59 protein-coding genes (1 of these 59 only partly in view) are annotated in these 54,441 nt (G+C 68.3%); 23 read left to right on the top strand and 36 right to left on the bottom strand.

Annotated elements, in window-relative coordinates:
• Window positions 1-231, top strand: partial view of an NAD(P)/FAD-dependent oxidoreductase gene (locus IEY31_RS03110; protein ID WP_188968959.1) — the 3' portion only. Its footprint begins 138 nt before the window's first position; only the last 231 of its 369 coding nucleotides appear in the window; its start codon lies off the left edge, out of view; the stop codon is at window positions 229-231.
• 18 nt (window positions 232-249) lie between these two features.
• Here IEY31_RS03110 and IEY31_RS03105 read toward each other — a convergent pair whose 3' ends face one another.
• The 7 genes from IEY31_RS03105 to IEY31_RS03080 form a co-directional block, all read right to left on the bottom strand.
• On the bottom strand, window positions 250-690 hold the full coding sequence (locus IEY31_RS03105; RefSeq protein ID WP_188968958.1) for a hypothetical protein: 441 nt from the start codon (window positions 688-690) through the stop codon (window positions 250-252).
• An 89-nt stretch (window positions 691-779) separates the two neighbouring features.
• On the bottom strand, window positions 780-1,664 hold the full coding sequence (purU, locus tag IEY31_RS03100; protein WP_188968957.1) for a formyltetrahydrofolate deformylase: 885 nt from the start codon (window positions 1,662-1,664) through the stop codon (window positions 780-782).
• A 44-nt stretch (window positions 1,665-1,708) separates the two neighbouring features.
• Window positions 1,709-2,140 carry a hypothetical protein gene (locus IEY31_RS03095; protein WP_188968954.1) on the bottom strand — a complete coding sequence of 144 codons (432 nt, stop codon included), beginning with the start codon at window positions 2,138-2,140 and terminating at the stop codon, window positions 1,709-1,711.
• Between the two features lie 141 nt (window positions 2,141-2,281).
• The gene (locus tag IEY31_RS19010) at window positions 2,282-2,680 is read right to left on the bottom strand and encodes a phosphotransferase (RefSeq protein ID WP_373289100.1); all 399 of its coding nucleotides are present in this window, start codon (window positions 2,678-2,680) and stop codon (window positions 2,282-2,284) included.
• On the bottom strand, window positions 2,670-2,855 hold the full coding sequence (locus IEY31_RS03090) for a hypothetical protein (protein ID WP_188968952.1): 186 nt from the start codon (window positions 2,853-2,855) through the stop codon (window positions 2,670-2,672). The genes IEY31_RS19010 and IEY31_RS03090 overlap by 11 nt, the downstream gene beginning before the upstream one ends.
• A 58-nt stretch (window positions 2,856-2,913) precedes the next feature.
• Window positions 2,914-3,573 (bottom strand): nucleoside/nucleotide kinase family protein, encoded by a 660-nt coding sequence (locus IEY31_RS03085; protein WP_188968950.1) that lies wholly within the window; start codon window positions 3,571-3,573, stop codon window positions 2,914-2,916.
• A 14-nt stretch (window positions 3,574-3,587) separates the two neighbouring features.
• Window positions 3,588-4,808, bottom strand: a complete 1,221-nt coding sequence (locus IEY31_RS03080) for a toxic anion resistance protein (protein WP_188968948.1) — start codon at window positions 4,806-4,808, stop codon at window positions 3,588-3,590.
• 187 nt (window positions 4,809-4,995) lie between these two features.
• Between IEY31_RS03080 and IEY31_RS03075 the strand changes: the two genes are divergently transcribed.
• The 3 genes from IEY31_RS03075 to IEY31_RS03065 are packed head-to-tail and all read left to right on the top strand — an operon-like array spanning window position 4,996 to window position 6,409.
• Window positions 4,996-5,457, top strand: coding sequence for a DMT family transporter (locus tag IEY31_RS03075; protein ID WP_229723282.1), 462 nt, complete (start codon window positions 4,996-4,998; stop codon window positions 5,455-5,457).
• A 5-nt stretch (window positions 5,458-5,462) separates the two neighbouring features.
• Window positions 5,463-5,918 (top strand): DMT family transporter, encoded by a 456-nt coding sequence (locus tag IEY31_RS03070; RefSeq protein ID WP_188969391.1) that lies wholly within the window; start codon window positions 5,463-5,465, stop codon window positions 5,916-5,918.
• On the top strand, window positions 5,915-6,409 hold the full coding sequence (locus IEY31_RS03065) for a MarR family winged helix-turn-helix transcriptional regulator (RefSeq protein ID WP_188968944.1): 495 nt from the start codon (window positions 5,915-5,917) through the stop codon (window positions 6,407-6,409). Before IEY31_RS03070 ends, IEY31_RS03065 begins: the two co-directional genes overlap by 4 nt.
• Before the next feature lie 20 nt (window positions 6,410-6,429).
• Here IEY31_RS03065 and aroA read toward each other — a convergent pair whose 3' ends face one another.
• The 11 genes from aroA to IEY31_RS03010 all read right to left on the bottom strand — a co-directional run bounded on the left by aroA (window position 6,430) and on the right by IEY31_RS03010 (window position 18,407).
• Window positions 6,430-7,755 carry a 3-phosphoshikimate 1-carboxyvinyltransferase gene (aroA, locus tag IEY31_RS03060; RefSeq protein WP_188968942.1) on the bottom strand — a complete coding sequence of 442 codons (1,326 nt, stop codon included), beginning with the start codon at window positions 7,753-7,755 and terminating at the stop codon, window positions 6,430-6,432.
• Between the two features lie 72 nt (window positions 7,756-7,827).
• Entirely contained in the window at window positions 7,828-8,817 is a 990-nt protein-coding gene (locus IEY31_RS03055; RefSeq protein ID WP_188968940.1) for a 3-oxoacyl-ACP synthase III family protein, read from the bottom strand.
• Complete coding sequence (locus IEY31_RS03050; RefSeq protein ID WP_229723281.1) at window positions 8,814-10,160, bottom strand: F390 synthetase-related protein; 1,347 nt, start codon at window positions 10,158-10,160, stop codon at window positions 8,814-8,816. Before IEY31_RS03050 ends, IEY31_RS03055 begins: the two co-directional genes overlap by 4 nt.
• Window positions 10,153-10,998 (bottom strand): MBL fold metallo-hydrolase, encoded by an 846-nt coding sequence (locus IEY31_RS03045; protein WP_188968938.1) that lies wholly within the window; start codon window positions 10,996-10,998, stop codon window positions 10,153-10,155. The genes IEY31_RS03050 and IEY31_RS03045 overlap by 8 nt, the downstream gene beginning before the upstream one ends.
• The gene (locus tag IEY31_RS03040; RefSeq protein WP_188968936.1) at window positions 10,995-11,957 is read right to left on the bottom strand and encodes an NAD-dependent epimerase/dehydratase family protein; all 963 of its coding nucleotides are present in this window, start codon (window positions 11,955-11,957) and stop codon (window positions 10,995-10,997) included. Before IEY31_RS03040 ends, IEY31_RS03045 begins: the two co-directional genes overlap by 4 nt.
• Window positions 11,958-12,288: 331 nt before the next feature.
• The gene (locus IEY31_RS03035; RefSeq protein WP_188968934.1) at window positions 12,289-12,846 is read right to left on the bottom strand and encodes a DUF1572 family protein; all 558 of its coding nucleotides are present in this window, start codon (window positions 12,844-12,846) and stop codon (window positions 12,289-12,291) included.
• Window positions 12,847-12,851: 5 nt separating this feature from the next.
• Window positions 12,852-13,274, bottom strand: a complete 423-nt coding sequence (locus IEY31_RS03030; protein ID WP_229723280.1) for a hypothetical protein — start codon at window positions 13,272-13,274, stop codon at window positions 12,852-12,854.
• The gene (locus tag IEY31_RS03025) at window positions 13,271-14,446 is read right to left on the bottom strand and encodes an amidase (RefSeq protein WP_188968932.1); all 1,176 of its coding nucleotides are present in this window, start codon (window positions 14,444-14,446) and stop codon (window positions 13,271-13,273) included. The genes IEY31_RS03030 and IEY31_RS03025 overlap by 4 nt, the downstream gene beginning before the upstream one ends.
• Window positions 14,447-14,547: 101 nt before the next feature.
• Entirely contained in the window at window positions 14,548-15,342 is a 795-nt protein-coding gene (locus IEY31_RS03020) for an FAD binding domain-containing protein (RefSeq protein WP_188968930.1), read from the bottom strand.
• Window positions 15,343-15,425: 83 nt separating this feature from the next.
• Window positions 15,426-17,822 carry a xanthine dehydrogenase family protein molybdopterin-binding subunit gene (locus IEY31_RS03015; RefSeq protein WP_188968928.1) on the bottom strand — a complete coding sequence of 799 codons (2,397 nt, stop codon included), beginning with the start codon at window positions 17,820-17,822 and terminating at the stop codon, window positions 15,426-15,428.
• An 87-nt stretch (window positions 17,823-17,909) separates the two neighbouring features.
• The gene (locus tag IEY31_RS03010; RefSeq protein WP_188968926.1) at window positions 17,910-18,407 is read right to left on the bottom strand and encodes a (2Fe-2S)-binding protein; all 498 of its coding nucleotides are present in this window, start codon (window positions 18,405-18,407) and stop codon (window positions 17,910-17,912) included.
• 372 nt (window positions 18,408-18,779) lie between these two features.
• Between IEY31_RS03010 and IEY31_RS03005 the strand changes: the two genes are divergently transcribed.
• Window positions 18,780-19,919 carry an NAD(P)/FAD-dependent oxidoreductase gene (locus IEY31_RS03005; protein ID WP_188968924.1) on the top strand — a complete coding sequence of 380 codons (1,140 nt, stop codon included), beginning with the start codon at window positions 18,780-18,782 and terminating at the stop codon, window positions 19,917-19,919.
• Between the two features lie 95 nt (window positions 19,920-20,014).
• Here IEY31_RS03005 and IEY31_RS03000 read toward each other — a convergent pair whose 3' ends face one another.
• From IEY31_RS03000 to IEY31_RS02990, 3 genes are all read right to left on the bottom strand, one after another.
• Window positions 20,015-20,200 carry a hypothetical protein gene (locus tag IEY31_RS03000; protein WP_188968922.1) on the bottom strand — a complete coding sequence of 62 codons (186 nt, stop codon included), beginning with the start codon at window positions 20,198-20,200 and terminating at the stop codon, window positions 20,015-20,017.
• 140 nt (window positions 20,201-20,340) lie between these two features.
• Window positions 20,341-20,505 carry a hypothetical protein gene (locus IEY31_RS02995; protein ID WP_188968921.1) on the bottom strand — a complete coding sequence of 55 codons (165 nt, stop codon included), beginning with the start codon at window positions 20,503-20,505 and terminating at the stop codon, window positions 20,341-20,343.
• A 145-nt stretch (window positions 20,506-20,650) separates the two neighbouring features.
• On the bottom strand, window positions 20,651-21,310 hold the full coding sequence (locus IEY31_RS02990; RefSeq protein WP_188968920.1) for a lysophospholipid acyltransferase family protein: 660 nt from the start codon (window positions 21,308-21,310) through the stop codon (window positions 20,651-20,653).
• 70 nt (window positions 21,311-21,380) lie between these two features.
• Here IEY31_RS02990 and IEY31_RS02985 point away from each other — a divergent pair, with 70 nt between their 5' ends.
• Window positions 21,381-22,004, top strand: a complete 624-nt coding sequence (locus IEY31_RS02985) for an SDR family oxidoreductase (RefSeq protein WP_188968919.1) — start codon at window positions 21,381-21,383, stop codon at window positions 22,002-22,004.
• 22 nt (window positions 22,005-22,026) lie between these two features.
• Here the strand turns inward: IEY31_RS02985 and IEY31_RS02980 are convergent, their stop codons facing one another.
• Complete coding sequence (locus IEY31_RS02980; RefSeq protein WP_188968918.1) at window positions 22,027-23,121, bottom strand: alpha/beta hydrolase; 1,095 nt, start codon at window positions 23,119-23,121, stop codon at window positions 22,027-22,029.
• Window positions 23,122-23,421: 300 nt separating this feature from the next.
• On the opposite strand from IEY31_RS02980, the gene lon reads away from it, so the two are divergent.
• Both lon and IEY31_RS02970 read left to right on the top strand, forming a co-directional pair.
• A complete protein-coding gene (gene lon, locus IEY31_RS02975) occupies window positions 23,422-25,869 on the top strand; it encodes an endopeptidase La (RefSeq protein ID WP_188968917.1) in 2,448 nt (815 codons plus the stop codon).
• Window positions 25,870-26,004: 135 nt separating this feature from the next.
• Window positions 26,005-26,532, top strand: coding sequence for a YqgE/AlgH family protein (locus IEY31_RS02970; protein ID WP_188968916.1), 528 nt, complete (start codon window positions 26,005-26,007; stop codon window positions 26,530-26,532).
• A gap of 114 nt (window positions 26,533-26,646) precedes the next feature.
• Here IEY31_RS02970 and murA read toward each other — a convergent pair whose 3' ends face one another.
• Window positions 26,647-27,924, bottom strand: a complete 1,278-nt coding sequence (gene murA / locus IEY31_RS02965) for a UDP-N-acetylglucosamine 1-carboxyvinyltransferase (protein WP_188968914.1) — start codon at window positions 27,922-27,924, stop codon at window positions 26,647-26,649.
• 294 nt (window positions 27,925-28,218) lie between these two features.
• Between murA and IEY31_RS02960 the strand changes: the two genes are divergently transcribed.
• Both IEY31_RS02960 and IEY31_RS02955 read left to right on the top strand, forming a co-directional pair.
• Window positions 28,219-28,452, top strand: coding sequence for a transcriptional regulator (locus tag IEY31_RS02960; protein WP_188968912.1), 234 nt, complete (start codon window positions 28,219-28,221; stop codon window positions 28,450-28,452).
• Between the two features lie 90 nt (window positions 28,453-28,542).
• The gene (locus IEY31_RS02955; RefSeq protein ID WP_188968910.1) at window positions 28,543-29,199 is read left to right on the top strand and encodes a class I SAM-dependent methyltransferase; all 657 of its coding nucleotides are present in this window, start codon (window positions 28,543-28,545) and stop codon (window positions 29,197-29,199) included.
• 19 nt (window positions 29,200-29,218) lie between these two features.
• Here IEY31_RS02955 and truA read toward each other — a convergent pair whose 3' ends face one another.
• Complete coding sequence (gene truA, locus IEY31_RS02950; RefSeq protein ID WP_188968908.1) at window positions 29,219-30,010, bottom strand: tRNA pseudouridine(38-40) synthase TruA; 792 nt, start codon at window positions 30,008-30,010, stop codon at window positions 29,219-29,221.
• Between the two features lie 80 nt (window positions 30,011-30,090).
• On the opposite strand from truA, the gene IEY31_RS02945 reads away from it, so the two are divergent.
• Both IEY31_RS02945 and IEY31_RS02940 read left to right on the top strand, forming a co-directional pair.
• Window positions 30,091-30,915, top strand: coding sequence for a M23 family metallopeptidase (locus tag IEY31_RS02945; RefSeq protein WP_229723279.1), 825 nt, complete (start codon window positions 30,091-30,093; stop codon window positions 30,913-30,915).
• A gap of 8 nt (window positions 30,916-30,923) precedes the next feature.
• On the top strand, window positions 30,924-31,154 hold the full coding sequence (locus tag IEY31_RS02940; protein WP_188968904.1) for an antibiotic biosynthesis monooxygenase family protein: 231 nt from the start codon (window positions 30,924-30,926) through the stop codon (window positions 31,152-31,154).
• 186 nt (window positions 31,155-31,340) lie between these two features.
• On the opposite strand, the gene surE is transcribed toward IEY31_RS02940, so the two are convergent.
• The gene (surE, locus tag IEY31_RS02935; protein WP_188968902.1) at window positions 31,341-32,123 is read right to left on the bottom strand and encodes a 5'/3'-nucleotidase SurE; all 783 of its coding nucleotides are present in this window, start codon (window positions 32,121-32,123) and stop codon (window positions 31,341-31,343) included.
• 181 nt (window positions 32,124-32,304) lie between these two features.
• On the bottom strand, window positions 32,305-33,507 hold the full coding sequence (locus IEY31_RS02930) for a tetratricopeptide repeat protein (protein ID WP_188968900.1): 1,203 nt from the start codon (window positions 33,505-33,507) through the stop codon (window positions 32,305-32,307).
• A gap of 266 nt (window positions 33,508-33,773) precedes the next feature.
• Here IEY31_RS02930 and IEY31_RS02925 point away from each other — a divergent pair, with 266 nt between their 5' ends.
• From IEY31_RS02925 to IEY31_RS02915, 3 genes are all read left to right on the top strand, one after another.
• Entirely contained in the window at window positions 33,774-34,562 is a 789-nt protein-coding gene (locus tag IEY31_RS02925) for an NTP transferase domain-containing protein (RefSeq protein WP_188968898.1), read from the top strand.
• Between the two features lie 109 nt (window positions 34,563-34,671).
• The gene (locus IEY31_RS02920; protein WP_188968896.1) at window positions 34,672-34,908 is read left to right on the top strand and encodes an indolepyruvate ferredoxin oxidoreductase subunit alpha; all 237 of its coding nucleotides are present in this window, start codon (window positions 34,672-34,674) and stop codon (window positions 34,906-34,908) included.
• A gap of 385 nt (window positions 34,909-35,293) precedes the next feature.
• Window positions 35,294-36,229, top strand: a complete 936-nt coding sequence (locus IEY31_RS02915; protein WP_188968894.1) for a magnesium transporter CorA family protein — start codon at window positions 35,294-35,296, stop codon at window positions 36,227-36,229.
• Between the two features lie 398 nt (window positions 36,230-36,627).
• Here IEY31_RS02915 and proS read toward each other — a convergent pair whose 3' ends face one another.
• On the bottom strand, window positions 36,628-38,127 hold the full coding sequence (gene proS, locus IEY31_RS02910) for a proline--tRNA ligase (protein WP_188968892.1): 1,500 nt from the start codon (window positions 38,125-38,127) through the stop codon (window positions 36,628-36,630).
• A gap of 79 nt (window positions 38,128-38,206) precedes the next feature.
• Window positions 38,207-38,842 carry a DNA-3-methyladenine glycosylase gene (locus IEY31_RS02905; RefSeq protein ID WP_188968890.1) on the bottom strand — a complete coding sequence of 212 codons (636 nt, stop codon included), beginning with the start codon at window positions 38,840-38,842 and terminating at the stop codon, window positions 38,207-38,209.
• Between the two features lie 161 nt (window positions 38,843-39,003).
• Here IEY31_RS02905 and IEY31_RS02900 point away from each other — a divergent pair, with 161 nt between their 5' ends.
• Entirely contained in the window at window positions 39,004-40,539 is a 1,536-nt protein-coding gene (locus IEY31_RS02900; protein WP_188968888.1) for a glycine betaine uptake BCCT transporter, read from the top strand.
• Window positions 40,540-40,620: 81 nt separating this feature from the next.
• Here the strand turns inward: IEY31_RS02900 and IEY31_RS02895 are convergent, their stop codons facing one another.
• The 4 genes from IEY31_RS02895 to IEY31_RS02880 all read right to left on the bottom strand — a co-directional run bounded on the left by IEY31_RS02895 (window position 40,621) and on the right by IEY31_RS02880 (window position 44,258).
• Window positions 40,621-41,193, bottom strand: coding sequence for a DUF2179 domain-containing protein (locus tag IEY31_RS02895; RefSeq protein ID WP_188968886.1), 573 nt, complete (start codon window positions 41,191-41,193; stop codon window positions 40,621-40,623).
• Window positions 41,194-41,585: 392 nt separating this feature from the next.
• Complete coding sequence (locus IEY31_RS02890) at window positions 41,586-42,551, bottom strand: ABC transporter ATP-binding protein (RefSeq protein WP_188968884.1); 966 nt, start codon at window positions 42,549-42,551, stop codon at window positions 41,586-41,588.
• A gap of 20 nt (window positions 42,552-42,571) precedes the next feature.
• The gene (locus tag IEY31_RS02885) at window positions 42,572-43,438 is read right to left on the bottom strand and encodes an ABC transporter permease (protein ID WP_229723278.1); all 867 of its coding nucleotides are present in this window, start codon (window positions 43,436-43,438) and stop codon (window positions 42,572-42,574) included.
• A complete protein-coding gene (locus IEY31_RS02880) occupies window positions 43,431-44,258 on the bottom strand; it encodes an ABC transporter permease (RefSeq protein WP_188968882.1) in 828 nt (275 codons plus the stop codon). The genes IEY31_RS02885 and IEY31_RS02880 overlap by 8 nt, the downstream gene beginning before the upstream one ends.
• Window positions 44,259-44,455: 197 nt before the next feature.
• Between IEY31_RS02880 and IEY31_RS02875 the strand changes: the two genes are divergently transcribed.
• The gene (locus tag IEY31_RS02875; protein WP_188968880.1) at window positions 44,456-45,175 is read left to right on the top strand and encodes a DUF937 domain-containing protein; all 720 of its coding nucleotides are present in this window, start codon (window positions 44,456-44,458) and stop codon (window positions 45,173-45,175) included.
• A gap of 88 nt (window positions 45,176-45,263) precedes the next feature.
• Here IEY31_RS02875 and IEY31_RS02870 read toward each other — a convergent pair whose 3' ends face one another.
• Together IEY31_RS02870 and IEY31_RS02865 are read right to left on the bottom strand one after the other, a co-directional pair.
• Entirely contained in the window at window positions 45,264-46,769 is a 1,506-nt protein-coding gene (locus IEY31_RS02870; protein ID WP_188968879.1) for a 2-phosphoglycerate kinase, read from the bottom strand.
• Window positions 46,770-46,872: 103 nt separating this feature from the next.
• Complete coding sequence (locus IEY31_RS02865) at window positions 46,873-47,490, bottom strand: TetR/AcrR family transcriptional regulator (RefSeq protein ID WP_188968878.1); 618 nt, start codon at window positions 47,488-47,490, stop codon at window positions 46,873-46,875.
• A 147-nt stretch (window positions 47,491-47,637) separates the two neighbouring features.
• Here IEY31_RS02865 and ppgK point away from each other — a divergent pair, with 147 nt between their 5' ends.
• Together ppgK and IEY31_RS02855 are read left to right on the top strand one after the other, a co-directional pair.
• The gene (gene ppgK / locus IEY31_RS02860) at window positions 47,638-48,459 is read left to right on the top strand and encodes a polyphosphate--glucose phosphotransferase (RefSeq protein WP_188968877.1); all 822 of its coding nucleotides are present in this window, start codon (window positions 47,638-47,640) and stop codon (window positions 48,457-48,459) included.
• Between the two features lie 69 nt (window positions 48,460-48,528).
• Window positions 48,529-49,707: an amidohydrolase family protein gene (locus tag IEY31_RS02855; RefSeq protein WP_188968876.1), complete on the top strand. Its 1,179-nt coding sequence runs from the start codon at window positions 48,529-48,531 to the stop codon at window positions 49,705-49,707.
• Here the strand turns inward: IEY31_RS02855 and IEY31_RS02850 are convergent.
• Window positions 49,704-50,192: a hypothetical protein gene (locus IEY31_RS02850; RefSeq protein WP_188968875.1), complete on the bottom strand. Its 489-nt coding sequence runs from the start codon at window positions 50,190-50,192 to the stop codon at window positions 49,704-49,706. The two genes, IEY31_RS02855 and IEY31_RS02850, sit on opposite strands and share 4 nt — an antisense overlap.
• 47 nt (window positions 50,193-50,239) lie before the next feature.
• Complete coding sequence (locus IEY31_RS02845; RefSeq protein WP_188968873.1) at window positions 50,240-50,908, bottom strand: ribonuclease HII; 669 nt, start codon at window positions 50,906-50,908, stop codon at window positions 50,240-50,242.
• Between the two features lie 141 nt (window positions 50,909-51,049).
• Here IEY31_RS02845 and rpe point away from each other — a divergent pair, with 141 nt between their 5' ends.
• From rpe to IEY31_RS02825, 4 genes are all read left to right on the top strand, one after another.
• A complete protein-coding gene (rpe, locus tag IEY31_RS02840; RefSeq protein ID WP_373289099.1) occupies window positions 51,050-51,724 on the top strand; it encodes a ribulose-phosphate 3-epimerase in 675 nt (224 codons plus the stop codon).
• 19 nt (window positions 51,725-51,743) lie between these two features.
• Window positions 51,744-52,466 carry a 2-phosphosulfolactate phosphatase gene (locus IEY31_RS02835; RefSeq protein ID WP_188968871.1) on the top strand — a complete coding sequence of 241 codons (723 nt, stop codon included), beginning with the start codon at window positions 51,744-51,746 and terminating at the stop codon, window positions 52,464-52,466.
• Window positions 52,467-52,568: 102 nt separating this feature from the next.
• The gene (nspC, locus tag IEY31_RS02830) at window positions 52,569-53,804 is read left to right on the top strand and encodes a carboxynorspermidine decarboxylase (protein WP_188968869.1); all 1,236 of its coding nucleotides are present in this window, start codon (window positions 52,569-52,571) and stop codon (window positions 53,802-53,804) included.
• An 86-nt stretch (window positions 53,805-53,890) separates the two neighbouring features.
• Window positions 53,891-54,376: a nucleoside deaminase gene (locus tag IEY31_RS02825; protein ID WP_188968867.1), complete on the top strand. Its 486-nt coding sequence runs from the start codon at window positions 53,891-53,893 to the stop codon at window positions 54,374-54,376.
• The last annotated feature ends 65 nt before the right edge of the window (window positions 54,377-54,441 follow it).

Below are 54,441 nucleotides of genomic sequence, written 5' to 3'. Positions count from 1 at the left end.
CGGTTTTCATACCGGAGGCTGGGGCAGGCGCCGGGCCTGGAACGGAGCGACGGCGTGGGTGAACTGCTGGGCGTGCCGCTGACTGGCAGCGCGGCGTGGTGGCTCAGGCGGCTGTTCCTCGTCTGGCACATGCCCCCAAAGGTGCAGGGGGCGCGTTTTGGTGGAAATGCTGCACCCCCGCCCGGTGCCCACCGGGGGGGGCGGCCCGCCCTCAACCCCCGCCGGCGCTGAACCCAGCAGCCTCAAGACCTACAGGGTGAAGAGACGCAGCAGCGGACGCCACCATGGCACGCCTGCCAGCGCCACCACCAGACTCAGCACGGTCCAGACGGTCACCGCGCGGAACTTGGCCGGATGGCCGCTGGCCCGCTTGCTCAGCGCGGAGGCCAGCGTGGCGAACACGGCGGCCAGCACACCCAGGCCCAGATGCTCCCACTGGAAGCTGGACCGCGTCCCCGCGAAGACCGGGGTGTTCTGCGCCCCCATCAAGCCGAACAGCAGCAGGCCCAGCACCAGTTGCAGGCTGACCGTGCCCACGAACGCCACCACTGGCCGCCGATCCGCGGCGGTAAAGGCCCGCCCCGAACGCAGGCCCGAGAAGCCGCGAAACAGTGCCCAAGCCCCGGCCAGCACCACCAGCCAGCGGTTGATGTTGTGCAGTGTAAGCAAAACGACATACAGGGTAGCCATGCGCCCAGCCTACGGGGTGACGTGCGCCGGGTCAAAGGCAAAGGGTGGAGGACTGACGGCTGCACCTGGTTCCCCGCTCTTCACAGGCTCTAAAACACCACCGTCTTGTTGCCATGCACCAGCACGCGGTCCTCGACTTGTGCCTTGACGGCGCGGGCCAGCACCTGCCGTTCCACGTCGCGGCCCAGGCGCATCAGCGTGTCGGGCGTCTCGCGGTGGGTTACGGGCACGACGTCCTGGGCGATGATCGGCCCGGCGTCGAGTTCCTCGGTGACGTAGTGGCTGGTGGCCCCGATCAGCTTGACGCCCCGGTTAAACGCCGCGCGGTAGGGGTTGGCACCGACAAAGGCGGGCAGGAAACTGTGGTGGATGTTGATCACAGGCCGCCCGAAAGCGCGCAGAAAGTCGCCCGACAGAATCTGCATGTAGCGGGCCAGCACGACAAATTCGGTGTCGGCCTCGCGCAGCAGCCGGACCTGTTCGGCCTCGGCCTCGGCCTTGTTCTCCTTGTTCACGGGAACGACGTGAAAGGGAATGCCAAACATCTCCGCGTCGCGGCGCAGGTCCTCGTGGTTGCTGATAATCAGGGGAATGGTCACGTTCAGTTCGCCCCGGCGCTTGCGCCACAGCAGGTCCAGAAAACAGTGATCGTAGCGGCTGACCAGAACCGCCATGCGCTTGGGTTCGGCACGGTAGGTCAGGGACCACTCCATCTGAAAGGGCTGGGCCACCACGCTGGAAAAGGCCCGCTCGAACCCGTCGCGGGCCAGATCGAGGTGGGCCAGATAGAACTCCATGCGCATGAAGAATGTGCCGCCCGCCGGATCGGTGCTGTGCTGATCGCTGTGGATGATGTTCGCACCGTGGTTGTGCAGAAACTGCGACACCGAGGCCACGATGCCCCCGCGGTCCGGGCAGGTGATGGTCAGGGTCGCAGTGTTCAGGGGATCGGGAACGGTGGCAGGCGCGGTCATGGGGTGCAGGATACGGGAGCCGCACGCCTCCCCGCCTGCGCTCTTTAGCTCAGGCTGCCGCGTGCGTAAAGGCCACCAATGATGAAGGTCATCAGCACGAAGGCCAGCGAGGCCACGGTCAGGCCCAGGGCCTTGATGGAACTGTCGCGGGCGTCGCGCTTGGGCAGCCAGTAGTACAGCATGACCAGCCCCAGCGCTCCCAGGCCGCCCAGGTAATGCACGTACTTCTGCACGGTCCCCAGCCCCTGATCCAGCAGTTTAATTCCGATCAATGCCTGAACCATCAGCGCGATCTGCAGGGCAATCAGGGCGGCGTTCTGCCAGCCGCTCAGCGATGGGGGGGCCGCAGCGTCTGCTCCCACCCCCCTGAGTTTCAGCAGACCGCGCCAGTTGAGCATGACGGTCACAATGGCGGCCAGCACGACGATGCCGCCGACGGCGTTGTGGATTGCGGGTTGAATGACGATCTCGTCCATGGTTCGACTCTCCTGGCAGGACTCTGGGTGAATTACTTACCGGTAGGTAAGCACAGGGCCAGCGTATCCTCTTTGCCCAGGAGCGTCAAGGACGCGCTGTCCTGCCTGTGCTGTGACCTTTGGAGGTTCAGCTCAGTCGGTTCAGGCAGCCCCGCGCGAAGGCCACAGCCTCTGCCATGCGTTGTGGGCCACCCTGTCTTGCAGCGCGGCCTGCACGGTGAAATGCCAGCAGCAGGCCAAAGCGGCGTCGCGGTCAGCATCCCCAGCCACCTGTCCTGCCGCCCACCAGCCGCGGAAACAGGCCTTGCTTGCCATGTCCCACGCGGGCGGCCCGACGGCAACGTCACGGAAATCCAGCGGCGCGGTGAGTCGTCCGCCACGCCAGCGAAACTGCCCTGCATGGAGATCGGTGTGGCACAGGGCTAAGGGCTTTTCGGCCACCTGCCACAGCCCAGGCCCAAGCGCCCTCAGCGGTGAGGCCAGGTCTGGGGCGGACAGAACGGGCGGCTGGGCAGCCAGTTGGCCCCCTTCATCGGCCACGCCTTCTGACGGGTGCGGAACTGAAGACCCGCCCAGAGGGAAGCGAACCCAGTTCCAGCACCTCCGGCACAGGCACGCCCGCTGCGGAGAGGGCGCGCGTGATCGCCGCCTGCAAGCCCAGGCTGGCCTCGGGGCCGAGGGCCAGCCGCAGCACCCGCACACCGGCCGTGAACACCTCGCACGTTGCCCCGGCTGCCAGGAACCGTGAAGACGCGCTGAGGATGAACTGCGCCTCAGCGGCCAGCGACGTCTCTCGCGCACACCATGAAGGGGGCGTCCAGATCATTGTTGTCGACCACCACGCCCGCCCGGCGTTCTGGATCGGCCTCGCTGAAATACAGCTGGTGGCCCCCGATATAGCGCCGGTTGCTCTGGTCCAGCGGATCGGGGGAGCCGAAGCCGGGGCCGCGCGCTGCGCCGCGCGGAACCGACACGGCAAACGCCACCCGTAAGAAGACGGAATCGTCCCACACCTCACGCAACTCGGGGCGGTGTAGAAACAGGCCGTCCACCAGCAGAATGCTGCCGGGGCGGGCCACCATCCCCTCCGGGGTCACCGGCAGGTCGGCAGCGACATCGAACGTGGCCGTGCAGTAGCGCCGGGAACCGCCCGGCCCCAGCGGGTCCAGCAGCGCCCGCCGCAGGGCCGCGTAGTCGTAGGACTCCCGGTAGAACCCCTCGGGCGAGTCCCGGCCCAGGCGGTAACGCGCCGCGCGGGGTTGGTGAAAGCCGTCCACGCTGGCCCGGATAACCTCACGGCCGCGCTGTCGCAGGGCGGCGGCCAGTTCGTCGGCAAATATTGTCTTCCCTGCCCCGTCCACTCCGTCCACAGCCACGCGCAGGACAGGACGGGCGGGCTGGGCCGCGAGCCGGGCCGCCAGCCCAAGGACCACCTCCTCACGGACACTCAGAGCTTGAGCTCACCCTCCTGGCCCACCTTCAGGTTCTGGGCCACCTCGCGGGCCACCCCCTGCCGCTCGCGGTCCAGGTAGGTCTGGGCCTGGGCCACCTCCTTGTCCAGCACCTGCATGGTCTCGCTGAAGCGCTCCAGCGCCTGCTGCCGGTAGGCGCTGATGGCGTCCAGCGCACCGTACACGTCGCGGAAGGCCCCCTGGATGATCTGCGGGTCCACCGTGGCGCTGCCCGCCTGCCGCTGGATCTCGGTGGACTGCTGCTTCAGGAGGCTGGCGGTAGACCCGATCATCTTGCCGGTGGTGTCGTTGATGGCCGTGATCTGCCCCAACACCGCGCCCTGCGTGCCCAGCGCCTGCGAGACCATCAGCGCGGTCTTCAGGGCGCTGACGGTGGTGGTAGTGGCGCGGTCCACGCCCTTGATCAGCTCCAGGTTGTTGCGCCGCACCAGGTCCAGGGCCAGGTACCCCTGAATGCTCACCGCCAGCTGGGTCAGCAGGTCCGTGACGCGCTGACGCACGGCAAAGAGGAGTTCCTCGCTGACCATGCGGGCCTTTTCCGGATCGGTCTGGGCCAGCTCCGAGAGACGCTCGGTCAGAGCCGTGTCCACCGCCTTGCCGACGTGGGCGTACTGCCGCAGCTTCTGCATGGTCTCCCACAGGTGCAGCTTCTCGGTCTCGATGGTGGCGTTGTCGCGCCGCAGCTCGTCCTGGCCGCGGTACAGCGACTCCAGAATGCCGTTCAGGTGCGACTGCGCGCTCTGGTACTTGTCCATCGCGTTCTGCACCTTCCTGGCCCCCGGCAGGATGCCGAACAGGCGGCGGGGGGTGGGCGCCCGGCTGGGGTCCAGGTTTTCCACGGTGCGGCGCAGGTCCGTCAGGCTGTTAAGAATGTCGCTGCCCTCGGCCAGGGCGCCGCTGCGGGTGGCCCGCAGGGGGCGGTCCAGCATGCGGTTGCTGGTTTGCGCCGCCGCACGCTGCTCGGGCAGGCCCAGGTCATGCACGGCGTCCAGCTTGCGCCTGAATTCGGGAGTATGCGCCCCGGCACCCAGCACGTCCACCGCGAAGGCGCGGGCCATGCTGTCCAGCCGGGCGCGGTCCTCAGGCGACAGGGGCACCATTTCCGGAGCGTCCACCGGGGCCACGTCCCTGACGGCTTCCGGCGCGCTCAGAGAGGAGTCGGGTGGAGTCAGCGGGCCGGGTTTGCCATCAGTCATGGTTCCTATTACGCACCATCTGCGTGAAGGGTTGCATCCGGCAAAAGGCGTAAGGGCAGGCGGGCAGTCAGGCGCTGGGAGAAGGTAACCCCAGACCGGCCCATCCTCTGGAACCTTTGCAGGTATGCCTGGAGATCTGACGCCAGATACTGTCCTGATAAACAGTTCACCTGTGTACGATCTGAACGTGACCCTGCAACCCCGACGATTTCCCTTTCTGTTGCTGGCCGTGACAGCAGGCACCCTGTTGCCCATGCAATTCGCGGTCAACAGCGCGCTGGCCGGTGAGCTGCACTCGGTGACGCTGACGGCTGGCATCTCGTATCTGGTGGGGGCGGTGGCCCTGGGCGCCGTGTTGCCGGCATTGCGGGTGCGGGCCAACTGGACGGCGGCGCGTGCGGCCCCGCGCTGGGTGTGGCTGGGCGGGGTGGTGGGCAGCGCCTACGTGGTGGGCAGTGTGGTGCTGACCCGGCTGCTGGGAGCCGCCCTGGCCACCACGCTGGTGATTGCCGCGCAGGTGTTGACCGCGCTGGCGCTGGACCACTTCGGGGCGCTGGGCCTGCCGCGCCGCCGGATGAACCGCGCCCGGACCCTGGCCGCCCTGCTGGTACTGGCGGCACTGGCGCTGCGCCTGTGGACTCCGGCGTGAGCGTCATGGCGTTGCTGCCCGCCCTGCTGGCGACACTGGGGGCGGGCATCGGCCTGTCGGCGGGCCTGGCCTTCAACCTGCGCCTGGCCGCCAGCCTGGGCACGCCGCTGGCGGCCACGCTGGTTACCTTCTTTGTGGGAGCCGGGCTGCTGCTCTCGCTGTGGGCGCTGGGGCTGGACGGCGCGAGACCCACCGCCTGGCCGGAGCTGTGGACGCTGCTGGGCGGCGTGCTGGGCGTTACCTACGTCACCCTGAGCCTGATCGCGGGGGCACGGCTGGGGGCCGGGGCCAGCACGGTGGCCGTCACGCTGGGGCAGGTGCTGGGAGCAGCGGTCATCACCGGCCTGGGCTGGCTGGGGCAGACCACGCAGCCGCCGACGCTGCTGGGCGTGCTGAGCGCGGCGCTGCTGCTGGGCGCGGTGGGCCTTCTGGCGGCGGACCGCGAGCGGTGGCGAGGATGACCCCCGTGCCCACCGCAGAACTGCTGGAACGCATTGGCTGCGACTGGCACGCGGCCCGGCCCGATCTAGACCCGGAACCCATGCTGACCGTGATCGCGGTGCAGCGCACCTCCGGGCGGCTTTACGCACGGCTGGAGGCGTTTCTCGCGCAGTACGACCTGACACCCGCGGCCTTTGACGTGCTGGCAACCCTGCGCCGATCGGCCCCGGCGCAGGGGCTGACGCTGGGCGACCTGGGCGCGCTGATGGCGGTTACGCCGCCCGCCGTGACCAAACGGGTGGACGCGTTGACCGGGCGGGGACTGGTCGAGCGGGTGCCCGACGCCGTAGACCGCCGCGCCATCCGGGCCCGACTGACGGCGCCGGGCCGCGAACTGGTAGACGGCCTGCTGCCCCAGCATCTGGAACACGAGGAGCGGCTGCTGGCGAACCTGAGCCACGCCGAGCGGCACACGCTGAGGACCCTGCTGGGCCGGATCGGGGCGGGCTAGGGCCAGCCGTTTCACCCCATTTAGTGGGCCTCGGTGGGCAGGTACTCGAAGCTCGCCCCCAGCGTTTCCAGATGCTGGAAGAACAGCGGGTAGCTCTTGCGGATGTGGTGCGCGCCGGTGATGCGGATGGGCGCGTCGGCTTTCAACCCCAGCAGGGTCAGCAGCATGATCATGCGGTGGTCGCCGTGCCCGTCGGCGGTCACTCCTCCGGCAATCCGCGCGGTTCCGGTGAGGCTGAGGCTGTCCGACGTCTCGGCAGCGTGGAGGCCCAGCCCTTGCAACTCGCGCCGGGTGTCGCTGATGCGGTCACACTCCTTGAGCCGCAACGTGGACACGTTGTCCCAGGTGGTGGTGCCCTGCGCGAATGCGGCGGCGGCGGTCAGCGCCTGCACCGCGTCGGTAAAGCCGTCCCCGTCGCGGGTAACGGCGCGGAGGGGCCGGCCACCCCGGACCACCAGCGTGTCCCCCTCGCGCACGATATCCGCGCCCATCTCGCGCAGCACGGCCACCGCCTCGCGCTCACCCTGAAGGTCGTTTTCGCGCAGGTTGGACAGGCGGAGCTGGCCGGGCAGCAGCGCCGCCGCCGCCAGAATGGCCGCCGAGCCAGGGTAATCGCCGGGAACGGTGACGCGCCCGGCCCGGTACTGCTGCCCACCGGGAATGGAGATGCGGCTCAGGTCCGGGCTGGCCCCGAACACGACGCCGAAGGCCGCCAGCGTGTCCAGCGTCTGCCGCAGCGGGGCGTGGCTCTTGATCTGCCCGGTCAGGCGCAGTTCCAGCCCCAGCGGCAGCAGCGGCCCCAGGAACATCAGGGCGCTGGCGTACTGGCTGGACTTCTCGGCACTGACCTCCACGGTACCGCCCTGCACCGGCCCGCTGATGCTCAGGGGCAGGCGTCCGCCGCTGCTGCCCACGCGCGCGCCCAGGCGTTCCAGGGCGTCCAGCAGGTCCCCCTGGGGGCGCCGACCCAGCGACTCGGGGTAGTCGGTGACGAAGGTGGTGTCCGTCGTCAGCGCCGCCACGCCCATAAGGAACCGCGCCACCGCGCCCGCGTTGCCGGGGTTGAGGGTCACGCCCGCACGGGGGGCCGCGCCAAAGCCCCGCACCACGGCGTCATCGCCCAGCAGGGTCACGCCCGCGCCCCAGGCCTCCAGGCAGCGCAGCATGGCCCCGGCGTCCTCGCTGGTGGCGATGCCTACCACGCGCGTCTCGCCCTCGGCCAGCGCCGCCGCCAGCAGGTAGCGGGTGGTGTAATTCTTGCTGGGCTGGGCCTGCAGGGCGCCGCTCAGGCCACGGGCAGGGTGAACGAGAACATCGAACGTTTCGGGCAGGCCGTCGGCACTCATGGAACCCAGGCTAGCGCCGGACGGGGGCCGGGGCCGGAGGGCTGTCTGGCGCAGGGACAGCGGGGAACGCGCCTACAGCCGCAGGATCATTCCCCCCGCGATCAGGCCCGCCCCGGTGCCGACGAGCAGCAGGGTGTCGCCCTGCTTCGCCCGCCCCCCGGTCCGGGCCTGATGCAGCGTCAGCGGCAGGCTGGCCGCAATCACGTTGCCCAGGTGGGTCAGCGTCACCTCGGTTTTCCCGGCAGGCCAGCCAGCGCGGCGCATCAGGTCCAGACCCGCCGCGCTGGCCTGATGCGGCACCACACGGTCAATGCCGGGCAGGCCCGTGCTGAGGCCGGATCTCAGCCCTTCCAGAAAGTCGGGCACCACCTGAGACGCTAGCCTCAGCACCGACAGGCCGTGCATATCGAAGGTGAAGTCCTGCGGGACGACGTCAGGGTGCCGGGGCGTCAGCAACGAGCCGCCGCCACGAATGCGGGTGTGGTCCGCGCCCTCGGGGTAGGTGACGACGCGCATGGCGTGAACGCCCTGACCATCATGCTCGGCGGGTCCGACGACCACCGCTGCCGCGCCGTCCCCGATCAGCAGTGCACTTTCCGGCTGGTTAAAATTGAGGCCGAGGCTGCCGGCCTCGCTGCTGACGATCAGCACATGCCGCGCCTGTCCCGCACCGATCAGCAGGGCGGCGTGGTTGAGGGCCAGCAGGAAGCTGAGACAGGTGCCGTGAATGCTGTAGGTGGCCGCGCCGCGCAGGCCCAGTTCGCGGGCAAACAGCGCCGCGCCGTCCGGGATGGGCTGAAGCTGGCTGCCGCTGGCGTTGAGCAGCGTGTCGATCTGCGCCACCTCCAGGCCTGCCGCCGTCACCGCCTCCCGCGCCGCCTGAGCGCCCAGGGTCAGGGCTGTCTCGGCCCCCGACAGCCAGCGGCGCTCGTGAACCCCGGTGCGTTTGAGGGCCACCTCCGGCGCGATGCCGCACAGAGCGGCGGCCTCAGAGGTGGGGACCACGCGGGCGGGCAACGCCTGGGCGGTGGACAGAACGCGCAGACCCAGCACGCGGCTCATGACGGCCCTTCCCCGCTCTCCGGCCGCCACAGCCGACGCACCCGGCGGCGCTTGACGCCCGGCAGCGCGGCGGGCAAGGGCTGAACGCCGAGGCGCACCCGCACGGCGTCCGCCCCACTGCGCGTCAACGCGCCACAAATCTGAACGCACGCCTCCTGCCAGGTCTCGGGGGTCAGGGGGTCCAGCAGCACGCGCAGGTCCGCCGCACCTATTTGCTCTACCCGGTACTCGCGCAGGCCGGGCACGCGGTTCATGGCCCCGCGCAGGAAATCCGGCCAGACCGTGACGCGCCCCGCGCCGCCCGGCAGGCTCAGCGCGTCGTCCTGCCGCCCGGCCACGCGCAGCACGCGGCGGGAGGCCAGCCCGCAGGAGCAGCGGTCGGCCAGCACCAGCAGGTCATCCAGGCGGTGCCGGATCATCGGCTGGGTGGTGCGGCGCAGGTCGGTCAGGACGGGACGCAGGTGGCCGCCGTCGCCTGGACCGCCCACGGGCTCAAAGTCGAAGTGGACGTGCCCCTCGTTCAGGTGCAGGTGGCCGTGCGGGCAGGGCAGCCCCAGCAGGCCCTCGGTGGCCTGGTAGACCTGTACCACCGGGCCGAAACCGCGTTCCAGCGCCGCCCGGTCATCGTCCTCCAGCACCTCGGCCACGCTGACCACCCGCGTCGGCTGCGCCACGGCCCCGGCGCCCAGCAGGGCACGCAGCACGCTGGGCGGCCCGATCAGCAAAGTTGGGGCGTAGGCGGTGAGATCGGCAGCCAGTTCGTCCAGCGGGCGCAGCAGATCCAGAAAGCGGAAGGCCAGCCGCGCGCTCCCCACGCTGCGGTACAGCCCGCCGTCGGCCCGCAGCACAAAGGCGACGCGCTGCCTGTGCAGCAGCCCCAGCGGAAAGGCGGGCAGCAGCCAGCGCAGCACCACACCCGCCCACTGCAGCCGCTCGCCACGCGACACCACGAACGCGCCCGCGTTGCCGCCCGTCCCGCTGGACAGGCCCACCGTGACCGGGCCGCGCGGGGTGGGCAGGGTGGGCGTGAAGTCACGGGTGTCCTCGGCGCGGCGGGCGACGGCCAGCACGTCGGTCAGGCACAATCCAGCGGTATTCAGGGTGTCGAAGGCAGCCATCATCCCGGCCTTGTCCACGGGGGGCAACTCGCGCCACTGGCCCAGTCCCAGGCCAGCCTCCAGAAACCGCCGCGCCGTGAAGGGGCTGTGCGCCGCGACCCAGCGCAGGTGGTGAACGGCCAGCCGCTCCTGGTGACGTTCCAGCGCCGCGCGGTCCCGGAACATCCGTCTCCCCTCGCCCAGCGCGTGCCGCACGACGGTCACTCGGTCCAGAAGCTCAGGCATGCCGGGCCTCCGGCGCGTCGTGGCTGACGATAACGCGGGCGCGGGGGTGCGCCTGCAACCACCCGCGCAACTGTCCGGCGCTCCGGCGTTCGGCGTCGGCGTCATCAAACACGATGCGGGCCAGGGGATGTACCTCCAGCCCCTCGCGCAGGCCGCGCACGCTCCAGGCGGCGTCGCTGGCCAGCAGGGTCAGCCCCGCGCCGTCTCCGTTCAGCGCCGCCTGCGGGGTGGTGCGGACGATCAATGCGATCAGTCCTGCCGCGTGGCCCGGCACCTGCACCGCGTAGGCGCTGCCGTCCCCGAACACGTCGGCAGCGACGGGAAACGGCGACAGGCCGAGCGGGGCAGGCTGAAACACCAGCGGCTGGAGGCGGGACTCGAAGTCGTCCGGCAGCAACTCTGGCATGAACGCCTTGCGAATGGCCGCCACGCCGCGCAGACCACGCAGAGGACGGTACGCGGCGGGGTCCAGGTGAAACCGCGCCGCCCCGAAGTCGCGCAACCCACCGATATGGTCTGCGTGCAGGTGGGACACGATCACGTCCCGGACCTCCATGGCCGCGAAGCCCAGCCGGGCCAGTCCCGCCGCCGCCGTCTGGCGCGGGTCAAGGCGCACCGGGGTGAGCAGACCGTACAGCACACCGGGCCAGCGCCGCATGGCGGCCACCACCCGCGCCGAGTAGCCAGTGTCGAACAGCACCGGACCGCGCGTCGGGTGCAGCAGCAACGCGAAGCCCGCCGGGTATGTCTGTACCCGCCACGCCGCGCCGCGCTGCGTCAGCGCCGAGACATTCAGGCACTCGCCGGCCGTCAGGGGAACGACGCGCAGGTACGTCATGCGTGCACCGCCATCAGCACTTCCGCCAGCCCTGCCTGCGGCCCGATGACGGGCGCGTAGCCCAGCCGCTCTCGTGCACGGGTCAGGTCCAGGGTCATGGGACGGGTCAGCAGCCGCACGCCACCTGCGGTCAGCGTCGGCTCGGGCCGCGCGGGGTGCAGGCGGGCGGCCAGCTCCAGCACGCGGGCGGCATTCTCGGCGAGGCGGGCCGGGACGTAGCGTGCCGGACGCGCCACCCCCAGCGCGTCGGCCAGCGCGTCCAGCGTGGCCCAGATCGGGACCGGCACGCCGTCGGTGATGTTGAAGACGCCGGGGGCCGGATGCTCCAGCGCCAGCCGGGCCGCGTGGGCCACGTTGCGAACGTGCGTAAGTTCAGTGTGAACCTCGCCGCGCACCAGCCGGGGCAGGCGGCCCGCACGCAGCGCACGGGTCAGCCGGGGCATCAGGGCCGTGTCGCCGACGCCGTAGATTCCGCGTGGGCGCAGCATGGTGGCTTCCGGGTGGGCCAGCGTGACCTCCAGCTCGGCCAGGTATTTGCTGTGAGCGTACAGGCTGTCGAAGCGCGGGCCAACCGGCGTGGTCTCCGGCACGTGGTGCGAGAGCCGCATGGCGTTGTACACGCTGGGCGTGCTGATGTGGACCAGCCGCAGCCCCCGCGCCGCACAGGCCCGCGCCACCTCGCGGCTGACCGTGACGTTGTCCGCCATGAAGTCGGGCCACCGGCCCCACAGGGTGGAACGGGCGGCCGCGTGCAGCACGGCGTCTGTGCCATTTAGAGCGGGCAGCCACTCGGCAGGGGTCCGCAGATCGGCCTGCATGAAACGCACACCGTCGGCTTCCAGGGCCGCTCCCCTGGCCGCGTTACGGCCCAGTCCCATGACCGTGTGACCGTGCCGCACCAGCTCACGGGCAGTAACACCGCCCAGAAAGCCCGTTGCGCCGGTGACCAGGATCCGCATGACGACAGCCTAGTGGAGTGGGCATCCGGCGCGGCCCGATTGGAACGCCGTTCAAGCGGTCAGGTCTCATGGGGTCACGTCATCCGGACGGCCTTTCGTGCCGGGCCGACTGCGGCACGCCGGAAGAGACACGTCTACCGTGCAGAGGCTGGGCGCGGCGGGTCCACCTGCATGTCAGGATGAACGACCTTCAGCTCAGTGGTGACCAATGCGAGGACGAATCGTGACGCGAAGCGCCTGAACAGGCGGTCAACCCACCGCGCCCAGCCGAGGTCCATCCACTGTTTCAGAAAACAGGCTGGAGCAGACACAGACTGAAATGGCGCCCGCCCTAGCCGCTCCCGCCGGATTCAGACAACCGGGCCGCGTTGTAGGCCGCCGACCCGCCACGCGCGATGCTGAGGGTCTGCCAGGCCTGGCCGCGCAGGGTCCGGACCAGCAGGATCAGCTGGTAGACGTGTCCGCTGTAATGGGCTACCTGCCGTTGAATGGCCTCCAGCACGGTATGCACCTCGCCCCGGATGGTCAGCGGACGGGTCAGATCCTCGGGGGTCAGGTGGTCCAGCGCGTCCAGGAAGACCTGCCACCCGGCGTCCCACACGGCCCGCAGGGTGGCCGCGTCCAGCGTCCCCTCCTCGAACTCCGCGTCGCGGTTGCGGCCAGCGCTCTCGCCCTCCGCACCCGCGCAGTAGCCGCCACGTAGCGCCCCCCAGCGCGAGTGCATGTTGCCGGCCAGATGCGCGGCCAGCACGGCGGCAGAGTTGCCGTCAGGGGCCAGCGGCGTGTGCCACTCGCTGTCGCGGAGTTGCGCGAGGGCTGCCTCTCCCAGCGCCTTGACCCCACGCATCCGCCCGCGCACGTCCGACAGGTACAGCTCTGCCACCGTCATGGGGCTCACTGGACGCGTCTCAACGTCAGCGCGGAGCGGACGCCGTTGACGCGCAGGCTGCCCAAGAACCCGTCAGCCGTGATCCGCCCGCTCAGCAGGGCGTCGGCCTTGACGGACACCCCGCTGACGCCGAAGCCCAGGATGCCCGCGTTCAGCCGCGGAGCGCTGCCCGGCGAGACCTGCGCGGTCAGTTCCGCGCCGTCGCTGGCGGGCAGCAGCGTGCCTGTCGCCTCAAAGCGGTCCCCGCTGCTGAGGTTGGTCAGCGTGCCGCTCAGGGCGTGGCTCACCGGATTGACCGTGAAGGTCAGGCGGTACTGTTGCACCGTCAGCAACACCCGCGCCGAACCCTCCCACACCTGTACCGGCTGGGGCCTGGCGGCGGGCGCACAGGCGGCCAGAAGCAAAGCCACGGGCAGCAGCCGCTTCACGCCCCGGCCTCCCACGCCAGCCCCAGCCCCAGCAGGCGGTCATCGTCTCCGTGCTGCCCAACCAGTTGCACCCCGACAAAGGGTGTGGTTGTGGGCAGCGACACGGTGGGCGTGCCCAGCAGGCTGAACGGCGCCGTGAGACGCAGCACAGCGCGGCGCAGCGGCAGGGTCCCCTCCCCCACCTCCACGTCGTCCTGCCCGATCAGCGGGGGCGGGGTGGGCACAGCGGGGGCCAGCAGGACATCGAAGGCGGTGAACAGGCCGTTCAGCAGCCACGCATAGTCCTCACGGCGGTCAAAGGCCGCCTGCACCTCCCCGGCACCCAGGGCGGCCCCCTGGCGCAGGGCCGAGAGCGTGAACGGCTGGAAGCCGGGATCGGCCAGCCGCAGGGCCTGGGCATGAACGCGGGCCGCCTCGCTCAGGACAATGGGCGAATAGGCGTCCAGCATTTCAGGCAGATGGACGGGCGTGACGGTGGCCCCGCGCCGCTCCAGCCCGGCGGCGAAGGCCAGCGTCGCGTCCCGCACCGCACCATCGGTCCAGCCATCCGGCAGCCACAGGCCCACGCGCACGCCGGTCCAGTCCTGCGGCGCAATCGGGCGCCCGGTCAGCGCCTCCTGCACCCGCACCACCGTGCCCAGGTCACGCGCCAGCGGGCCGGCGTGGTCACAGGTCCACGACAGCGGCAAGACCCCCTGGGTGCTCCAGTCCGGGTGGCCCTTGCTGGGCTTGTAGCCGGCCACGCCGCACCACGCCGCCGGCACGCGAATGCTGCCGCCCGTGTCCGTCCCCAGCGCAAAGTCGGCCTGCCCCAGCGCCACGCTGACCGCCGCGCCGCTGCTGCTGCCGCCCGGCACGCGGTCCGGATCGTGCGGGTGCGTGGTGCTGCCGTAGCCGTTCATGCCGGTGATGCCCAGCGCAATCTCGTGCAGGTGGGTCTTGCCCACAGCCGACGCGCCCAGCCCCAGCAGCCGGCGCACCAGCACGCTCTCGCCCACGTCCGACACCGGGGCGCGGGTGCTGGCGGTCAGCGGCCAGCCGGGAACGCCGTACAGGTCCTTGACGCTGAAGGTCAGGCCCGACAGCGGCCCGCCAGCCGCGCCCGCCAGTGGCTGGGAAGGACGGTAGGCCCAGGCCCGCTGGGGGTCCGGAAACTCTGGAGAGATCGGCATGCGGACACAATAGAGCGCGGGAAGTTCAGACCCGCCGCATTCCAGCCAGAACCCGAAAGGCCTCCTCCCACACCCGCAGGAGGAGGCCAGGGAAAGAGGCCTCAGCCCAGGCGCCTGGCCGCCCTGTCCGACAGCACGTCCACCAGATGCGACCGGTACTCGGCGCTGGCGAAGCGGTCACCCAGCATGTCCGCGCCCTCGACCAGTCCGGTCCCGGCGTTCTGACCGGCATTCAGGCGCTCTTCAAGTGTGGGCAGCCGCGCCGCCTTTTCCGCCGCGCCGGTGTAGGCCGCGCGAATCTGGCCGTCCGCGTGACGGGCCATGGCTACCCCCACAATCGCGTAATGGCTGGCCGGATGCCGGTATTTCTCGTACACGCTGGCCGTGATGCCCCGGGGAATGCGGATGTGGGTCAGCAGTTCGCCGGGCTGCACCGCGCTCTCGAACATGCCCACGAACATCTCGTCGGCGCCCACGGTGCGCTCCCCGCCCATGCCGCGAATAACGAACTCCGCGCCCGTTGCCAGCGCTGCCGCCGGGTAATCCGCGCTGGGGTCAGCGTGGGCGAGTGAGCCGCCGATGGTGCCCCGGTTGCGGACCATCGGATCGCCCACCCAGCCCGCGACTTCAGGGAACAGGGGGAGCTTGCTGCGCAGCACGTCGGCGTGCGTGGTCATCGCGCCCACCACGTAGAAATCGCCGTCTTCTGAAATGCCTTTCAGCTCTTCCAGATTGAAGATGTCCAGCAGGGCGGGCGGCTGGGCCAGCCGCAGTTTCATGGCGGGCAGCAGCGAATGCCCCCCGGCGATGACCTTGAGGTCAGGGTTGTCGGCCATGGCTTTGAGGGCGTCATCGACGCTGGCGGCTTTCTGATAATCGAAATTGGCTGGATACATGTCTTGCCTCCGGGAAGATCGTGGGAGCTGGAACGTGAACCGTGGTCTTCTTGCGCCTACCGTCCAGGGTTCACGTTCTGGTTTCAGTCGTCTGCGGCCTGTCCCTGCGCTCCACGCGAATCCCGGATGGCATTCCAAACCTTCTCGGCGGTGTAGGGCATGTCCATGTGCTCAATGCCGCACTCGTGCCACAGCGCGTCTAGCACTGCGTTGGCGACGGCGGAGCTGCTGGCAATCGTGCCGGACTCGCCGATGCCCTTGACGCCCAGCGGGTTGTGCGGGCTGGGGGTCACGGTGTGGTCAATCTGGAACATCGGCAGATCGTCGGCGCGCGGCATGGTGTATTCCATGTAGGTGGCAGCCAGCAGGTTGCCTTCCTCGTCGTAGGCCCCTTCCTCCCACAGCGCCTGACCTGCGCCCTGGGCAATGCCGCCGTGCACCTGACCCTCGACGATCAGGGGATTGATCAGAGGCCCGCAGTCGTCCACGCAGCCGTAGTTGCGCAGATCCACCTTGCCGGTGTCGGTGTCAATTTCCACCACGGCAATGTGCGTGCCGAAGGGGTACACGAAGTTCTTGGGATCGTAGAAGGCGGTGGCCTCCAGCCCCGGCTCCATGCCGTCGGGCAGGCTGTGGGCCAGGTGGGCCATCAGCGCCACGTCGAAGAAGGTCTTGGACTGGTCCGGCGCGCCCTTGATGCGGAACACCCCGCCTTCGTGCTCCACGTCCTCCTCGGAAGCTTCCAGCAGGTGCGCGGCGATCTTCTTGGCCTTGGCGGTGATCTTCTGCAGCGCGACTTTAAGGGCGCTGCCGCCCACTGCCGCCGAGCGACTGCCGTAGGTGCCCCAGCCGTAGGGCATCCGGCCAGTATCGCCGTGGACGAGGTCAATGTCCTCTATGGGAATCTGCAGCTCATCGGCGGCGATCTGCGGGAAGGCCGTCTCGTGGCCCTGTCCGTGGCTGTGCGATCCGGTGAACAGTTCAACCTTGCCGGTGGGGTACACCCGCACCAGACTGCTTTCCCACTGCCCGGCCTGCGCGCCCAGTTGCCCCACCAGGGCCGACGGCGCGAGGCCGCAGGCTTCCACGTAGCTGATGACGCCCACGCCCAGAATCTTGTTCCCCCCCTTCATGCGGGCCTGCTCGGCACGCAGGTCCGGGTACTTCATCATGTTCAGGGCCATGTCCAGCGCCGGTTCATAGTCGCCGCTGTCGTAGACGAGGGCCACCGGGGTCTGGTACGGGAAGTCCTCGGGCTGGATGAAGTTCTTGCGGCGGAACTCGGCAGGGTCTTCCCCCAGCGCGTGGGCCATCGCGTCCACGGTGCGCTCGACGGCGTAGGTGGCCTCGGGGCGGCCCGCGCCGCGGTAGGCATCCACCGGCACCGTGTTGGTCATCACGCCCTGCACCTTCACGTGCACCGCCGGGAACTTGTACACGCCGTTGCACAGGGTGCCGTACAGGTAGGTGGGCACGGCCGGAGCAAACAGCGTCTGGTACGCGCCCAGGTTCGCCAGAGTGTTCACACGCAGGGCCAGCATCTTGCCGTTCTCGTCCACGGCCATCTCGGTCTCGGTCTCGTGGTCGCGGCCCTGCATGTCGCTGACGAAAGCCTCGCTCCGGCGCGCCGTCCACTTGACCGGGCGCCCCATCAGGCGGGCGGCCAGCAGCATGATCACCTCTTCCTGGTACTGGAAGATCTTGGAGCCAAAGCCCCCGCCCACGTCCGGGCTGATCACGCGCAGCTTGTGTTCGGGGATGTTCATGACGAACGCCGCCAGAATCAGGCGGTGAATGTGCGGGTTCTGCGAGGTGGTGTACAGCAGGTACTCGCCGCTGGAGGGCGTGAACTGCGCCAGCGAGGCCCGCGGCTCGATGGCGTTGGGGATCAGTCGCTGGTTCTTAAGCCTGACCTTGACTGTCTTGTGGGCCACGTTGAAGGCTTCCTGCACGGCCACCGGATCACCGATCTCCCAGTTGAAGGCCACGTTGCCCGGCACATCGTCGTGAACGACAGGCGCGCCCTCGGCCACTGCGGCCCCAGCAAAGGCCACCGAGGGCAGCGGCTCGTAATCCACTTCCAGCAGAGCGGCGGCGTCCTCGGCCAGCGCACGGTTCTCGGCCACCACGACGGCCACGATGTCGCCCACATGATTGGCCTCGGTCAGCGCAATCGCCGGGTGCGCGGGCGTCTTGAGTTCGGGCAGCAGCCAGCCCACCGGAATGCTGCCGATGCCCGCGTCGGCCACGTCCTGTCCGGTCAGCACCGCGACCACGCCGGGCATGCCCAGAACGCTGTCCTTGTTGATGCCGTTGATCTTCGCGTGCGGGTACGGGCTGCGGACCATCGCGGCGTGCAGCATGCCTGGAATCACGATGTCATCGGTGTAGTTGCCCGCGCCGGTGATGAAGCGCGGGTCCTCCTTGCGCTTGAGGGCCTGGCCGAAATACTTGTCTGTTCTGGATTCGTTGCCGGTCATCTTCTGTGCCTCCAGATAGGGAAGTGGCCCGTGGTGGACGATGAAAAGCGGCCTTCTCCTGCCCCCTTTTCATCATCCGCCAGCCTGTCAGTCGTCCGCGGCCTGTCCGCCCTGCTCTCCCCCGCCGGCCATGATCTCTGCCGCGTGCTGCACAGCCTTGACGATGTTGTGGTAGCCGGTGCAGCGGCAGTAGTTGCCTTCCAGGTGGTAGCGGATCTCTTCCTCGCTGGGATTGGGGTTGTGCTTCAGCAGTTCGGCGCTGGCCATAATCATGCCGGGGGTGCAGAAACCGCACTGCAGGCCGTGCTTTTCCCAGAATCCGGTCTGAAGCGGATGCAGGTTACCGGGCGTGCCCAGGCCCTCAATGGTCCCCACGTCCATGCCGTCGGCCTGCACCGCCAGCACCGTGCAGCTCTTGACCGCGTGGCCGTCGATGTGCACGGTGCAGGCCCCGCACTGGCTGGTGTCGCACCCGACGTGGGTGCCGGTCAGCAGCAGATCGTCGCGCAGAAAATGGACGAGGAGGGTTCGCGGTTCCACATCGCGGGTGTAGGGTTTGCCGTTGACGTTCACTGTCACGTTCATGGATGCCTCCTGTAACGGGGAGCCGGAACCGGGGCGCGCTGAATGCGGACTGCGCTGTGCCTTGCAGGTCCGCGTCTGCCTACACAGAAAAACGACGCGCGCCAGGCGCCGGCTGAGCAAAAACAGGGTGCGCCCGGAGGGCGTCCTGTCTGGATTGTCTGACCGCTCATATTCAAGCACACAACGGGACATGGGGGCTGTAGTCCAGGCTTCAACCCGCCTGCGGCGCAGAACCGCACCGGCAGGTTTCGCCCACCGGACTACACAACAGTTCCTGGAGGTACAGGTCAGCGCAAGCAACCGTGTACACTGGGACAAAGCTGGTATGCTGTCCAGTATTTCACTCGTGAATTCGTTCACAGGAGCATGACGATGAAAACCCTGATCCTCGGTGCCGGTTACGCAGGTCTGGCCGTGGCCACCAAAATGAAGCCCTTTCCCGGTCTGGAAACCCTGCTGGTTGAGCAGAACGCCTTCCACACCTTCGAAACCCGTTTGCACGAGGCCGCCGCGCACAACACCCGCGTGACGTTGCCGCTGGCCCCGCTGCTGCGCGGCACCGGCGTGGAACTGGAGCAGGCCAGCGTGGAGGGCGTCGATCTCGACGAGCGCGAGGTCACCCTCAAAGACGGGCGCGTGCTGACCTACGACACGCTGGTGGTGGGCCTGGGCAGCGTAACCAACTTCTACCGCATTCCGGGGCTGGCCGAGAATGCCACCGAGCTCAAGCAGCTCAGCGACGCCGATCAGATCTTTAACTTTGTCAACCGGGTCTACAGCGGCGAGTACCAGGGCAACCGCGACATCGTGGTGGGCGGCGCGGGCCTGACCGGCGTGGAACTGGTGACGGAACTCGCTCAGCGCGCCGAGATGCTCAGCAAGGCGCGCGGTCTGCCGCCCTTCAACATCTACCTCGTGGAGGCTGGGCCCAAGATCCTGCCGGTGCTGGACGACGCCCTGCGCAACAAGGCGCAGCGCACGCTGGAGGACTACGGCATTCACGTCATGACCGGCCACCGCCTGATGCAGGCCACCGCCGACAGCGTGACGGTGCAGACCGCCGACGGCGAGCAGAAGATCATCCCGGCCGGCAAGATCATCTGGACCGGCGGCATTCAGGCCCGTGACATCCTCAAGGGCAGCAAGCTGGAAAAGGGTCCCGGCGGACGCGTGGCCGTGGACGAGAAGCTGCGGGCCAAGGGTTACCCCGACGTTTTCGTGATCGGCGACATGGGCCTGGCGCTGAACCAGGAAGGCAAGCCGGTGCCCACCACCGCCCAGCACGCCGGGCAGCAGGGCCGATTGACCGGCAAGAACGTGATGCGGCTGGCGAAGGGCGAGGAAATCGAGAACTACGAGCCCACTACCCTGGGTGAATTCGTGTCGCTGGGCGGCCTGATGGCCGTGGGCTGGATGAAACTGCCGTGGAATCAGAAACTGGCCATCACCGGCGGCATCGCCCACGTCATGAAGCGCGCCTCCGAGTGGCGCTGGCGGGCCAGCATCGACTGAGCGGCCACAGGACAGGGGGGCTGGAGGCGTTGGCTTCCGGCCCCCTTTCATGTGATGTCAGGCTGTGGGGTGCCAGTCCCGGTGATGCCGCTCCGTCAGGCAGGGAAAGCCCAGGGCCCGGCCTCTGCCTGCCGGTCCACCTGCGCCGCATCGTGCCTGCGGACGGGCAGCGGAAAGTCTGCGGGTGCCAAGGGCAGACTCCACAACGGCTCCACCGCATGGGTACAGACCCAGTGCGGCTCCAGCACCCGGCCCAGGCCGGGCCAGTCGTAGGGCTGCATCTGCCTGAACCCTTCTATGGGCAGGACATATACAAAGCCGGGCGACAGCAGGTCACGCGTGTGGCCCCCATCATTGCGTCTGTTTCGAATCTCACGGCCATGTTCAGCATGCGCTGCACCTTCGCCAAATCCCGCAGCGCTTACATCATGGCCCATAACCCGTCCGAGGCGGCAATTACGCCGGTGCGCCTGCTGAAGTCAGCCGGACTGCGGTCAAGCGGCGTGCGCGCCTCGAAATGCGTGATGCCCTGCTGCTGCGAACCGTGCAGCAGGTGGCCCTGCCCGGCCACTGGAGAAACAGCCAAGGCGGCAGGCCCACCGGCAGCAAAGCCATGTCCCGCGCAGTCCAAGCAGCGGCGAATGCCGCCACGTCCCCATCGTGCAGGCCCTGCGCCGGGGCCTGCAGCATCCACGGGCGCGGGAGGTCGGGCCCGGCCTTCAGGCAGCCCGCTAGATTCGCTCTCCCACCGGGCGTGCCAGCTGCACCAGACGCTCGCCCAGCTCATGAGTGACGCCCTTGATGCCGCCCTGAGCCTCGATCGGCGGGCCGAAGCGCACAATCCAGCGCCGGCCCTCGCGGCAGATTCCGGCGGGCAAAATGGGGGCGCGGGCCTTGGCGGCGATCAGGGCCACACCCCCCTGCATGGCCGGTCCCCCACGGGTGCCCTGCGGAAAGATGCCCACCGTACCGTTGTTCTTCAGAATCCGCACGGCCATGCGGACCGCGCCCAGGTCATTGCCGGACCGCTCCACCGGAAAGCTGCCGCCGGTGCTGATGATCCACCCGATGACCGACACGAACAATTCCTTCTTGGCCATGAACTGCACGAAGCGCCCCGGCGGCAGGGCACGCGCCACCAGGAACGGATCGAGATTGGACCGGTGGTTGGAGGCGATGACCAGTGGGGTGCCGGGCGGCGGCACATGCTCACGCCCGTGCACTTCCAGGTGCGCGCCGCTCAGCACCACCGGCAGGTAGGTCAGGGCCACCACTGCGCGGTATACTCGCGGGTCTACCTGAGGCGGTCCGGCTTCCGCCGCTGCGGGCCTGGGCGCGTCGGCGCGGCGCGGGACGGGGCCGGAAGCATCGGGGGAAACGGCGTCGCTCATGAGGGCAGGATACGCCCCAGTCAAGGGGGCCGGCCCTTTACTTCTGCTGTCCCGGCTTTAGCCTTGGGGCATGAAGATCGCAGTGATGGGTGCGGCCGGCGGTGTGGGCCGCCGGGTGGTGGCGCAGGCCGTCCAGGCCGGACACAAGGTTTCGGCCCTGGTGCGCCGCGACGAGCAGGCCGATATGGTGTCGCTGTACGGGGCCAACCCCGTGATGGGTGACCTGGAAGGCGAGTGGCAGCGCGTGCTGGACGGCGCCGACGCGGTGGTCTGGGCGGCAGGGGCCGGGGCTGCCGGCAATTACGCGGCCATTGATGGCCAGGCCCTCAAGCGCGTGACCGACACTCTGGTGGAGCGCGGCCCAAAACGACTGGTGGTGGTCAGCAGCATGGGCGTGGACCGCCCGGAACAGATGCCGCCCTTCTTGCAGGACGTGCTGCGCGTCAAGGCCGACTCCGACGCCCATGTGCAGGCCAGCGGGCTGGACTGGACCGTTGTCCGGCCCGGCGGCCTGCTGGACGGGCCCGGCAGCGGCAAGGTGACGGTGGCCACCCACGCCCCTGGCGGCAGCATTCCGCGCGACGACGTGGCCGCCCTGGTGCTGGCTTGCCTCAATACTCCGTCCAGCGTGGGCAAGACCTTCGAGGCGGTGGCGGGGGACCAGGGCTCCTCCGAGGCGGTCCAGAGCCTGTAACCCCGGTGAGCGGGACTCGCTGTCAGCGGGATTCCGAGGCGGGCGACCCCGCCAGCCACCAGCGCAGGAAGGCCGGGAACCGTTCGGCCCACGCCGCCTCGTCGTGCCAGTGGTTTTCACCAATGGTGACGTGAACCTCGTGCACCCTGGGGCGCAGGCGCCCGGCCAGATCGTGGGTCAAGGCCACCATCTGCGCGGCCTCATTCACAGACTCGGCCTCATGGGTGCCCATGTCCAGCCAGACGTGGGCCTGGGGGGCCGCCCGCCCTTCCATCCAGCGCAGCAGTTCAAAATCGGCAGGGAAGATGGCAGGGCTGAACACGCCCAGCGTGCCGAATTCGGCGGGAGAGCGCAGGCCGCCGTACAGCGTGACCAGCCCGCCGAAGGATGAGCCGGCCAGGGCCGTCTGGGATGCCGCGCCAAAGCGCCCGGCCAGGGCCGGCTTCAACGTGGCCGCGATCCAGTCCAGATACTCGTCTGCGCCGGGATTGAAGTGGTTCAGCCCAAAGGGAAAGGGGACATAACGGCGGCTGCGCTCGTCGTTGACGCTCAGGGCGGCGATCAGGCAAGGGTGGCCCTGATCGGCCAGCGCCTGGGCAGCCGCAGCGACGTTCCAGCTCTCCCCGGCGAAGGTGGCCGCCTCGTCGAAAACGTTCTGGCCGTCGTGCAGGATCAGCAGGGGCAACGGCCCCGCAGACGCGCCGTCCGGCCACCATAGCCGGACCACCTGCTCGCCCCAGGGCGCCCCCAGCACGGTCTCCTCGCGCGGAGGAGCCGACGCGGAGGGCCGCCCTCTCCCCTGCTGGTCATCCTGCCAGCCTGGAAGGTCCAGCAGGACTTCCATGTCGCCGTGAACCACCGCCTTGTGGGCCGGTGCGCGGCCTCCCCAGCGGTCCCCCTCTTCGGTGACCTGCCCGTCCGGTCCCAGCACCCGGACCTTCACGCCCAGCAGGGTTCCGTCCGCAAGATGGGCGTCCAGAACCGCGCTGCGCCCCCGGCACTGGAAGGTCCAGCCCGTCGGATCACTGCTCCACCCCCGGTGGCCGCCGGTCAGAATGAGAAGGCCCGCCGGCGTGTTCGGCGGCAACTCGGGAATCACGAAACGGACGAGTGCCATGCCCCAGAGTAGGGGTTACAGGGACATACTGGCCAGGTGCCCCCGGTTCCGTTCGACAGTCCCACCCTGGCCCGCGTTAAGCCCCCGTAAGCTTGGGTGAGGTTGGTGTCAGCAGGGCGGGAGTACGCTGGAGGGGGAGAAAAAGGCAGGCCCACCCGCCTCCCCCCGAGGCCGCAATAGCATCAAAAAACACTTGCCTTGATTTCCTAAACTTGATATACTTGCACTCAAGTTTCCTACAGCTCAATCCCTGGAAACCTCCTCTTCCCACAGACCTGCAAGGGCCAAAGGAGTTCCGCCATGCCCACCGAAACCCTGAATCTCCCCAAAAATGTTCCCGTCTGCCCGGTTCGCGGCAGCGTGATCTATCCGACGATGGTGCAGCATATTGACGCCAGCCGCTCCATCTCGATCAACGCCATCGAAGCGGCCATGAACGCCGACAAGGTCATCCTGATTGTGTCCCAGAAGGATAAGGACGTGGACGATCCCAAGGGCGCGGACCTGTACGACGTGGGCACCGCCTGCAACGTGCTGCGCGTTCGCAAGAATCCCGACGGCACCGTGCAGATGCTGGTCAGCGCCGTGGCCCGCGTCAAGGTGAACCGGTACGAGGCAGGCGATCACCTGAGCGCCAGCATCAGCGAACTGCCGGTGCCCAGCGACGATCCGGTGGAACTGCAGGCGCTGACCCGTGAGCTGCGCGAACGCTTCGAGACCATTGCCGGCAACGGCAAGATCAGCAGTGAGAGTGTGCAGACCATCAACGGCAAGGATGACGTGGGCGAGATGGCCGACCACATCGCCTTCAACCTGGATTTCCGGCTGGAAGACAAGCAGGGGCTGCTGGAGGCCACCCGCCTGACCACCCGCATCCGCACGCTGCTGACGCTGCTGGACACCGAGCAGGAAGTGCAGGCGGTGCAGGCCAAGATCCGGGCACAGGTCAAGGACGAGATTGACAAGAACCAGCGCGAGTACTACCTGCGCGAGCAGATGAAGGTTATCCAGAAAGAGCTTCAGGGCGGTGAGGACGGCGAGGAAGGCGACGAGGCCGAGGTGTTCCGCACCAAGATCGACGCGCTGGACCTGAAGCCCGAGGTCAAGAAGGAGATCGACCGCGAGCTGAACCGCCTGGCCCGCATGCACCCCGACGCCGCCGAGGCCAGCGTGATCCGTACCTACCTGACCTGGGTCACGGAGCTGCCGTGGAACACCCGCAGCGAGGACCGCCTGGAGGTCGAGGAAGCCGCACAGGTGCTGGACGAGGACCACTACGGCCTGGAAAAGGTCAAGGACCGCGTGCTGGAGTTCCTGGCCGTGCGCCGCCTGCGTAAGGAGCGGGCCGAGCGCGGCGAGTTGAGCGCCGAGGACGTGAACAAGGGGCCGATTCTGGTGTTCACCGGACCTCCCGGCGTGGGCAAGACCAGCATCGCGCAGAGCATTGCCAAGGCGCTGGGCCGCCAGTACGTGCGGATCGCCCTGGGCGGCGCACGCGATGAGTCCGACATTCGCGGCCACCGCCGCACCTACATCGGCGCGATGCCGGGCCGCCTGATCCAGGGCCTGCGCACCGCCGGAACCAAGAATCCTGTGATCCTGCTGGACGAGGTGGACAAGCTGGGCAGCTCCTACCAGGGCGACCCCAGTGCGGCGCTGCTGGAGGTGCTGGACCCGGCGCAGAACCAGAACTTCACCGATCACTACCTGGGCGTGGCCTTTGACCTGAGCGAGGTGATGTTCATCGCCACCGCCAACTACCCCGAACAGATTCCCGCCGCGCTGATGGACCGCATGGAAGTGATCGACTTTTCCAGTTACATCGAGCAGGAGAAGCTGGAGATCGCCAAGCGCTACCTGATGCCGCGCCAGCTGACGCAAAACGGTCTGAAGTCCAACCAGATCTCGTTTACCGACGCGGCGCTGGAAAAGCTGATCAGCCACTACACCCGCGAGGCCGGGGTGCGCAACTTGGAGCGCGAGATCGGCACGGTGGCCCGCAAGGTGGCCCGCCGCATCGCCACCGGCGACGTCAAGCGCGTCAAGGTGACCGACAAGGAGCTGGAGCGCTACCTGGGCCAGCCGCGCCACACCCCCGAGACCGAGAACCGCGAGGACATGGTGGGCGTGTCCACCGGGATGTTCTATACCCCCGTGGGCGGTGACATCCTGTTCGTGGAAACCTCGATCATGCCTGGCAAGGGCCTGGTCCTGACCGGACAGCTCGGCGACGTGATGAAGGAGTCGGCCCGCGCCGCCCTGACCTACATCAAGAGCAACGCCGAACGCTTCCACATCGACCGCGCCCGCATCGACGACAGCGAGATTCACGTCCACGTTCCGGCCGGGGCGATTCCCAAGGAAGGCCCCAGCGCAGGCGGCGCGATGGTCACCAGCCTGATCAGTGCCCTGACCGGCATCCCCGCCCGCCACGACGTCGCTATGACCGGCGAGATGACCCTGACGGGGCGCTACCTGCCCATCGGCGGCCTGAAAGAGAAGGTGCTGGGCGCGCGCCGTGCGGGCATCAAGCACATCATCATGCCCAAGGCCAACGAGCCGGACCTGCGTGACATCCCGGTGCACCTGCGTTCCTCGGTGCGCTTCCATCCCTGTGAGACGGTGGACCAGGTGCTGGACGTGGCCCTGGTGGGCGGCCTGAAGGCCCTGGAGACCCCACGCGGCGGCGAGGCGGCCACCCCCACCAAACGCCGCCCGGCGCGGCGCGGCGCGGGCGCGAGCGCCTGAATCCTCCCCCCCCACACCATCTCCCGGCCCCCTGCCCACGCGGGGGCTTTTTCGTGCTGTGGTTTTACGGCGACCAGACGCGGCAGTCAGAAACCGCCGCGTGTACCCGGCAGCCGCCCGCTATCCTGTACGGCGATGAGTGGGCCTCTGACTTTTCTGGTTGCCAGTCCTCACCTGCACGGCGAGGTGTTTGGCGGGACCGTCATTCTGCTGCTGGAGCACGACGCGAAAGGCGCGATGGGGCTGATCGTCAACGCACCGACGCCCCAGCCGGTGTCAGAGCTGATGGCCGGGGCCGAGGGCCAGAATGTGCCCGCGTGGCTGGGCGGCCCGGTGGACCCCACCCTGGGCTGGTGCCTGTATCCGGACCCGCTGGAACTGGACGGCGAGATCCGGCTGGTGCCGGGCCTGAACGTGTCCAGTAGCCTGGAGGTGCTGCACGCCGTGATGGAAAGCGGACAGCCGTACATGCTGGTCCTGGGCTACGCGGGCTGGAGCGCCGGGCAACTGACTGAGGAGGCGCGGGCCGGGGCCTGGGTCTGGGTCGAGCAAGACACCCCGGACCTGCTGTGGAAGGTGCCCCCCACCGACCGCTGGGGCGAGGCGCTGCGGCGGCTGGGCGTGATTCCCAGCACCATCATGCCCGGCGGGGCGCAGGCCTGATCCGGGGCTGGCGGGGCTTCATCCCGTCCATCTTGCAACCGGCAGCAAGTGTCGGACGAAACAGCACCGCGCCCACCTCTGTATTGGAGGCGGGCGCGGTGCTGAAACGGCTCTTCAGTCCATTGCCAGGGCCAGATCGTTCTGCTGAACGCTGGCCCCGATGCCGCGCAGCCGCTCGGCCAGACGCTCGTAGCCGCGGTTCAGGTACTGCACGCCGTCAATGACGGTCTCGCCCTCGGTTGTCAGGGCAGCGATGAATAGGGCGGCCCCGGCGCGCAGGTCGGCGGCCTTGACGGGGGCCGCATGCAGCCTGGTGCCCTGGATCACCTGGGTGTAGCCGCTGACGGTGATGTTCGCGCCCATGCGGTGCAATTCAGCCACGTGGGTCAGGCGGTCCGGGTATACCGGGTCCTGCACGACGCTGGTGCCAGGCACGGTGGCCAGCAGGGTGCTCATCTGCGGTTGCAGGTCGGTGGGAAAGCCGGGGAAGCTCTGGGTGGTCACGTTCACCGGTTTCAACTCGCCTGCCGTGGCGTCCACCAGCAGGGTGCTGCCGTCCTCGGTCACCGACACCCCCATCTCCTGCAACTTGGCCGTCACGGCGCGAAGGTGATCGGGACGCACGTTGCGGATTCTCAGGCGGCTGCGGGTGGCGGCAGCCAGCATCATGAAGGTGCCGGCCTCGATGCGGTCCGGAATCACCGTGTAGGCCCCGCCGCGCAGGGCCGACACGCCGCGCACCGTGATAATGTTGGTCCCCGCGCCGGTGATGTCGGCCCCCAGCGAGTTCAGGAACTCCACCATGTCCACCACGTCGGTGTCGATGCTTGCATTTTCCAGCACCACCACGCCGTCACCCAGCACGGCGGCCAGGATGGCGTTGTGGGTGCCGCCCACGGTCAGCAGTTCGAAGACAAAATGCCCGTTCAGGCTGCCCTCGCGCCGGGCGTCGAAGTTGCCGCCGTCCTCGGTCATGGTCACGCCCAGCGCCCGGAACGCCTTGACGTGCTGGTCTACCGGGCGCGGCCCCCACGCGCAACCGCCGGGCATGCTGACGGTGGCCTGTCCGGCGCGGGCCAGGATCGCGCCCATCACGATAAAGCTGGCGCGCATCTTGCTGACCAGCGCGTAGGGCGCGTCGGTGTTGATGATTTCCGGGGTGTGCAATTCCAGGCTGTTGTCTCCCACCCACTTGTGCTGCGTGCCCAGGTGCGCCATCAGGTCGAGGATGATGTAGACGTCGCTCAGGCGCGGGATGCCGTGCAACGTTACCGGCTCGCGGCTGAGGAGCGTGGCGACAATGACCGGCAGGGCAGCATTCTTGCTGTGCTGGACGGTAATTTCGCCGCCGAGCGCGCGGCCACCCTTGATGTGCAGTGGGGTTAGTTGCATGGGATTCAATCCTCTTGGAAGCGGGTGGAGTGGGTCAGCTGAAAACAAACCAGGACAGTCTAGACGGTTGGAGAAAGTTCGCCAAATCGGCGTTTACAGGTGCATGTTACACATGATGCTCACTGTACGTCTACTCTCCAGGGGCCCTTCACTGTCGTGAATACGGCAACCATGCACCCCATGAGCACGATATTGAGGTGAGTGCCGCTGCATGCTACGCTCGGCTTACGGTTCGCCGCAGCCCACCCGGCCACGCTTCACGGCCATTCCCGCGCGGCCCGCACCAGGAGAGGTATGCCCAAAAAGGAACGCAAGCGCCTGCAGGTGGTGATCAGCGACGAGCAGGACGCCCTGCTGACGCGCACCGCCTACGAGCTGTCCAGTCCGGAACGCCTGATCAGCAAGAGCGAGGTTGTCCGGCTGGCGATTGAGAAGATTGCCCGCGAACTGGGCGAGGGGCAGGCCACCGGCCACATCGAGGAGTACCGGGCCATCCTGGGCCACGAGGGGGCCGGCGACGAGGACTGAGCTGGCCGGGTCAGCACCGCGAGGCGTGGAGGACAGGGTTCCCCGCGCCTTTTCTGATGCCGGCATGTCAGGTGGGAAGGCCGCCTCCGCGTGAGCGACGTCCCCCACTCCCGTGCGTGGTACGCCCGACTGGCCCGCGAGCTGGGCGGCTTCCGTCACCCGTGGACCCGCACACTGGACGGCCCGGACCCGGAACTGGCCTTCGGCGCCCTGCTGGCTGGACACCTGACCCCACACACCCGCGTGCTGGAGGCCGGCTGCGGCCACGGCCCCGACGCCGCCCGCTTTGGCCGCCAGTGTGCCCGCTGGGTGGCCTACGACTGGCTGCCGGAACTGCTGGAGCAGGCCCGCAGCAACGCCCCACACGCCGAGTTTCATCTGTGGGACGGCAAGGGGGAGGTGCCCATGGGGTTGCGCGGCCCCTTCGATCTGATTGTGTCGCGCCGGGGGCCGACTTCAGTGATTCGTCACCTGCCTGCTGTCGCTGCGCCAGACGCCCGGTTCCTGTACGTGGGGCCACGGCTGGACATGCCGCAAGTGCCAGAGCGACTCGCGGCGGTGGGCTGGGCCATCCTGGCCGAGTGGCGTGTATCGGTGCGGGCCAGGATTCCAACGTGGGCCGACTGGCAGACCCGCTGCGAATGGATGGGCGAGACGGCCAGCCGCGAGGACTGGGACGCGCACGCCGGGGCGCGGGGCCGGCCCTACCACGAGGAGCGCTACATGGTGCTGGCAGGCCAGACTTGAGCGTCGAGCGGCCCTGGCCTCAGCCTCCGTCCTGGCCGTCATAACGCGCGCCGCTGAAGTACAGGCCGTGGGCCGGAACATTCGCGCCCGCCTGCGACCGCTGGCGCGAGGCCAGGATGTCTGTTACCGCCCCCACCTCCAGCCGCCCCGCACCGACCAGCAGCAGCGTACCGACCAGTCCGCGCACCATGTGCCGCAGGAAGCTCTCGCCCGCGACGTGGACTTCCCACAGGTCACCGCCCGGCACGACGGCCAGTCTTCGCAGTTCACGCACGGTCTGGCGGTCTTCCTGGGTGGCAAAGGCGGCGAAGTCATGGGTGCCGGTCAGGCGGGCGGCAGCGGCGTTCATGCCCCCGACGTCCAGCGGTGCGGACACGTGCAGGGCGCGTCCGGCCCACAGCGGGTGGCGCTGCGGCGCCCGCAACAGCCGGTACACGTAACGGCGCTCGGTGCAGGAAAAGCGTGCGTGGAAGCCGGGCGGGGCCGCTTCCACGTCCAGCACGGCCAGCGTGGATGGCAGGTGGGCATTCAGCGCCCGCGCCAGCCGGGGCAGGGGCAGCTGGAACCCGGCAGGCACGTCGACATGCACCGGCATGGCCTCGGCGTGGACGCCCGCATCGGTGCGCCCGGCAGCAACAGGGCGGAACACACCGGGTGTCAGGCGCAGGAAGGCCTCCTGCAGGACGTCCTGGACGCTGGGCACGCTGGGCTGGGACTGCCAGCCGGCATACGCGGCCCCGTCCCAGGCCACGGTCAGCCGCAACCGGGCGTGGCCTTCCGGGGGGACGTAACGGGGGCGGGGCTCGGTCATGGCACGCAGGGTAACGCCGGGCGCCGCGGCCCCCGCCGGGGTCTCACGAAACCCCCGCGCCAGAAGGTATGCTTTCTGGCGTGAAGAACGTCCTGTGCGCTGCCCTGTGCGGCCTGATGCTGGCCGGCTGGGCGGGGGCCGCCACCTCCTACCGGGTCAAGCCCGGCGACACCCTGAGCGAGATCTCGGCCAGGGCCGGCCTGAGCGTCAGCCAGCTGCAGGCGGCCAATCCCCGTCTGCGAGGCAAGACCACCGTGCAGGCGGGCTGGGTGCTGACCCTGCCGGCCAGCCCCGGTGCGGCCACCCAGTACCGGGTGCGCTCCGGCGACAACCTGACCGTGATCGCCAGACGCCACAATGTGTCGCTGTCCCGTTTGCTTCAGGCCAACCCCCAGTACGCGGGCAGCAAGCCCATTCAGGTTGGTGCGGTGGTCCGGATTCCGCCGCGCGCCGCGTCAGCCAGTTCGCCGCGCACCCCCGCCGCCGCCGTGCGTGCGGCCAGTACCTCGGGCCGTGGGAGCAGCTGGCTGTGGCCGTTGAGCAGTCACCAAACGGTCAGCAGCGGCTTCGGCGAACGGACGCTGGAGGGTGCAGGTGAGATGCACTATGGCCTGGACATCGTCGCCCCCGTGGGAACCGTGGTCCGGGCGGCCAGAAGCGGGCGGGTGCTGGAGTCGCGCCCCGATTTCGAACGCGGCTGGGGCTGGACCGTGGTGCTGGAACATCCGGACGGCTGGATCACCCGCTACGCCCACATGAGCGCCAACCTGATCAAGAAGGGGGAACTGGTCCAGCGGGGGCAGGCCATCGGACGGGTGGGCAACACCGGCCGCAGCACCGGGCCGCACCTGCATTTCGGCACCTACCTGCGCTGGGACCCGCGCGATCCCATGGGCCTGTTCTGAGGAGTGGAATGAAACTGGTGCATTACGCCGAGGCGCGTGGCGACGACGCACACGCCCGGCTGCGCGCCTTTCTGGAGACCCTGCCCGCCCATCCCGGCTTTGTGAACGCGGAGTTGCTGGGCAGCCCCGATCAGCCGGGCCTGTATCTGGTGGCGAGCCGCTGGGCCGGAGCCGTGCCCACTCTGAACATCCCCGCCGGAGCAAGAGCCTGGAGCTTCGAGGTGCTGGCCGAAGTTTAGTCTCGCAAACAATGCCCTGGTTCGTACGCGCCCGCGACCTTAGAAAGCGAGGGCGTGGCCACCAGAACTCGTGCAGGCGACAGACAGTGGGCGACGCGCCGTGCTGGTCTATCACCCACACTCGGGGAACTTACGCCACCCGGCCCAGACCGGAGTCTCTGCCGCCCAGCTTGAGACCCAATCTCCCTAGACCTCCGGCAGGTACCCGCCCACCTGATCCATCAGGTCACGGGCTGTCAGGTCCAGACGCACCGGGGTCACGCTGATCAGGCCGCGCTGCACCGCGCCGTAGTCGGTGCCCTCGTCATGTGCGTCATCGGCGCGGCTGACCCCGGCCACCCAGTGGTAATCGCGGCCCTCCGGGTCCTGGCGGGTGACCACGCTGTCCTCCCAGCGGTGGTGGCCCACGGCGGTCACGCGCACGCCCCCGGCCACGCGGCTGGGAAAGTTGACGTTCAGCAGGGTGCGCGGCGGCAGGCCGTGCTGCAGCACCTGCCGGGCCAGCCGCGCGGCGTAGGCTGCCCCGGCACTGAAGTCGTACTCGCCGTCCGGCCCGCTCTGCTGGCTGAAAGCGATGCTCGGCAGCCCCAGCGACAGGCCCTCAATGGCCGCTGCCACGGTGCCGGAATGCGTCAGGTCATCCCCCAGGTTGGGGCCGAGGTTGATGCCGCTGACCACCAGATCCGGCCGTCCCAGCAGATGCACCCCCAGCACCACGCAGTCGGCGGGCGTACCGTCCACCCGGTAGGCGGGCACGTCGCCGAAGCCCGCCGAAGCCGTGTGCTTGAACCGCAGCGGACGCCGAATGGTGATGCCGTGGCCCACAGCCGATTGCTCCACATCGGGCGCCACCACCGTCACATCTGCGAATTCGGCCATGGCGAGGCCCAGCGCCTTGATGCCCGGAGAGAAAATGCCGTCGTCGTTCGACACCAGAATGCGGGGGCGGGCGGCTGAAGGTTGACTCATGTCCAGCAGGCTAGCGCGGCGGCGCCTGACGGGGAGTTGATGTTGAAGGCAGCAGGCCCGGCCCACCGCCACCTGACCGCCCTGGTGTTCCACCTGCCTGTGCGTAGGCAGGATCGGGGCCAGCCAGACAGCGAACGCCCCCGCGCCCATCAGTGCGGGGGCGTGGACCAATCGGGTGGGCCTACTTGCCCTGCTGGGCCAGCCTCAGGTAGTACGCGCTGGACTTGTCGCCAGGGTCCAGCGCCACGGCGCGGCCATACGCCTCGGCGGCCCCGGCGTAATTCTTCGCCTCGTAGCGGGTGCGGCCCAGCCACGCCCAGGCCTTGGCGTAGGCCGGGTTCTGGACAGTGGCCTGCTGAAAGCCGCTTTCCGCCGCTACCTTGTCTCCAGCTGTGTACCTGCCGTAAGCGGCGCGGAAGGTCCGCACGGCGTCCAGCCCAAACTGCGCGCCCTCCTGCGCCAGCGCGAGATTGAATCTGTCGGTGGCGTCGGCTGTGGGCAGGGCGATGGCCCCCTGGTACGCCTCCAGCGCGGCCTGGGCATTGCCCATGTCCAGCGCCAGTCGCCCGGCCTGACGCCACGCCTCGGCGAAATTGGGGGCGCTGCGGGCGGCGGCCTGGAAGCCTTCCAGCGCCCTGTCCTTGCGCCCGGCGTCCAGCTCGGCGTAAGCGCGGCTGAATGCCCCGGTGGCGGCGGGACCGTAGTCGGCGGCCTTCTGGGCCAGCCCCCGGAAATAGGCCAGGGTCTTGTCGGCAGGCGTCAGGGCGACGGCCTGGGCATACAGCGTCTGGGCACGGGCGTAGTCACCGCCTTCCAGCGCGGTGCGGGCGGCCCAGCCCGCGCACTGGGCGCTCTGGGGATCAAACTTCAGGCACTCCGCGAAGTAGCGGGCCGCCAGATCCGGCTGGTTGCGGACATACGCCGAATACCCCAGGTTGTACTGCGCCTGTCCGGCCTGCTGGGCCTCACGGCTGCCGGGAACGGCGGGCACCGCCTTGAAATACGCCGCCCAGCCCACCTCGGCCTGGCGCCAGAACCCGACTTCGGTGTAGATCTGGGCGCGCAGTTTCAGGTACCCGGCGTTGTCTGGCTCGGCCAGCACGGCAGCCTCGGCGGCGGAGGCAGCCTGGGTCCACAGCGCCTGATCGATGTTCGCGCTGCCTTTCGGATACGTGCTGCGGGCCTCCTCGGCAAACTTCTGGGCCGCAGCGGCCGCGTCCGCCGCGCTCGCGTAGGTCACGGTCTGGGGCACAAAGGCCGGCTGACCGCTGGGCTGCGGCGCAGGTGCGGCAGTGTCCTGTGCCAGGGCGGGCGCGGCACTCAGTCCCAGGACCAGCAGGGCCTGGGCCAGGGTCATGGACGGACGACGTTTGAGGATGGACATGTGAAGCCTCCTGTGCTTGCGGTGATGAGAAATTCAGATCCGAAGAATGCTCCTCTGACCCTAGGTGGGGGCCGTGGGCAGGACGTGAGAAGTCCTAGGTCCCACCAGAGTTTAATTTGAACCTTCGCGGGCGTCTGGCCCACATGCCGGGCCTCAGGACCGCCAGTGCGCGGACCCACAGAAAACCGTATCCACCCTGCTCGGGCGGAGGGCCGGGCATCTGTCAGGACGGGTGACAAGTGTCACCTCTGCTACGCTGGGTCCCGATGACTGCAATAGAAACCGTGCGCTATGACGCCGTGGTGCTGGGCGGCGGCGATCCGGGAGACGCGTTCGCGGCGGCGCACGGCGTGGCCGTCAAACCGCTGATTCCAGTGAACGGCCAGCCGATGGCGCTGTACGTGCTGCGCGCCCTGCACGGCAGCGGGCGGGTGGCCCGCATCGCCTACGTCGGCCCGCTGACACCCGAGATCGAACCGCTGATCGACATGCGCGTGACCGATCACGGCTCTTTGCTGGCCAACCTGGAGGCCGGGGTCGAGGCGCTGGAGGTGGACGGGCAGGGCGCCCAGCGCGTGCTGGTGGTCACGGCGGACATTCCCATGCTGACCGCCGCCGAGGTGCAGGACGTGCTGGACCGCGCCTCGCCTGAGGCGGCGCTGGTCTACCCGGTGGTGCGGCGCGAGGTCTGCGAGGCTGCGTACCCCGGCGTGCGGCGCACCTACGCCCGGCTGCGCGACGGCTCGTTCACCGGGGGTAACCTCTTCATTCTCGATCCGGCGCTGATCGGTCAGTTCCTGCCCCGGCTGCGCGAGGTGCTGGCCGCCCGCAAGGCCCCGCTGAAGCTGGCCGGGCTGATCGGACCAGGCATCCTGCTGCGCCTGCTAGCCGGCCGCCTGACGGTGAAGGCGCTGGAAACCAGGGTTTCAGAGCTGCTGGGCGTGCCGGCCCGCGCCCTGATCACGCCCCACGCGGCGGTAGGCACCGACGTGGACCAGGACGAGGATCTGGCGCTGGCGGCGGCGTATCTGGGCCAGGAAAAACCACCGGCATAGGGCTTCGGCCTTGGGGGGGCGGCCAGGCTGATCCGCTGCCCCGTTCCCCCCGAAACGCTGTGCCAATTCACCCTTGCGCCGCCCCCACCGGCTGTGCATACTGTCCTGCATGACCCATATCATCACCAGTCCATGCATCGGCACCAAGGATCAGGCTTGCACCGAGGTCTGCCCCGTTGAATGCATTTACGATGCCGGCGAGATGTACCTGATTCACCCCGACGAGTGCATCGACTGCGGCGCCTGCGTGCCTGCCTGCCCGGTCAGCGCCATCTTCCCCGAAGAGGACGTCCCAGCCGGCGAAGAAAGCTTTATTCCCAGGAACTACGAGTTCTTCGGAGCCTGAATCCCACGGCACCGCAGCCCATCCCTGTTTCAATCTGCTCCCGGTCGCGCACTGGGGGCTTTTTTGTACGGGGCATTTTTGTGCCGTCCAGGCTTGCCCCGCAGCCGCGCCGGGGGCTAGCATGGCCTCTGCGCCGCGCGCCGGCTGCGAGCAAGATTCATAAACTGCCCAGCGCAGCACCGCAACAGCTCAGTGCTGCCCCCCAAGACCGCGTCCCCACAACAAGGAGGTGATGACGTGAACCCTGAACCGCTGGAAGCTGACCCCCCCAGTCTGGGCCTCAAGCCCGCTGGTCTGACCAGCGCACGCCTCACGCCACCCCCTGTCTGGAGGACGCCATGCACCCACCCACAACCCACACCACCGTGACGCCGGGGGGCGGCCCATGCTGACGTACTACCGCAGCATCGGCGGCCGGCTGACCACCACCGACGGCTACACCGACGGCTGCTGGATCAACGCCGCCTCCCCCAGTCCCGAGGAACTGGCCCGCATCAGCCGCGAAACGGGCCTGGAACTCGACTATCTGTCCTATCCACTTGACCCGGACGAACGTTCCCGCTTCGAGCGCGAGGACGGCAACCTGCTGATCATCATGCAGACCAGTTACCGGCTGCCCGACACCAGTGACATTCCCTACGACACCGTGCCGCTGGGCATTCTGCACACCGATCACTGTCTGGTGACGGTGTGCATGCTGGAAGACAACCCGGTGATCAAGGACGTGATCAGCGGTCTGGTGCGCCGGGTCAGCACCGTCAAGAAAAACCGCCTGACGCTGCAATTGTTCCTGCGAAACGCCCAGCGCTTCCTGATCGACGTGCGCCAGATCAACAAGCGCGTGGATGTGATTGAGGACAAGCTGGAAAACAGCCAGCAGAACCGCGAACTGCTGAACCTGCTGAAGCTGGAAAAGAGCCTGGTGTATTTCATGACCGGCCTGAAAGCCAACGAGGCCATGATGGAGCGGGTCAAGCGGGACCGGATCTTCGAGATGTACGAGGAAGACAGCGATCTGCTGGACGACGTGCTGATCGAGAACCTGCAGGCCATCGAGATGGCGTCGATTGCCAGCAACATTCTGACCAGCATGGCGGGCGCGTTTGCCAGCGTGATCAGCAACAACGTCAACCAGGTGGTCAAGGTGCTGACCATCACGACGATTCTGGTGGCGATTCCCACGCTGGTTACCAGCATCTTTGGCATGAACGTGCCATTGCCCTTCGAGGGCAACCCCAACGGCATCTGGTTCGTGCTGACGCTGGCCATCAGTCTGGCGGGCGGTCTGGGGTACCTGTTCTACCGCTGGCGAGTGTTCTAGCGGTCCGGCCCTAACGCTGGGCCGTGATGAAGGCCACCCGTTTGGACACGTGCCACTTGCCGCCCTGCATTCGGGCCGTCACCGCACCGGTCAGGGCCGCCCGCGCCGCAATGCCCGCCGAGAAGCCCAGACCGATGATGCGTCCACCGTGACCCTATACCCGCAGCCGCACTGGAAAGTCGCTGGGGCCAGCGGGCGATCCACGGTGGCCCCACGCTGTAGCGCTTATGCGTTTCGATACGCGTATGCAGATGCCCCGTTCCGTGGCGTACGGCGCGGCGACTTCGGCAGGCGAACAGGGGAGCGTGAATGAAGTGTGGGGCAGGCAGGACGGCAGTGGTCAAAAGTTGATGCATAGGAGAGAGGCAGGCTTGTCCTACAAGCCATACCCCCTCTCTTCAGTACTGCCGCCCGAACAGAATCCGCTTGCCGTAGGCCGCCGGCTTCCCGGTGTGAAAGCACACACCGCCCTCCTCGCGCTCGGCGAAGAACTCGGCGTCGTCCAGTGGCACGTTACGCACCGTGGCCTTGGTTTCATCCTTGATGGCCTTCTCGGATTCAGGCTCGCCGCAGTGGAAGGCCCGCACCCACTTGCCGGCCTCGATGGCGGCCTTGAAGTCGTCGTAGTTGTCCACCGTGACGGTGTTGTCCAGCATGAAGTCGGTGGCCCTCTGAAGCAGCCATGCCTGAATGCCTTCCAGACGTTCTGCCATACCGCCCACGGCCAGATCGCGTTCCAGCGTTTCCTTCTCGCCACTGTTGCGGTTCTTGACCACCACCACGCCCGCTTCCAGATCGCGCGGCCCCAGCTCAATGCGGACGGGAATGCCCTTCAATTCCCAGTCGTTGTACTTGAAACCGTTGGTCACGCCGTCGCGTTTGTCCACCTTCACGCGCACGCCGTTCTGCGCGAGTTGGGCGGCCAGCCGTTCGCCCTCGGCCACCATCTCGTCGAAGTTGTCCTTGCGGCCCACCGGCACGATCACCACCTGAATCGGGGCGATGTTCGGGGGCATCATCAGGCCCGCGTCGTCGCCGTGGGTCATGATCAGCGCGCCGATGATGCGGCTGGAAATGGCCCAGGAGGTGGTGTGGGCGAAGTCTTCCTTCTGCTCGCGGGTCTGGAACTTCACGTCGAAGGCCCGGCTGAACGCCTGCCCCAGGTAGTGCGACGTGCCGCTCTGCAGCGCCTTGCCGTCGCGCATCATGCCCTCAATACTGTAGGTCGACACCGCTCCGGCAAAGCGCTCGGAGGCCGACTTCTCGCCGCGCACCACCGGCAGCGCGAGCACATCGCGGCAGAATTCGTGATACAGGTCCAGAATCATCCGCACTTCCGCGCGCGCCTCGGCCTCGTCGGCGTGGGCGGTGTGGCCCTCGTGCCAGTAGAACTCGGAGGTCCGCAGGAACGCCTTGGTCCGCAGTTCGGCGCGGAACACGCTGCCCCACTGGTAGTGCAAGAAGGGCAGGTCGCGGTAGCTGTTGAGCCAGCCGGACCACATGTGTCCGATGATCGTCTCGGACGTGGGGCGCATCACGTACGGCTCGGCCAGTTCCTCGGTGCCGATCTTGGTTACCGTGAACAATTCCGGCGCAAAGCCCTCGACGTGATCGGCCTCGCGGGTGATGAAGTTCATGGGAATCAGTGTGGGAAAGATCAGCGACTCGTGGCCCGTCGCCTTGAAGCGGTCATCCAGCCAGCGCACGATGTTTTCCCACAGCGCCGAGCCGTAGGGCTTGACCACCATGGCGCCCGCAACCGGGCTGTTGTCCGCGAGATCGGCTTTCTTGACCACCTCGTTGTACCAGTCGTTGAAGTCCACGCTCTGGGGGGTGACGCCGTACTGCTGCGCCTTCTTGTCCTGCCCCTTGTTGCCCTTGCCGCCGTCTTGAGTCATCGCAGGCCATCATAGCGGGGGAACAGGGCGGCCCGGGGTCAGAGGCTGCCCGAGGGTGGGCCGGGCCGCGCGGTGACGTTCAGGCCTCTCCTCTTTCCGGCGACACGCCCGCCAGGTCCATGCTGGGCAGGCCGGGCGACACCCATGCGTTGCCGCGCAGCACGAAACGCCACGGCAGGTTGCGGCCCTCCCGGATTCCAACGCGGGCCGTGACCTCCACCTGTTCGTCGGGCACGGGCGCAGGTGGCGCGAGAAGATGCAGCGCGGCGCTGTCCACCGCTGTACCCCTGACCTCGGGCGGCCGGATGCCCAGCGCGTAGACCAGTTTGGCGGGGCCGTTGGTCAGGTCACGCCCGCGGGTGACCGGGCGGTGCGTGAGCATCTGCTCCCGGCCTTGCAGCGGCTCCAGCGCGCGGATCAGCACGCTGGCGGCAATCCCCTCAGGACGGCAAGAGACCTGCAACAGCGGATGCCCGTGCGTACTCCAGAACAGCCAGCGGCCCGCAGACACGGCCATCTCGGCGCTGCGGGCCGCATGAAACCGTCCGGCGGTGCAGGCCGGGTCACGCGGACAATCGTAGCCCTCCGTCTCCACGATCCTGCCACTCAGAAGTTCACCGCCCGGCAGAACATGCACCAGCGTGCCGCCCAGTAGGTCACGCGCCGCCCGGACGGGGTCCCGGTCAAAGAAGGCAGGCGGCAGGGGGACAGACACCCAGGCAGGCTAACGTAAACCGGGACTCATTCAGCTCATGAGCCTGGGTTAAGGTGGTCCTCTTGTCTTTCGGGCGGGATGGGCAGACTCTGAAGAAGACGGGCTTCCGGTCCCGCGCCCCCTGTAGCTTCTCTCAACACTTTTTCTGGAGGTGTACACCCTTGGTCCTCTATCTTTCCGTGGCCATCATCGCCGCGTTCGTCCTGTGGGGTCTGCTGAGCCCGGCCGGCCTGGGCGCCGCCGCGACCGCCGCCGTCGCCTGGACCACCAGCACCTTTGGCTGGTACTACCTGCTGGCAGTGCTGGGCTTCCTGCTGTTCTGCCTGTTTCTGGCCTTCAGCCGCTACGGCAAAATCAAGCTGGGCCGGGACGATGAGCAGCCCGAGTTCAGCACGCTGTCGTGGTTTGCCATGCTGTTCAGCGCGGGCATGGGCATTGGCCTGGTGTTCTACGGTGTGGCCGAGCCGGTCTCGCACTTCCTGACGCCGCCCGGCGGCCTGACCCCCGGCACACCCGAGGCAGCCCGCGCCGCGCTGAAGTACTCGTTCTTCCACTGGGGCCTACATCCCTGGGCCATCTACAGCGTCGTGGCCCTCTCGATTGCCTACTTCTCGTTCCGGCGCGGAGAACCCACGCTGATCAGCCGCACCTTCCGGCCCCTGCTGGGCCACCGGGTCGAAGGCCCCATCGGCAAGACCATCGACGTTCTGGCGATCATTGCCACCGTCTTCGGGGTTGCCGCCTCGCTGGGCTTCGGCGCGGTGCAGATCAACAGCGGACTCAACAGCGCTTTTGGGCTGACCATCGGCACGTCCTCGCAACTGGTGATTATCGCGGTGGTCACGGTGCTGTTCCTGATCAGCGCCATGACCGGCCTGAGCAAGGGCATCCGGCTGCTGTCCAACACCAACGTGATTCTGGCTGGCCTGCTGATGCTGGGCGTGTTCGTTTTCGGCCCCACGGTCTTTCTGCTCGACACCTTCACCACCAGCGTGGGCGGCTACCTTCAGGACCTGATCAACCTGTCCACCCGCCTGACGCCGTTTACCGGGGCCACCTGGGTCGGCGGCTGGACCATCTTCTACTGGGCGTGGTGGATCGCCTGGGCCCCGTTCGTGGGCCTGTTCATCGCGCGGGTCTCGCGCGGGCGCACCATCAAGGAATTCGTGCTGGGCGTGCTGGGGGTTCCCGCGCTGGTCAGCTTCGCGTGGTTCAGCATCTTTGGCGGCAGTGCCCTGAACGGCGCACTGGCAGGCGAGACGGCTGTGACCGAGGCGACCAGCGCCGATATTTCCACCGCCCTGTTCGCACTGCTGGAGGGCCTGCCGCTGGGCGGGGTCCTGACCGGGATTGCCACGCTGCTGATCGCCTCATTCTTCGTGACCAGCGCCGACTCCGCCACCTACGTGCTGGGCCTGCAATCCAGCGGAGGCCGGAAGGAACCCAGCAATCCGGTCAAGCTGACCTGGGGCGTGATGCAGAGCCTGATCGCCGTGGCCCTGCTGCTCAGCGGCGGTCTGGCGGGATTGCAGTCGGCCAGCGTGGTTGCCGCGCTGCCCTTCAGCGTCATCATGATCGGCATGTGCGTCAGTCTGCTCAAAGGCTTGAAGAGCGAGTTTCCCGCCTCCACGCCCGTGAAACCACAGGGACTCGTCCCCGCGCGTCCGCCGTCGGACGGACCTCAGCCTCAGCCCTGAAGACACAACCCTGTCCCGCAGTGGGTCGCCTCCAGTCATCTGGGGCGGCCCACTTGCGTTGCGGATGATGCAAAGGACTGGTTACTTCCGCATCATCCGCATTCGCCGGAACGACTGGCGTTCCTGGCGGGTCACCACGTCCTGCAGCTGGGCGGTGGTGACCTCTTCCACCGTGATAAACGCCTTGGGATAGGTGGTCTCGATCACCCGGAAGGCCTGTTTCAGCCGCTTACGGGCAATCACGCTGAACAGGATACGGACCTCGCCGTCACGGCCCGAGGCGTTGACAGTGGTGACATACAGCCCTGCCTGCCGCAGCGCCTCCTGCACGTCGGGCGCCCCGACCGGCACGATGACGCGCAGCACCACCTTGCCCACCGCCAGCCAGCGCTCGATGTTGGAGCCCAGCATGGTGCCCGAGGCGTAGCCGCCCGCGTAGGCCACGAATTGCAGCGGACTGTCCAGTGTGCTCAGCACCTTGGCAGCCGCCAGCAGCCAGATCAGCGATTCAAAGAAGCTCAGCGCGCCGGCCACCGTATGCTTGCCGCGCACCAGCATGCCGATTCGCAGCGTGCCCAGAGACACATCCACAATTCGCAGCGAGAAGATCAGCAGCGCCCCCAGCAGGGCCTCGGCATTCAGGACATCAGACACAGCTCTGAACTTAGGGGGCGCGGAAATGAGAATGGTCAGTGGTAAGAAGACGCGGAACGCTGCCGATGATGCGAAACTTCTGGGTCACACTTGGGGCCGGAGGGGTCTCGGGGCGCTATGCCTGTCTCCCCTTTCGGATTTGAAACCACAGATAGATCACTCCGCCGATGAATGCCAGACCAGCCACACCCAGATTCAGCCACATGAACCCGATGGTGCGGCGATAAGCTTCGCCTAGAACCTGGATCTGCCCCAGCACGGAGAAACACTGCATGGAAGAGGGACCACCGAAAACGCCGCCACCACGCTCAGCAGCACTACAAACAGCAGCGGTCTGCTGACGCTGGGCGCTGGGCCACGATATTCGGCATCTGGCCTGCGGCCGGGCTGCTTCATCCCCCCAACGCTCCCCCGTCCCGCAGCAGCCCACCCTCGTAAATGCGGCGGACCGTGGCCTCGATGTCCGGCTCCTTCACGGTGATGTCGCGCACCGGGGCGTGGGCCGTGACGCGGGCAATCGGGGCGGCGGCAGCTCCGGCAAAGCCGTAGCGCACGCGTGGGCCGTCCGCACCCAGCAGCGTCAGCCCCGGCACCTGAGGGTTTTCCGGCGCGGCCTCGAAATCCACCACCAGTTCGCGGGCGCTGCCGTAGCGGGCCTGCAACTGCGCCAGATCACCGTCGTACAGAAGAGAACCGTGGTCGATAATCATCACGCGGCGGGCCAGCCGTTCCACGTCGGTCAGATCGTGGGTGGTCAGCAGCACCGTCACCCCGCGTGTGGCGTTGACGTGCCGGATGAACTCGCGGATGCGCTCCTTGGCCACCACGTCCAGCCCCACCGTCGGCTCGTCCAGAAACAGCAGTTCGGGATCGTGCAGCAGCGCGGCGGCCAGGTCCGCCCGCATGCGCTGGCCCAGGCTCAGGGCGCGGGCGGGCGTGTGCAGAAACGGCCCTAGGTCCAGCAGGTCGGTGAAATCGTGCAGGTTCTGGCGAAAGTGGGCTTCGGGCACGCGGTAGATGTGGCGCAGCAGGTCCAGCGACTCGGCGACGGGCAAATCCCACCACAGCGTCGTGCGCTGCCCGAACACCGCGCCCAGCCGCGCCACATGCGCCCGGCGGTCTTTCCACGGCACCAGTCCGCCCACGTCCACCCGCCCGCTGTCGGGCACCAGCAGCCCGGTCAGCACCTTGATGGTGGTGCTCTTGCCCGCGCCGTTCGGCCCCAGATAGCCCACGATCTCGCCGCGTGCCACGCTGAAGCCCACATCTTTCACGGCCTCCATCACACTGGTCTGGCCGCGCAGCAGTCCGCCCCGGCGCGTACGGAAGGTCTTGCGGAGGTGTTCGACGGTAATCATGGCTGCTCCCTGTGTTTGCCTCATGTGCCCGTTCCTCCGTAATGCCGCACGCCCACCCGCCAGAAGGCAAACGCCGCCGCGAGCATTACCGGGCCGACAAGGGGCGACAGGGACGCGGCCAGCAGCGGCAGGCCATCCGGCAGCGGGCGGCCCAGGACATGCAGCACAGGAAAATACGACAGAAAGGCGGCGGGAATCAGGTAGGTGAAGGTCTTGCGCAGGAACTGGCCGTAGATGTCCATCGGGTAGCTGATCAGGGTGCGCCCGCCGTAGGTCAGGACATTCATGGCCTCCACGCTGTCCACCGTCCAGAAGGTCAGGGTGCCCCCGATAACGAACAGGCCACCGAAAAAGGCCACCATGCCCAGCACGCTGCCGGTCAGCAGCAGCGCGGCTTCGGGTGTCCAGACGGCCCCAGACGCCGTAATGCCGTAGGCCAGAATCCCCGCCGCCAGGAAGATCCGGGTCACCCGCCGCAGCGCAAAATCCGAACCGAAGATTTGCAGGCGCAGCGGCGCGGGCCGCAGCAGAAAGGTATTGAAGCTGCCGCTGCGGACATGCTGACTGAGGTTGGGGGCGTCGAAGCCGCCGAACATGAGGTCCATCAGCACGAAGGCCAGTTCCGCCAGTCCGTACAGCAACGCCACCTCGCCCAGCGTCCAGCCGCTTAGTGACCCGAAGCGCGGCAACACCAGCACGAACGCCGCGAACTCCGACAGCGTGATAAAGGCCGAACCAACCGCGTCCAGTGCGAACGACACGCGGTAGACGGCCTGCGAGCGGGCCTGGGCACGCAACAGCAGGAAGTAGAGGCGCAGGTGGTGGATGGCCGAAGCCAGCCGTCCTTCCTTTTGCCGGTGTTGCGGGGTGACGGACGGTTTATCCACCAGCTATCTCCAGCCGCCGCAAGCCCCGCGACAGCACGAATGCCGCCAGTCCGAACAGCAGCATTGCCCAGCCGAGTTGCACAGCCATGGCCGTCCACGCCTCCGGCCCGGTTCTGACGCCCAGCCAGAGTTCGACGGTGGTGTTCATCATGCTGGGAAAGGGCGTCCAGGCCAGTACCGCCTGAAACCACGGCGGGAAGAAGGCCAGCGGCATCAGAAAACCGCTGCCCAGGCCCAGCACCGCCCACGCGAAGCGCCCGAAACCAACAGCATCCGGGGACCAGAAGGCCGCGCAGTTGACCAGAAAGCGGAAGGCAAACCCGCAGGCCCAGGCCAGCAGCAGACTCAGGGTGCTGAGCAGCCAGCCGTCTGGCCCGGCGGGAAACGTGGCGCCCCACAGCAGGGCAAACAGTGCCAGCATCGGCAGACCGCGCAACGCGAACTGACCCGCCGCCCGGCCCGCATCCTGCGCCGCCCAGAACGCCAGCAGGTTATGGGGACGCAGCAGGTCGGACGCCACCTCGCCCCGGTGAATCGTCCGCATGAAATCGGTCCAGCCGAACAGCGACAGGGCCATGATCAACGCCTGGGTCAGCCCGGTGTAGGTGATCGCGTCCTGCACGGTGTATCCGGCCACCCGGGGCGTGCTAGCGAACAGCGCCACCAGCACGGCAATTCGCAACACCCCGAAGAACAGATTGGTGATCAGCCCCCACAGCGCGGCCTGCGGGTAGGCGAATTGCCGCCGGAATCCCAGCCGCGCCACCGAGGCGTACAGGGCCACGTTGGGGCCACGGGTGGAGGGCAGGGCCGCTTGCATACAGACCCAGGAGCTTAGCGGCTGCCGGGCCGGGCGCACATACGCCAGATGGCCGAGGGGCCACGGAGCGGCGGGGCGGCGGGACCAGCCCCGGTGGATTCCAGCGCCACCCCGCCCAACGTCTGCGATTGCTGAAGCCGCCACTCAGGCCCCGGAGGTAGGCTGGCCCCACAGTCATCCTCAGGAGGTCAGACATCATGATGGATATCTTCAACATGCTCGGCGGAATGGGCAACGCGCAGCAGCAGATTAGCCAGCAGACCGGGGCCACGCCTCAGCAGTCCGAAAGCGCGATGGAGGCGGCCATTCCGCTGCTGCTCGGGGCCATGACCCGCAACGCCAGCAGCCCGGACGGCGCGGCCTCGCTGGCCGGTGCCCTGGGCCAGCACGACGGCAGCGCCCTGGAGCAGTTCAGCCGGGGCAGCGCCCCCAACGTGCAAGAAGGCCAGAAGATCCTGGGCCATGTGTTTGGCAACCAGCAGCAGTCGGCGGCCAACGCGGTCAGCAAACGGGCCGGCATTGATCCGCAGCTTGCCATGCAGATCCTGAGCATGGCCGCGCCGCTGGTGCTGGGTTACCTGGCCCGTCAGCGTCAGCAGGGCGGCGGCCAGCAGGGACGGGGCGGTGATCTCGGCGGCATGCTGGGTGGCCTGCTGGGCGGCGGCGCGGCTGGCGGACTGGGCGGCCTGCTAGGGGGCATCTTGGGCAGCGGACAGCAGACCCCGCAGCCCCAGACCCAGGAGCGGGGCGGCGTTCTGGGCGGTGGCCCGGTGATTTCCGGCCTGCCCCCGCAGAACGCCCAGGCGCAGCAGGGCGGCGCGGGCGGCATCGTCGGCACCCTCAACAACGCGCTGGACCGTGATGGCGACGGCAGCGCCCTGAACGACCTGATCGGCATGTTCGGCGGGCGGCGCTGAAGGCGAAGGCGATAGGCTGAAAATTGAGCCTCAGAAGAGCCCTCCTCAGCGCCGCGGAGGGCATTTTTCTGTAACAAACAAGGTTCGGTCAGTCGCCCACGCTGTCCCGCGTCAGCTCAGAGGATTCGCTCTCGGCCTGGTGGCCCAGCAGTTCCGCACGTTCCTGCGGGGTCAGGGCCACCATCACGCGCCTCAGCACCACGTCCACAGCCTGATCGGCGCTCTCGTCCAGGGTCAGGCCGTCCAGCAGCGGCACGTCCTCCTGGCGGGCCAGGTCTTCGAGCTCGTCCTGCATGGCGCGGATTTCCTCGAAATACTGCATGTAGCGGTGCAGCGGGCGGCTCGCGGCAGTTTCCACGTCGCGGCTCTGGAAGTGGCGGCGGTGTTCTTCGGGATCAGGCAGGGTCACCAGCATTGGAATCACCAGCGCCCCCGCAAAGGCGTCGGCGCGCAGGTAACCGGGCACCAGATGCACGCCCTCGAGCACCAGACTGCTGCCTTCCTGCACCGAGCGGGCCACCACTGCCCCCAGGCCCACGTTGACCTGCTGCACCTGATCGCGGAACCCGGCCAGCAGCACACCCTTGCTGGGCGTTTCGGGGCGCGGCGTGCCGGGGGGCAGCAGCGCCTCCCAGGCGTTGAAGGTGCTGGCGTGCAACGTGGGCAGCAGCGCTGGCGATACCATCGCCCGCATCACCTCGCGGATGGAGTCGGTGCTGACCACACGGGCAATCCCCAGCCGGTAAGCGATCTCGGCGGCCAGAAAGCTCTTGCCGGTACCGCTGACGCCGCCCAGCAGCACGATCACGGGCCGGGGTGGGCGGCGGATCACGCGCAGCAGGCGGTAGCGGGCGCCCACGTCCGGCCCCACCTCGTCACGCAGCAGGGCCTCGACCTTGGCGCGGATGGCCGAGCGCGTCACCACGCGGTCCTCGGAGCCGCGCAGATCGCGCTGGGTCACGCGGGCCACCTTGCGGGCCACGTCCGGCGTGACCCCGGCGGCCAGCATCGACTGGGACAGGATGCCCTTGGAAAACGGTGTAGGCACGGTGCTGTCGCTGCTGATCACGCCCAGCTTGCCCCGGTTGTGGCGCAGGTAGCGGTAGGTCAGGCGCAAGTGTTCGCCGTAGCGCGCGGCCAGCGCCTGCTCGGTGCGGTTGTCAATGTCCTCGGCGCTCAGGCGGCGCACACCCTCCTTGCGTAGTTCGACATCCACCGCGCTGGCGGTGGCGTAGGCCTCGCGCCCGGTCAGGCCCGCGTCCTCCAGCGTGCGGGCCAGCACGCCCCGGCTGAAGGGCAGGTCGCCCTTCTTGGCCGTGACCAGGATGTCCACGAAGGCGGGGGTCTGCGCCCCGGCGGCCCGCGCCACGTCCTCGCCCGCCAGGTCCAGCGCCACCTCGGTCATCAGCGCCTGCAATTCGGCGGGCGCGACCAGCACGCGCCGCGCGTTCCGCAGATTCTGCTCGACGCGCCGCGCCGCCGCCGCCGCCACCGCGCCGGAGGCCCCGGCATTCACCAGCGACTCCACCACCAGACCACGGCTGAACGGAAAGGCGTGCCGGGGCGTGCCGATGCGCAGTTCAGGCTGGGTCAAGGGGGCAGGGTCTCCTGGGAGCGTGAAGAAGTGGGAGGGCGTTCGGGGCAGTCTAGCCACAAAACATCAGGGAAAGGTGACGCCGGGCGTGGCCTGGCCCCGGCTAGGGCCGCACCAGATCGCGGCGCACCGCGCCTTCCAGCAGCAGATTCAGCGCCAGACGCATCTCCTCTTGCAGGGGGCGGTCGGTGCCATATGCGCTCCAGCGCAGGGCCACCATCAGGTAGGTGTCGGCAATCAGGTTGCTGATGCGCTGCAGGCTCAGGTCCGTGCGCATCTGCCCGCTCTGGTGCAGCGGGCGCAAGATCAGCTCGATCACCTTGCTCAGCGGCAGCGCCTGATACGCGGTGCGGGCGCGTTCGGGGTTGGGGTTCATGACCTCGTAGGCCAGCGGGGGAAACAGGTCGCGCTCGCGGGCATTCTCCTCGGCCAGGGCGTCCCAGATCTCGTACAGCACCGCCAGCGGCGCGGCGCCCTGGGCCAGCCGGGTCTCGGCCTGATCGCGCAGCCGCTCCATCACCTCGGAGCCGTAGTCGAGCAGCACCGCTTCCTTGTAGGGGTAGTAGTTGAAGAAGGTGCCGCGCGAGACGTTGCTGGCCTTGGCGATGTCGGTGGCCGTGGTGGTCTGGAAGCCACCCCGCTTGAACAGCTCAATGGCAACAGTGTAGATGCGGGCGCGGCGGCGCTCCTTCTGGCGTTCACGCAGCGAGGAAGAATCCATAGGGGTTCCGTAGGTATACAGCTTCTGGTCTAAAATTGCACCACGTCTAAATCCACCCCGTCTAAATCAAGGAAGGCACAAGGCAGGATGCTGGACCGGGGGTGCGGGACAGACCTGAGCGCCCCGACTTGGCTTAGGCTGTAGTCCATGAGCGTGATCCTGGGCATCGATATTGGCGGCAGCGGCATCAAGGGCGCGCCGGTGGACACCACCACCGGCCGGCTGCTCAAGGAGCGGCACCGCATCCCCACCCCCGACGGCGCACACCCCGACGCGGTGGGAGGCGTGGTGGCCGAGCTGGCACGGCATTTCGGGCTGGGCGGTCCCATCGGCGTGACGTTTCCCGGCATCGTGCAGCACGGGCGGACCCTGAGTGCGGCCAACGTGGACGACGCCTGGATCGGTCTGGACGCCGACGCCCTGTTCACCGAGGCCACCGGGCAGGCCGTCCACCTGATCAACGACGCCGACGCCGCCGGTCTGGCCGAGGCCCGCTTCGGCGCGGGCGCGGGCGTGGGCGGCACGGTCCTGGTGCTGACCTTTGGCACCGGCATCGGCAGCGCCCTGATCCACAACGGTATCCTGGTGCCCAACACCGAGCTAGGCCACCTGTGGCTGCGCGACAAGGAGGCCGAGGGCTGGGCGTCGGACCGCGCCCGCGAGCGCGACGACCTGAACTGGAAGCAGTGGAGCAAGCGCGTCAGCACCTACCTGCAACACCTGGAGCTGCTGTTCAGCCCGGACCTGTTCATCATCGGCGGCGGCGTCAGCAAGAAGGCCGACAAGTGGCAGGAGCACCTCAAACTGGAACGCAGCCGGTTGGTCCCCGCCAAGCTGCTGAACGAGGCCGGCATCGTCGGCGCGGCCATGATGGCGCAGGGCAACGCAGGACAGAATGACGGCGGGAACCCGCCTGCGACCCCTGCCTCCGGGCCGAAGCCTGCCAGCAAGGCCGCCAGGAAGAAATAGAGAAAGCTGTTCTCTCCTCCAGAGCGCCGGAGGGCGCCCACCGCCCCGCTTCCCCACTAACATGCCCGCATGACCCTCTCCACGCCTGACCCCTTCACGCCCCGCCTGCTCGTCTGCGATGTCCTGTACACCGGCATGGGCGGCGGCCACGCGCCGGGCGGAGTGGTGGTGGTGGGCGGCACGGTGGCGGCGACGGGTGATCCGGCACAGCTGCGGGCCAGCTATCCGCAGGCGCGGGTGGAGGAGGTGGGCGGCGTCATCGCCCCGCCGCCGGTCAACGCGCACACGCATCTGGACATGAGCGCCTATGCGTTCCAGGCCCTCCCCTACTTCCGCTGGCTGCCGGAGGTGGTGATTGCCCAGCGCGGGCAGCGCGGCGTGGCAGGCGCACTGGCAGGGGCCGATGAACTCACGCGGCTGGGGGCGGGCGGCGTGGGCGACATCGTGTGGTCAGGTGAAGTGATGGACGCCCTGCTGGCCCGCGAGGACCTGCGCGGCGTGCTGTACTTCGAAGTGCTGGGCACGTTCGCGCAGAAGGCCGACGAGATCTTCGCTGAGATGCGGCGGCGGGTGGAGGCGTGGCGCCGGCTGGAGCGTCCTGGCGGCCCAAGAGTCGGCCTGACACCGCACACGCCGTACACCGTGAGCCACCGCCTGATGAAGCTGGTCACGGACTACGCGGCGGGCGAGGGCCTGCCCCTGCAGATTCACGTGGCCGAGCACCCCAGCGAGCCTGAACTGTTCGCCACCGGCGCCGGGCCGCTGTGGGACCACCGCCTGCTGCCCTTCTGGCCCGAGACCTTTGCCGAGGTGATCGGGCGCGAGCCGGAACCGGGGCTGACGCCGGTGCGCTACCTGGACGACCTGGGCGTCCTGGCCGCAAAACCCACGCTGATCCACCTGGTGAACGTCACGCCCGACGACATCGCACGGGTGGCGCGGGCCGGGTGCGCGGTGGTCAGCTGCCCGCGCAGCAACCACCACCTGGAATGCGGCACATTCCCCTGGACCGCCTTTGCCGCCGCCGGGGTGGACATCGCACTGGGCACCGATTCAGTGGCCAGCGGCGAGGGCCTGGATGTGCGGGACGAAGTGGCCTTCGCCCGTGGCCTCTACCCCGCGCTGGACCCCCGGATGCTGGTGCGCGCCGCCGTCAAGGGAGGCGGGCGCGTGCTGGGCCTGCCCGCACCATTTCTGCGGCGCGGGGAGGCCTGGTCAGAGGATTACCGCTGGAACCTGGATGCCTAACCCTGACCGCTGAGGTTGGCCTCACAGGTGCCGTTGGCCACCACCTGGCCGTTGCGCTGGTAGGTCAGGGTGCCGGTCAGGGGGGTGCCCACCACGCCTCCAAGCTGGCAGGTGTACACCACCTTGTCGAAGGTAGCGGTCCCCCCGTCGCCCACCCAGCGGAATTCGGTGCTGCGGCGGTCCGGGTCGTAGCTGGCTACGGCGAATCCGGCGCGGTTGTCGTTGAAGCCGGTGTACTCGTCCCGCGCGCTGTAGGACGCGAACTTGCCCTGCACGTTCATCAGGTCCGGAATGTTGATGGTGGTGACCACGTTGCGGCCATCCACCACGCCGCTGAGGGTCCAGGTCTGCCCCACCGCCAGCGGCCCAAACTGCACCGGTCCCTTCTCACCGTCACGCGAGGCGAGCAGCGAGTTGATCGGAGCGCAGGACCCCATCAGGAGGGGCAGACCCAGGGCCAGCGGCAAGACGGCGCGTTTCAGCATGGCCGCAGAATACGGGCCGCACATGAGGAAGCTGGGCAGGCCGCGGCTCAGCCCTCCGGCGGGTTGACCGGCCACAGCCCACCCTCACCGCGTTCGGTGAGCCGCCGGATAGGCGCAAAGCTGCGGCGGTGCACGGGGCTCACCCCCAGCTCCTGGAGCGCCGCCCGGTGGGCCGGTGCACCGTACCCCTTGTGGGCGGCAAAACCGTACCCGGGGTGTTGCAGGTCCAGCCCGCACATCACGGCGTCGCGCTCTGTTTTGGCCAGCAGGCTGGCGGCGGCCACGCTGTAGCTCAGGGCGTCGGCCTTTGGCGGGGCGCTGAGCGGCAGGGTGGTCCGCAGTTTCAGGTAATCCGTGACCAGCGCCTGCGGCGGCGGGTCCAGCCGCGCCAGCGCCCGCAGCGCCGCCGCGTGCGTCGCGCCCAGGATGTTCAGCCGGTCGATCTCGTCGGGCCAGGCGTGCTCCACGGCCCAGGCCAGCGCCACCCGCCGGACCTCGGCGGCGAAGGTCTCGCGCTGCGCCGCGGACAATTGCTTACTGTCCCGGAACGGATACTCGGTGGTCAGGCCGGGCAGGATCACCGCCGCCACCGTCACCGGCCCGGCCCATGCCCCACGCCCGGCCTCGTCGACGCCCGCCACCCGGAAATAGCCGCGCCGCCAGTGTTCGCGCTCGTAGGCCCAGTCCGGGGTGACTGCCGGGGTCAGAGATGACATGGGGGCACGGTAGCAGGCTGGCGCCTCACCCCCACGCCCAGACGCCCGGACGACAACAGAGACGGCACCGACGTCCCCGCCCACCCCCGGTAGCTCCGCAGGACAGCCCCGTCTCTGCCCGTATGTCGTAAACTGCACAGTGTGAGCGCCGAAGCCGAACTCCCCCGCCGCGTCAAGCTGGCCCCCAGCATCCTGTCGTGCGATTTCGCGCACCTGGCGGACGAACTTCAGGCTGTGGCCAGCGCGGACTGGGCGCATGTGGACGTGATGGACGGGGCCTTTGTGCCCAACATCAGCTTTGGCCTGCCGATCCTGGCGGCGGCGCGCCGGGCCAGCAACCTGCTGATGGACGTTCACCTGATGATCGAGCGCCCCGAGCGTTACCTGAAAGACTTCGCCGCCGCAGGGGCCGACAGCCTGACCGTGCATGTGGAGTCCACGCCGCACATCCACCGCGCCGTGCAGCAGATCCGGGAACTGGGCAAACGCGCAGGCGTCACCCTGAATCCCGGCACGCCGCTGGAAGCCCTGCGCCCCCTGCTGGCCGATGTGGATCTGGTGCTGGTCATGAGCGTCAACCCCGGTTTCGGGGGCCAGAAGTTCATTCCCGGCAGCCTGGAGCGCATCCGCACGCTGCGCCGCTGGCTGGACGAGTCCGGCAGCGAGGCCGAGCTGCAGGTCGACGGCGGCGTCTCGTCCACCAACGCCCGCGCAGTGGTCAGCGCCGGGGCCAGCGTGCTGGTGTCGGGTAGCGCGGTGTTCGGCAAGGACGGTGCCCAGGCGGGTCTGGAGCGTCTGCGCGAGGCCCTGAAATGAACCACAGGTCAGGCGCCGCGTGAAACTGCGCGTCGATCTGCTGCCACACGGGTCCTACCCGGACGTGGTGCTGGTCATCGACGCCCTGCGCGCCACCACCACCGCCGTGACGTACCTGGAGCGCGGCGCCCAGGCCCTGCTGCTGACCAGCACGCCGGAAGCGGCACTGGCGCTGCGCGGCACGCGGGACCACCTGCTGCTGGCCGGGGAGCGGGGCGGTTTGCCGATTCCCGGCTTCGACCTAGGCAACAGCCCCGCCGGGGCCAATACGCCGGTCCTGGGCGGCAGGACCGTGGTGATGAACACCACCAACGGCACCGGGGCCGCCCACATTGCCGCGCAAAGTGGCAAGCACGTGCTGCTGGCCGCCCTGACCAACGCCCACGCCGCCGCCCGCCGCGCCCGCGCCCTGGTCACCGAGGGCATTGCCATCGTCTGTGCCGGAACAGAGGGCCGGGTGGGGCTGGAGGACGTCTACACCGCAGGCGTCCTGGCCGAGTATCTGCTGGCAATGGGCGAGTTCACGCTGGACGACGGCGCGCGGATTGCCCTGACCGTGCGGCGCGGCGCCGGCGACCCCGGCGAGGCCCTGGCCGGCAGCGATCACGGCCTTTACCTCACCACTCTGGGGCTGGGCGAGGATGTGCGCTTTGCCTCGGGCCTCAGCACCAGCACGGTGGTTCCGACCCTGGTGCGCGGCGGAGACGCGCCGGAAGGCACGCTGCACTTCGTGGCCGGGTAGCCGACCCCACCTGCCTCCGTCCTTGCCCGTCCCGCGCCTGGCTCCCAGGGTCTGCGTCGACGGTGGCGGTTCGGCGCCCCCCCGCCCGCTAGACTTCGGGGCATGACCGTCACCGATCCTCACAGCGCCGACTTCCAGCCACCTGCCGTCACCCCCACCGAAAGCATCGACTGGGCCGCCATTCCCAGCCCGGCCTTCGTGCTGGACGAGTCACGGCTGCGGCGCAATCTGGCCCTCATCTCGCACGTCCAGCAGCAGAGTGGGGCGCGGATCATCGTGGCATTCAAGGGCTTCTCGATGTGGAGCACCTTCCCTCTGCTGCGCGAATACGGGATTTCCGGGGCCACGGCCAGCAGCCTGAACGAGGCCCTGCTGGCCCGCGAGGAGATGCAGGGTGAGGTCCACGTCTATGCCCCGGCCTACAGCGAGGAGGAGTTCCCCCGCATCCTGGCGCTGGCCGACCATCTGGTCTTCAATTCCTTCTCGCAGTGGGAGCGGTTTAAGGCGCAGGTGCAGGCTGCCCGCGCCGGGGGCCAGACCATTCACGTCGGCATCCGCATCAATCCCGAGTACGCCGAGGTCGAGACAGACCTGTACAATCCCGCCGGGCCGTTCTCACGCCTGGGCGTGACCCGCCGCGAGTTCCGGGCGGACCTGCTGGACGGCGTCGACGGACTGCATTTTCACACCCTGTGCGAGAAGGACAGCGACACGCTGGAGCGCACGCTGGAGGTCGTCGAGCGCAATTTCGGCGAGTTTCTGCCCCGCATGCGGTGGGTCAACTTCGGCGGCGGCCACCTGATGACCCGCGAGGGCTACGACCTTGCCCGGCTGGTGCGGGTGGTCCGCGCCTTCCGCGAGAAGTGGGACGTGGACGTGATTCTGGAGCCGGGCAGCGCCTTCGGCTGGCAGACGGGGTGGCTGGTCAGTTCAGTGCTGGACGTGGTGCACAATGTCAAGGACGCGGCCCTGCTGGACGTCTCGGTCAGCGCCCACATGCCCGACGTGCTGGAAATGCCGTACCGCCCCCGCATCCTGGGTGCGGGCGATCCCCCCGAGCACGAACACCGCGAGGCCCACGATTACGGCGGCGGCCACCCCTACCTGATCGGCGGCACCACCTGCCTGGCCGGGGACGTGGTGGGCGAGTACGTGTTCAATCAGCCGCTCAAGACCGGCGACCGCGTGGTGTTCGACGACATGATCCACTACACGATGGTCAAGACCACCTTCTTCAACGGCGTCAAGCATCCCGACATCGGCATCCTGCACCTGGACGGCAGCTACGAACGCGTCAAGCAGTTCGGCTACGAGGAGTTCAAGGCCAAGCTGAGCTGAGGTGCAGTCGGTCTGGTCCTCCTCAAGGTCAGGGAGAAACAACCACGCCCTCGATTCGCGCCGCAATGAACGGGAGGAATACGGCCATGAATGACCACGACAGGCAGCACCTGACGCGTTGCGTCGAACTGGCCGAGACTGCCCTGCGTACCGGTAACGATCCCTTCGGTTCGCTGCTGGTCTCGGGGGCGGGCGAAGTTCTGTTTGAGGACCACAACCGCACAGCAGGCGGCGACGCGACGCAGCACCCGGAAATTGAGATCACCCGCTGGGCCGCAGCGCATCTGTCGCCGGAAGAACGCAGACAGGCCACCGTCTACACCTCCGGCGAGCACCGCCCGATGTGTTCCGCCGCCCACGGCTGGGTGGGCCTGGGGCGCATCGTCTACGCCAGTTCCTCGGAGCAGCTGACCCGGTGGCTGGAGGAACTGGGCATAACGCCCGGCCCGGTCCGTTCCCTGCCCATTCAGAAGGTGCTGCGTGACTGCGCCGTCGAGGGGCCGGAGCCGTCGCTGAGCGCACGCATCCGGGACCTGCACGCGCAGCATGTCCGCCGACAGACCGGGAACTGATACGGATTCCGTTTAAACAGGTATACTCGAGGCATCAGAAAAGTCATTTTTCAACACACTGCTGA

The organism is Deinococcus aerolatus (genome assembly GCF_014647055.1).
GTDB lineage: Bacteria > Deinococcota > Deinococci > Deinococcales > Deinococcaceae > Deinococcus > Deinococcus aerolatus.
The sequence above is the reverse complement of the archived record's forward strand: the minus strand, read 5'-3'. Positions and strand labels throughout refer to the sequence as shown.

Coding starts and splice junctions, on each gene's coding strand:
- IEY31_RS03010 (WP_188968926.1), bottom strand. CDS start 18,407: ATGAACGTGACAGTGAACGTCAACGGCAAACCCTACACCCGCGATGTG.
- aroA (WP_188968942.1), bottom strand. CDS start 7,755: ATGAGTGCCGACGGCCTGCCCGAAACGTTCGATGTTCTCGTTCACCCT.
- IEY31_RS02825 (WP_188968867.1), top strand. CDS start 53,891: ATGAATGACCACGACAGGCAGCACCTGACGCGTTGCGTCGAACTGGCC.
- IEY31_RS02940 (WP_188968904.1), top strand. CDS start 30,924: ATGAAACTGGTGCATTACGCCGAGGCGCGTGGCGACGACGCACACGCC.
- IEY31_RS02980 (WP_188968918.1), bottom strand. CDS start 23,121: ATGGCACTCGTCCGTTTCGTGATTCCCGAGTTGCCGCCGAACACGCCG.
- nspC (WP_188968869.1), top strand. CDS start 52,569: ATGACCGTCACCGATCCTCACAGCGCCGACTTCCAGCCACCTGCCGTC.
- IEY31_RS03000 (WP_188968922.1), bottom strand. CDS start 20,200: ATGCAGCCCTACGACTGGCCCGGCCTGGGCCGGGTGCTGGAGCCGCAC.
- IEY31_RS02875 (WP_188968880.1), top strand. CDS start 44,456: ATGATGGATATCTTCAACATGCTCGGCGGAATGGGCAACGCGCAGCAG.
- IEY31_RS03045 (WP_188968938.1), bottom strand. CDS start 10,998: ATGACGTACCTGCGCGTCGTTCCCCTGACGGCCGGCGAGTGCCTGAAT.
- IEY31_RS03035 (WP_188968934.1), bottom strand. CDS start 12,846: ATGACGGTGGCAGAGCTGTACCTGTCGGACGTGCGCGGGCGGATGCGT.
- IEY31_RS02985 (WP_188968919.1), top strand. CDS start 21,381: ATGAAGATCGCAGTGATGGGTGCGGCCGGCGGTGTGGGCCGCCGGGTG.
- ppgK (WP_188968877.1), top strand. CDS start 47,638: ATGAGCGTGATCCTGGGCATCGATATTGGCGGCAGCGGCATCAAGGGC.
- IEY31_RS03020 (WP_188968930.1), bottom strand. CDS start 15,342: ATGTATCCAGCCAATTTCGATTATCAGAAAGCCGCCAGCGTCGATGAC.
- IEY31_RS03005 (WP_188968924.1), top strand. CDS start 18,780: ATGAAAACCCTGATCCTCGGTGCCGGTTACGCAGGTCTGGCCGTGGCC.
- lon (WP_188968917.1), top strand. CDS start 23,422: ATGCCCACCGAAACCCTGAATCTCCCCAAAAATGTTCCCGTCTGCCCG.
- IEY31_RS02845 (WP_188968873.1), bottom strand. CDS start 50,908: ATGTCATCTCTGACCCCGGCAGTCACCCCGGACTGGGCCTACGAGCGC.
- IEY31_RS02865 (WP_188968878.1), bottom strand. CDS start 47,490: ATGGATTCTTCCTCGCTGCGTGAACGCCAGAAGGAGCGCCGCCGCGCC.
- murA (WP_188968914.1), bottom strand. CDS start 27,924: ATGCAACTAACCCCACTGCACATCAAGGGTGGCCGCGCGCTCGGCGGC.
- IEY31_RS02930 (WP_188968900.1), bottom strand. CDS start 33,507: ATGTCCATCCTCAAACGTCGTCCGTCCATGACCCTGGCCCAGGCCCTG.
- IEY31_RS03025 (WP_188968932.1), bottom strand. CDS start 14,446: ATGCCGATCTCTCCAGAGTTTCCGGACCCCCAGCGGGCCTGGGCCTAC.
- IEY31_RS02925 (WP_188968898.1), top strand. CDS start 33,774: ATGACTGCAATAGAAACCGTGCGCTATGACGCCGTGGTGCTGGGCGGC.
- IEY31_RS03015 (WP_188968928.1), bottom strand. CDS start 17,822: ATGACCGGCAACGAATCCAGAACAGACAAGTATTTCGGCCAGGCCCTC.
- surE (WP_188968902.1), bottom strand. CDS start 32,123: ATGAGTCAACCTTCAGCCGCCCGCCCCCGCATTCTGGTGTCGAACGAC.
- IEY31_RS02920 (WP_188968896.1), top strand. CDS start 34,672: ATGACCCATATCATCACCAGTCCATGCATCGGCACCAAGGATCAGGCT.
- IEY31_RS02890 (WP_188968884.1), bottom strand. CDS start 42,551: ATGATTACCGTCGAACACCTCCGCAAGACCTTCCGTACGCGCCGGGGC.
- IEY31_RS03105 (WP_188968958.1), bottom strand. CDS start 690: ATGGCTACCCTGTATGTCGTTTTGCTTACACTGCACAACATCAACCGC.
- purU (WP_188968957.1), bottom strand. CDS start 1,664: ATGACCGCGCCTGCCACCGTTCCCGATCCCCTGAACACTGCGACCCTG.
- IEY31_RS02970 (WP_188968916.1), top strand. CDS start 26,005: ATGAGTGGGCCTCTGACTTTTCTGGTTGCCAGTCCTCACCTGCACGGC.
- IEY31_RS02880 (WP_188968882.1), bottom strand. CDS start 44,258: ATGCAAGCGGCCCTGCCCTCCACCCGTGGCCCCAACGTGGCCCTGTAC.
- IEY31_RS02960 (WP_188968912.1), top strand. CDS start 28,219: ATGCCCAAAAAGGAACGCAAGCGCCTGCAGGTGGTGATCAGCGACGAG.
- IEY31_RS02915 (WP_188968894.1), top strand. CDS start 35,294: ATGCTGACGTACTACCGCAGCATCGGCGGCCGGCTGACCACCACCGAC.
- IEY31_RS03095 (WP_188968954.1), bottom strand. CDS start 2,140: ATGGACGAGATCGTCATTCAACCCGCAATCCACAACGCCGTCGGCGGC.
- truA (WP_188968908.1), bottom strand. CDS start 30,010: ATGACCGAGCCCCGCCCCCGTTACGTCCCCCCGGAAGGCCACGCCCGG.
- IEY31_RS02855 (WP_188968876.1), top strand. CDS start 48,529: ATGACCCTCTCCACGCCTGACCCCTTCACGCCCCGCCTGCTCGTCTGC.
- IEY31_RS02990 (WP_188968920.1), bottom strand. CDS start 21,310: ATGAGCGACGCCGTTTCCCCCGATGCTTCCGGCCCCGTCCCGCGCCGC.
- IEY31_RS02850 (WP_188968875.1), bottom strand. CDS start 50,192: ATGCTGAAACGCGCCGTCTTGCCGCTGGCCCTGGGTCTGCCCCTCCTG.
- IEY31_RS03080 (WP_188968948.1), bottom strand. CDS start 4,808: ATGACTGATGGCAAACCCGGCCCGCTGACTCCACCCGACTCCTCTCTG.
- IEY31_RS03040 (WP_188968936.1), bottom strand. CDS start 11,957: ATGCGGATCCTGGTCACCGGCGCAACGGGCTTTCTGGGCGGTGTTACT.
- IEY31_RS03070 (WP_188969391.1), top strand. CDS start 5,463: ATGGCGTTGCTGCCCGCCCTGCTGGCGACACTGGGGGCGGGCATCGGC.
- IEY31_RS03065 (WP_188968944.1), top strand. CDS start 5,915: ATGACCCCCGTGCCCACCGCAGAACTGCTGGAACGCATTGGCTGCGAC.
- IEY31_RS03050 (WP_229723281.1), bottom strand. CDS start 10,160: ATGCCTGAGCTTCTGGACCGAGTGACCGTCGTGCGGCACGCGCTGGGC.
- proS (WP_188968892.1), bottom strand. CDS start 38,127: ATGACTCAAGACGGCGGCAAGGGCAACAAGGGGCAGGACAAGAAGGCG.
- IEY31_RS03055 (WP_188968940.1), bottom strand. CDS start 8,817: ATGAGCCGCGTGCTGGGTCTGCGCGTTCTGTCCACCGCCCAGGCGTTG.